The sequence below is a fragment of the Dokdonella koreensis DS-123 genome (assembly GCF_001632775.1).
In the GTDB taxonomy this organism is placed as follows: Bacteria; Pseudomonadota; Gammaproteobacteria; order Xanthomonadales; family Rhodanobacteraceae; genus Dokdonella; species Dokdonella koreensis.
In genome coordinates this window covers 2,353,463-2,409,955 of sequence record NZ_CP015249.1, presented here as the reverse complement: position 1 = coordinate 2,409,955, position 56,493 = coordinate 2,353,463, and the positions used below count along the sequence as shown (strand labels likewise).

At 70.8% G+C, this 56,493-nt stretch carries 53 protein-coding genes (2 of these 53 only partly in view); 31 read left to right on the top strand and 22 right to left on the bottom strand.

Annotation, left to right across the window (positions count from 1 at the left end; genetic code table 11):
• The 7 genes from I596_RS09820 to I596_RS09790 form a co-directional block, all read left to right on the top strand.
• Window positions 1-1,127, top strand: the 3' portion of a protein-coding gene (locus I596_RS09820) for an EAL domain-containing protein (RefSeq protein WP_067647119.1). Its footprint begins 28 nt before the window's first position; only the last 1,127 of its 1,155 coding nucleotides appear in the window; the start codon falls outside the window, past its left edge; the stop codon is at window positions 1,125-1,127.
• Window positions 1,128-1,229: 102 nt separating this feature from the next.
• On the top strand, window positions 1,230-2,216 hold the full coding sequence (locus I596_RS09815; protein ID WP_067647116.1) for an AAA family ATPase: 987 nt from the start codon (window positions 1,230-1,232) through the stop codon (window positions 2,214-2,216).
• Window positions 2,217-2,344: 128 nt separating this feature from the next.
• A complete protein-coding gene (locus I596_RS09810; protein WP_067647113.1) occupies window positions 2,345-3,262 on the top strand; it encodes a DUF58 domain-containing protein in 918 nt (305 codons plus the stop codon).
• The gene (locus I596_RS09805; protein ID WP_067647110.1) at window positions 3,259-3,729 is read left to right on the top strand and encodes a DUF4381 domain-containing protein; all 471 of its coding nucleotides are present in this window, start codon (window positions 3,259-3,261) and stop codon (window positions 3,727-3,729) included. Before I596_RS09810 ends, I596_RS09805 begins: the two co-directional genes overlap by 4 nt.
• Complete coding sequence (locus tag I596_RS09800) at window positions 3,722-4,726, top strand: vWA domain-containing protein (protein ID WP_067647107.1); 1,005 nt, start codon at window positions 3,722-3,724, stop codon at window positions 4,724-4,726. Before I596_RS09805 ends, I596_RS09800 begins: the two co-directional genes overlap by 8 nt.
• On the top strand, window positions 4,723-6,627 hold the full coding sequence (locus tag I596_RS09795) for a VWA domain-containing protein (RefSeq protein WP_067647104.1): 1,905 nt from the start codon (window positions 4,723-4,725) through the stop codon (window positions 6,625-6,627). The genes I596_RS09800 and I596_RS09795 overlap by 4 nt, the downstream gene beginning before the upstream one ends.
• Window positions 6,624-8,321, top strand: a complete 1,698-nt coding sequence (locus tag I596_RS09790; RefSeq protein WP_190278889.1) for a BatD family protein — start codon at window positions 6,624-6,626, stop codon at window positions 8,319-8,321. The genes I596_RS09795 and I596_RS09790 overlap by 4 nt, the downstream gene beginning before the upstream one ends.
• A 16-nt stretch (window positions 8,322-8,337) precedes the next feature.
• Here the strand turns inward: I596_RS09790 and I596_RS09785 are convergent, their stop codons facing one another.
• Window positions 8,338-10,038, bottom strand: coding sequence for a hypothetical protein (locus tag I596_RS09785; RefSeq protein WP_067647098.1), 1,701 nt, complete (start codon window positions 10,036-10,038; stop codon window positions 8,338-8,340).
• Window positions 10,039-10,046: 8 nt separating this feature from the next.
• Entirely contained in the window at window positions 10,047-10,592 is a 546-nt protein-coding gene (locus I596_RS09780; RefSeq protein WP_067647095.1) for a Smr/MutS family protein, read from the bottom strand.
• Between the two features lie 264 nt (window positions 10,593-10,856).
• Here I596_RS09780 and surE point away from each other — a divergent pair, with 264 nt between their 5' ends.
• The 5 genes from surE to I596_RS09755 are packed head-to-tail and all read left to right on the top strand — an operon-like array spanning window position 10,857 to window position 14,744.
• On the top strand, window positions 10,857-11,633 hold the full coding sequence (surE, locus tag I596_RS09775; RefSeq protein ID WP_067647092.1) for a 5'/3'-nucleotidase SurE: 777 nt from the start codon (window positions 10,857-10,859) through the stop codon (window positions 11,631-11,633).
• A 55-nt stretch (window positions 11,634-11,688) separates the two neighbouring features.
• Window positions 11,689-12,321, top strand: a complete 633-nt coding sequence (locus I596_RS09770; protein ID WP_067651712.1) for a protein-L-isoaspartate(D-aspartate) O-methyltransferase — start codon at window positions 11,689-11,691, stop codon at window positions 12,319-12,321.
• Window positions 12,318-12,923 (top strand): YqaA family protein, encoded by a 606-nt coding sequence (locus tag I596_RS09765; RefSeq protein ID WP_067647089.1) that lies wholly within the window; start codon window positions 12,318-12,320, stop codon window positions 12,921-12,923. Before I596_RS09770 ends, I596_RS09765 begins: the two co-directional genes overlap by 4 nt.
• 18 nt (window positions 12,924-12,941) lie before the next feature.
• Window positions 12,942-13,853: a peptidoglycan DD-metalloendopeptidase family protein gene (locus I596_RS09760; RefSeq protein ID WP_067647086.1), complete on the top strand. Its 912-nt coding sequence runs from the start codon at window positions 12,942-12,944 to the stop codon at window positions 13,851-13,853.
• A gap of 9 nt (window positions 13,854-13,862) precedes the next feature.
• A complete protein-coding gene (locus I596_RS09755) occupies window positions 13,863-14,744 on the top strand; it encodes a sigma-70 family RNA polymerase sigma factor (protein ID WP_067647083.1) in 882 nt (293 codons plus the stop codon).
• Between the two features lie 147 nt (window positions 14,745-14,891).
• Here the strand turns inward: I596_RS09755 and I596_RS09750 are convergent, their stop codons facing one another.
• A complete protein-coding gene (locus tag I596_RS09750) occupies window positions 14,892-15,266 on the bottom strand; it encodes an Mth938-like domain-containing protein (RefSeq protein WP_067647080.1) in 375 nt (124 codons plus the stop codon).
• A gap of 25 nt (window positions 15,267-15,291) precedes the next feature.
• Window positions 15,292-15,585: a ribosome assembly RNA-binding protein YhbY gene (gene yhbY, locus I596_RS09745; RefSeq protein WP_067647071.1), complete on the bottom strand. Its 294-nt coding sequence runs from the start codon at window positions 15,583-15,585 to the stop codon at window positions 15,292-15,294.
• Window positions 15,586-15,672: 87 nt separating this feature from the next.
• Between yhbY and rlmE the strand changes: the two genes are divergently transcribed.
• The 3 genes from rlmE (at window position 15,673) to folP (ending at window position 19,332) form a co-directional block, all read left to right on the top strand.
• Window positions 15,673-16,290, top strand: coding sequence for a 23S rRNA (uridine(2552)-2'-O)-methyltransferase RlmE (gene rlmE, locus I596_RS09740; RefSeq protein WP_067647070.1), 618 nt, complete (start codon window positions 15,673-15,675; stop codon window positions 16,288-16,290).
• Window positions 16,291-16,395: 105 nt separating this feature from the next.
• Complete coding sequence (gene ftsH / locus I596_RS09735) at window positions 16,396-18,324, top strand: ATP-dependent zinc metalloprotease FtsH (RefSeq protein WP_067647067.1); 1,929 nt, start codon at window positions 16,396-16,398, stop codon at window positions 18,322-18,324.
• A 111-nt stretch (window positions 18,325-18,435) separates the two neighbouring features.
• Window positions 18,436-19,332 (top strand): dihydropteroate synthase, encoded by an 897-nt coding sequence (gene folP, locus I596_RS09730; RefSeq protein WP_067647065.1) that lies wholly within the window; start codon window positions 18,436-18,438, stop codon window positions 19,330-19,332.
• A 183-nt stretch (window positions 19,333-19,515) separates the two neighbouring features.
• On the opposite strand, the gene I596_RS09725 is transcribed toward folP, so the two are convergent.
• Window positions 19,516-22,788, bottom strand: a complete 3,273-nt coding sequence (locus I596_RS09725) for a S41 family peptidase (RefSeq protein ID WP_083965493.1) — start codon at window positions 22,786-22,788, stop codon at window positions 19,516-19,518.
• 204 nt (window positions 22,789-22,992) lie between these two features.
• Here I596_RS09725 and I596_RS09720 point away from each other — a divergent pair, with 204 nt between their 5' ends.
• Window positions 22,993-23,406 carry a DUF6491 family protein gene (locus I596_RS09720; RefSeq protein WP_067647063.1) on the top strand — a complete coding sequence of 138 codons (414 nt, stop codon included), beginning with the start codon at window positions 22,993-22,995 and terminating at the stop codon, window positions 23,404-23,406.
• A 4-nt stretch (window positions 23,407-23,410) separates the two neighbouring features.
• Here I596_RS09720 and def read toward each other — a convergent pair whose 3' ends face one another.
• Genes def through I596_RS09695 form a run of 5 tightly spaced genes read right to left on the bottom strand, consistent with a single transcriptional unit; the run spans window position 23,411 to window position 26,310 of the window.
• Window positions 23,411-23,947: a peptide deformylase gene (gene def, locus I596_RS09715; protein WP_067647060.1), complete on the bottom strand. Its 537-nt coding sequence runs from the start codon at window positions 23,945-23,947 to the stop codon at window positions 23,411-23,413.
• Between the two features lie 22 nt (window positions 23,948-23,969).
• Window positions 23,970-24,236, bottom strand: a complete 267-nt coding sequence (locus tag I596_RS09710; RefSeq protein WP_067647057.1) for an oxidative damage protection protein — start codon at window positions 24,234-24,236, stop codon at window positions 23,970-23,972.
• On the bottom strand, window positions 24,224-25,276 hold the full coding sequence (gene mutY / locus I596_RS09705; RefSeq protein ID WP_067647052.1) for an A/G-specific adenine glycosylase: 1,053 nt from the start codon (window positions 25,274-25,276) through the stop codon (window positions 24,224-24,226). Before mutY ends, I596_RS09710 begins: the two co-directional genes overlap by 13 nt.
• A complete protein-coding gene (locus tag I596_RS18965) occupies window positions 25,273-25,983 on the bottom strand; it encodes an AsmA family protein (protein WP_067647048.1) in 711 nt (236 codons plus the stop codon). Before I596_RS18965 ends, mutY begins: the two co-directional genes overlap by 4 nt.
• Window positions 25,984-25,995: 12 nt before the next feature.
• Complete coding sequence (locus tag I596_RS09695; RefSeq protein ID WP_067647046.1) at window positions 25,996-26,310, bottom strand: hypothetical protein; 315 nt, start codon at window positions 26,308-26,310, stop codon at window positions 25,996-25,998.
• 246 nt (window positions 26,311-26,556) lie between these two features.
• Here I596_RS09695 and I596_RS09690 point away from each other — a divergent pair, with 246 nt between their 5' ends.
• The 9 genes from I596_RS09690 (at window position 26,557) to I596_RS09650 (ending at window position 39,910) form a co-directional block, all read left to right on the top strand.
• On the top strand, window positions 26,557-27,516 hold the full coding sequence (locus I596_RS09690) for a sodium:calcium antiporter (protein ID WP_067647043.1): 960 nt from the start codon (window positions 26,557-26,559) through the stop codon (window positions 27,514-27,516).
• A gap of 34 nt (window positions 27,517-27,550) precedes the next feature.
• Window positions 27,551-28,603, top strand: coding sequence for a sensor histidine kinase (locus I596_RS09685; protein ID WP_067647040.1), 1,053 nt, complete (start codon window positions 27,551-27,553; stop codon window positions 28,601-28,603).
• A 15-nt stretch (window positions 28,604-28,618) separates the two neighbouring features.
• Window positions 28,619-29,557, top strand: coding sequence for a response regulator (locus I596_RS09680; protein WP_067647037.1), 939 nt, complete (start codon window positions 28,619-28,621; stop codon window positions 29,555-29,557).
• A complete protein-coding gene (locus tag I596_RS09675) occupies window positions 29,557-30,444 on the top strand; it encodes an NAD-dependent epimerase/dehydratase family protein (RefSeq protein WP_067647035.1) in 888 nt (295 codons plus the stop codon). The genes I596_RS09680 and I596_RS09675 overlap by 1 nt, the downstream gene beginning before the upstream one ends.
• 141 nt (window positions 30,445-30,585) lie before the next feature.
• Complete coding sequence (locus I596_RS09670; protein WP_067647033.1) at window positions 30,586-32,742, top strand: Ig-like domain-containing protein; 2,157 nt, start codon at window positions 30,586-30,588, stop codon at window positions 32,740-32,742.
• A gap of 28 nt (window positions 32,743-32,770) precedes the next feature.
• Entirely contained in the window at window positions 32,771-34,669 is a 1,899-nt protein-coding gene (locus I596_RS09665; RefSeq protein WP_067647031.1) for a DUF1302 domain-containing protein, read from the top strand.
• A gap of 17 nt (window positions 34,670-34,686) precedes the next feature.
• Entirely contained in the window at window positions 34,687-36,063 is a 1,377-nt protein-coding gene (locus I596_RS09660) for a DUF1329 domain-containing protein (protein ID WP_067647029.1), read from the top strand.
• Between the two features lie 218 nt (window positions 36,064-36,281).
• Window positions 36,282-37,406 (top strand): WD40/YVTN/BNR-like repeat-containing protein, encoded by a 1,125-nt coding sequence (locus tag I596_RS18765; protein ID WP_190278888.1) that lies wholly within the window; start codon window positions 36,282-36,284, stop codon window positions 37,404-37,406.
• Entirely contained in the window at window positions 37,403-39,910 is a 2,508-nt protein-coding gene (locus tag I596_RS09650; protein ID WP_067647027.1) for an efflux RND transporter permease subunit, read from the top strand. Before I596_RS18765 ends, I596_RS09650 begins: the two co-directional genes overlap by 4 nt.
• A 388-nt stretch (window positions 39,911-40,298) precedes the next feature.
• Here the strand turns inward: I596_RS09650 and I596_RS09645 are convergent, their stop codons facing one another.
• From I596_RS09645 to I596_RS09620, 6 genes are all read right to left on the bottom strand, one after another.
• A complete protein-coding gene (locus tag I596_RS09645; RefSeq protein WP_067647024.1) occupies window positions 40,299-40,763 on the bottom strand; it encodes an Mpo1 family 2-hydroxy fatty acid dioxygenase in 465 nt (154 codons plus the stop codon).
• A gap of 218 nt (window positions 40,764-40,981) precedes the next feature.
• Window positions 40,982-41,926, bottom strand: a complete 945-nt coding sequence (locus I596_RS09640) for a 2OG-Fe(II) oxygenase (protein ID WP_067647022.1) — start codon at window positions 41,924-41,926, stop codon at window positions 40,982-40,984.
• On the bottom strand, window positions 41,923-42,540 hold the full coding sequence (locus I596_RS09635; protein WP_190278887.1) for a HutD/Ves family protein: 618 nt from the start codon (window positions 42,538-42,540) through the stop codon (window positions 41,923-41,925). The genes I596_RS09640 and I596_RS09635 overlap by 4 nt, the downstream gene beginning before the upstream one ends.
• Before the next feature lie 32 nt (window positions 42,541-42,572).
• Complete coding sequence (locus I596_RS09630) at window positions 42,573-43,097, bottom strand: GNAT family N-acetyltransferase (RefSeq protein WP_067647017.1); 525 nt, start codon at window positions 43,095-43,097, stop codon at window positions 42,573-42,575.
• A gap of 13 nt (window positions 43,098-43,110) precedes the next feature.
• Window positions 43,111-43,572, bottom strand: coding sequence for an SET domain-containing protein (locus I596_RS09625; protein WP_067647014.1), 462 nt, complete (start codon window positions 43,570-43,572; stop codon window positions 43,111-43,113).
• Between the two features lie 146 nt (window positions 43,573-43,718).
• On the bottom strand, window positions 43,719-44,027 hold the full coding sequence (locus I596_RS09620) for a ComEA family DNA-binding protein (RefSeq protein WP_067647012.1): 309 nt from the start codon (window positions 44,025-44,027) through the stop codon (window positions 43,719-43,721).
• A gap of 247 nt (window positions 44,028-44,274) precedes the next feature.
• On the opposite strand from I596_RS09620, the gene I596_RS09615 reads away from it, so the two are divergent.
• Window positions 44,275-45,753: a M20 family metallopeptidase gene (locus I596_RS09615; RefSeq protein ID WP_067647009.1), complete on the top strand. Its 1,479-nt coding sequence runs from the start codon at window positions 44,275-44,277 to the stop codon at window positions 45,751-45,753.
• A 4-nt stretch (window positions 45,754-45,757) separates the two neighbouring features.
• On the top strand, window positions 45,758-46,705 hold the full coding sequence (locus tag I596_RS09610) for an MBL fold metallo-hydrolase (protein WP_067647006.1): 948 nt from the start codon (window positions 45,758-45,760) through the stop codon (window positions 46,703-46,705).
• Window positions 46,706-46,789: 84 nt separating this feature from the next.
• Here the strand turns inward: I596_RS09610 and I596_RS09605 are convergent, their stop codons facing one another.
• From I596_RS09605 to I596_RS09595, 3 genes are all read right to left on the bottom strand, one after another.
• A complete protein-coding gene (locus tag I596_RS09605) occupies window positions 46,790-47,848 on the bottom strand; it encodes a hypothetical protein (protein WP_067647003.1) in 1,059 nt (352 codons plus the stop codon).
• Window positions 47,849-48,278: 430 nt separating this feature from the next.
• On the bottom strand, window positions 48,279-50,393 hold the full coding sequence (locus I596_RS09600) for a M13 family metallopeptidase (RefSeq protein ID WP_067647000.1): 2,115 nt from the start codon (window positions 50,391-50,393) through the stop codon (window positions 48,279-48,281).
• Window positions 50,394-50,718: 325 nt separating this feature from the next.
• A complete protein-coding gene (locus I596_RS09595; protein ID WP_067646995.1) occupies window positions 50,719-51,507 on the bottom strand; it encodes a queuosine precursor transporter in 789 nt (262 codons plus the stop codon).
• Between the two features lie 124 nt (window positions 51,508-51,631).
• Here I596_RS09595 and I596_RS09590 point away from each other — a divergent pair, with 124 nt between their 5' ends.
• Entirely contained in the window at window positions 51,632-52,222 is a 591-nt protein-coding gene (locus tag I596_RS09590) for a P-loop nucleotide/nucleoside kinase family protein (RefSeq protein ID WP_067646992.1), read from the top strand.
• A 6-nt stretch (window positions 52,223-52,228) separates the two neighbouring features.
• On the opposite strand, the gene I596_RS09585 is transcribed toward I596_RS09590, so the two are convergent.
• Both I596_RS09585 and trxA read right to left on the bottom strand, forming a co-directional pair.
• Window positions 52,229-52,684, bottom strand: a complete 456-nt coding sequence (locus I596_RS09585) for a DUF4442 domain-containing protein (protein ID WP_067646989.1) — start codon at window positions 52,682-52,684, stop codon at window positions 52,229-52,231.
• Between the two features lie 127 nt (window positions 52,685-52,811).
• A complete protein-coding gene (gene trxA / locus I596_RS09580) occupies window positions 52,812-53,681 on the bottom strand; it encodes a thioredoxin (RefSeq protein WP_067646986.1) in 870 nt (289 codons plus the stop codon).
• A gap of 181 nt (window positions 53,682-53,862) precedes the next feature.
• Here trxA and I596_RS09575 point away from each other — a divergent pair, with 181 nt between their 5' ends.
• The 3 genes from I596_RS09575 to I596_RS09565 all read left to right on the top strand — a co-directional run bounded on the left by I596_RS09575 (window position 53,863) and on the right by I596_RS09565 (window position 56,026).
• Window positions 53,863-54,483, top strand: coding sequence for a hypothetical protein (locus I596_RS09575; protein WP_067646983.1), 621 nt, complete (start codon window positions 53,863-53,865; stop codon window positions 54,481-54,483).
• Entirely contained in the window at window positions 54,480-54,692 is a 213-nt protein-coding gene (locus I596_RS09570) for a helix-turn-helix transcriptional regulator (RefSeq protein ID WP_067646980.1), read from the top strand. Before I596_RS09575 ends, I596_RS09570 begins: the two co-directional genes overlap by 4 nt.
• Before the next feature lie 218 nt (window positions 54,693-54,910).
• Entirely contained in the window at window positions 54,911-56,026 is a 1,116-nt protein-coding gene (locus I596_RS09565) for a hypothetical protein (RefSeq protein WP_223303803.1), read from the top strand.
• A gap of 395 nt (window positions 56,027-56,421) precedes the next feature.
• On the opposite strand, the gene I596_RS09560 is transcribed toward I596_RS09565, so the two are convergent.
• On the bottom strand, window positions 56,422-56,493 hold the 3' end of the coding sequence (locus I596_RS09560; RefSeq protein WP_067646977.1) for an efflux RND transporter permease subunit. The gene runs 3,090 nt beyond the window's last position; only the last 72 of its 3,162 coding nucleotides appear in the window; the start codon falls outside the window, past its right edge; the stop codon is at window positions 56,422-56,424.

The following is a 56,493-nucleotide window of genomic DNA, read 5'->3' as shown; positions in this document are numbered from 1 at the left end:
CAGGGTGTCCGATCTTCGCCGAGGGCGATCCGCCGACGGAGGCGTTCCTGATCGAAAGCGGTCAGGTCGAGATCAGCACGGTCCAGCACGGCGAGCCGCAGGTGCTCGGCCAGCTCGGGCCGGGTGAGCTCCTCGGCGAGATGGCCGTGCTCGACAGCTCGCGCCGATCGAGCTCGGCGCGGGCGCTGACCGACTGCGTGCTGCTGCCGATCGACCGCGACCAGTTCTCGGAGCGGCTGCAGGCCGCCGACCCGGTCGTCCGGGCGCTGCTGATGAGCCAGCTTGCGCGCTACCGCTCGGCATTGGCGACGCTGACGCGCGGTGCATCGCCCGCTTCGGAAGCGGCGGCGGGCACCGACATGGACTCGGGACTTGACAAGATCCGCCTGGAAGGCGACCTGCGCATGGCGTTGGACCGCGGCGACCTCGACGTGCGGCTGCAGCCGCTGCGGGACATGGCCGACGGGTCCACCGCCGGCTACGAGTCGCTGATCCGCTGGCGGCATCCGGTGCGAGGCGAGGTCTCGCCGGCCGAGTTCATCCGCGTGGCCGAGGAGACCTCGCTGATCCTGCCGGTCGGCGACTACGTGCTGGACCGGGTCTGCGCGATGCTGGCCGAGCTGCGCAACCGCCAGCGCCGGCCGCTGCCGTTCATCGCGCTGAACGTCTCGGCGCGCCAGATCGAGGACACCGGCCTGGTCAGCCGCTGGCTGGCACGCCTGGAGCAGTACGGCCTGCCGCCGGACCGCCTGCGCATCGAGATCACCGAAAGCCTGATGTTCGACACCCAGCGCATCGTCCAGTTGCTCGAGGAATGCCACCGGGCCGGCATGCGCGTGGCCTTGGACGACTTCGGTACCGGCTACGCGAATCTGGGCGTCCTGGCCGATCTCCGGTTCGACGTGATCAAGCTCGACCGCAGCCTGGTCCGCAGGCTGTCCTCGCCGCGCGGCCTGGCGCTGGTCAGGGCGGTGGTGGGGCTGGCGCACAGCCTGCAATGCGACGTCGTCGCCGAGGGGGTCGAGACCGAAACCCAGTACACGCTGCTGCGCGAGCTGGGCTGCCGCTATGCGCAGGGCTGGCTGGTCGGCCATCCGCTGCCGCTCGAGGACGTCATCGCTTCGTGACGGGGTTGGCGCCGCGGCGCTGAACCAATGCGCCGCGGCGCTGTCCACAGCCGTGCCCCGCGCGTTCGCGTGCGATCATACTGGCCGTTTCCACATCCCCTCATGGACATGCCCGACACTGCTACGGCTTCGGCCGCATTCGCCGCGCTGCGCGCGGAACTGGTCACCCGGATCATCGGCCAGGAGGCGCTGGTCGACCGCCTGCTGATCGCCCTGCTGGCCGACGGCCATCTGCTGGTCGAAGGGGCGCCCGGCCTGGCCAAGACCACGGCCATCAAGGAGCTCGCGTCGCGGATCGAAGGCGATTTCCACCGCATCCAGTTCACGCCGGACCTGCTGCCGGCGGACCTGACCGGAACCGAGATCTACCGGCCGCAGTCGGCGACGTTCGAGTTCCAGCAGGGCCCGATCTTCCACAACCTGATCCTCGCCGACGAGGTCAACCGCGCGCCGGCGAAGGTGCAGTCCGCGCTGCTGGAGGCGATGGGCGAGCGTCAGGTGACGGTCGGGCGGACCACCTATGGCCTGCCGGACCTGTTCCTGGTCATGGCCACACAGAACCCGATCGAACAGGAGGGCACCTATCCGCTGCCCGAGGCCCAGCTCGACCGGTTCCTGCTGCACGTGCGCATCGACTATCCGCAGGCGGCGGCCGAATCGGCGATCCTCCAGCTGGCGCGGGCCCGGGCACGCGAGACGCTGGCCGTTTCCGCCCCTCCCGTGCGTTTGTTGAACCAGGCGCAGATCTTCGCCGCGCGACGCGAGGTATTGGACATTCATCTCGCGCCGCAGTTGGAGGAGTACCTGCTGCAGCTGGTGTTGGCGACGCGGGAACCTTCCCGCTACGGCGACGACCTGCCGCGCTGGATCGCCTTCGGTGCCAGTCCTCGTGGAACGATCGCCCTGGATCGCTGCGCACGCGCGCACGCCTGGCTGGCCGGTCGTGACTACGCGACGCCCGAGGATGTTCACGCGGTTGCTGCGGATGTCCTGCGCCATCGCGTGCTGTTGAGCTACGAGGCGGAAGCGGAAGGCATCCAGGCCGATCGTGTCGTCGGCCTGCTGCTGGAGCGGGTGCCTCTGCCCTAGGGAATGGACCACGGAATCTTAAGGATGCGCAGCAGCGAAACGGGGGGGAGCGACAAGGGGGGGAATCCGTTCCCGAGCGGGAGCGGTACTTTCGGCCAACGAACGATCCTTCGCGGTTGATACCGCCCATGTCCGCAACCGCTACCGATCTCGACGAACTCATCGCGCTGCGCGTGCTGGCCCAGGGCGGCCGCCTGGCCGAGCCGCGCCGCTCCGCCGCGGTGCGCAGCGGCAGCCATGCCTCGCGCTGGCGCGGCCGCGGCGTGGATTTCCGCGAATCGCGCATCTACCAGGCGGGCGACGACATCCGTCACATGGATTGGCGCCTGACCGCGCGCAGCGGCCGCGCGCATACGAAGGTGTTCGAGGAAGAGCGCGAGCAGGGCCTGCTGCTGGCGGTCGATTTCAACCCCGGCATGCGCTTCGGTACGCGCAAGCGCTTCAAGAGCGTGCAGGCCGGACGTGCCGCGGCCCTGCTCGCATGGCTGGCGGCCGATGGCGGGGATCGCGTCGGCCTGATCGGCTTCGGCGGCGGCATCGGCGGCGAGGTCAAGCCGGCGGGCGGCCGTCGCGGCGTGCTGCGCGTGCTGCGCGCGCTGCGCGACTGGGATGCGGCCGCCGATCCGGGCCTGCTGGCGCCCTGGTCGTCGGTGATGCCGCGCATCCGCCGCCTGCTGCGGCCGGGCATGCGCTTGGTGGTACTGAGCGACGGGTTCGACGCCGATCCGGCCGCCTGGTCGCCGCTGGCGCAACTGGCGGCCCGTCACGACATCGCCGCGGTGCTGTTGCGCGACGCGCTCGAGATGGCGCCGCCGCCGCCGGGCCGCTATGCACTCAGCAGCGGCGGCGTGAAGCAGACGCTGGATTTTTCCGACGCGCACCTGCGCGCGGAATGGCCGCGCCATTTCTCGGCCGCGCGCGATCGCGTGCGCGCCGAGAGCCTGCGCATCGGCGTGCGCGTGCTCGAGCTGGATACCGACGCGGACCTGAAGCGGACGCTGGCACCGCTGCTGGCTCGCTCGCGCGTGGTGACGGGCATCGCATGAACGCCGAAGCGCCGGTCCTGCGCGACATCCACCTGCCGCCCGAGCCGGCGTGGTGGCCGCCGGCGCCCGGCTGGTGGGTGCTGGCCGTGCTGGTGCTGGCCGGTGCGTGCTGGCTCGCCTGGCGGTTGCGCGGCCGGCGCCGTGTGCGTCGCTGGCGCGGCGACGTGCTGGCCGAACTGGACCGCCTGGCCACCGATACGAGCGACCCGGTGCGCCTGGCCGGCGGCGTTTCGCTGCTGCTGCGGCGCGCCAGCCTGCTGATCGACCGCCAGGCTGCCGCGCTTCCCGGCGAGGCCTGGCTGGCCTTCCTCGACCGCCACGGCGAAGGCGGCTTCGCCGACGGCCCCGGCCGGGTCCTGCTCGATGCGCCGTACCGGCGCAGCAGCGACATCGACCCGTCGGCTTTGCTGCAGCTGGCGCGGCGCTGGCTGGAGCGGGCGCTGGCGACGGAGCATCCCCGTGTTTGAGCTGGCCTGGCCCTGGCTGCTCGCCGCACTGCCGCTGCCGCTGCTGGCGGCCTGGCTGCTGCCACGCGGGCGGACCGGCAGCGGCAGCGCACTGCGCCTGCCGCATCCGGGGCTGGTGCTCGACACCGCCTCGCAACCGGCGCCGGTGCCGCGCTTGCGGCGCTGGCTCGCGCTCGCCGCCTGGCTGCTGCTGGTGGTCGCCGCTGCGCGGCCGCAATGGCTCGGCCCGCCCGAGGACGTGGCCCGCACCGGCCGTGACCTGTTGCTCGCCGTCGACACCTCCGGCAGCATGAGCATCGAGGACATGCAGCTCGGTTCCACGACGGTGCCGACGCCGCGCTTCAACGTGATCCAGGCGATCGGCGCCGACTTCGTCGAGCGGCGCAAGGGCGACCGCGTCGGCCTGATCCTGTTCGGCAGCCGCGCCTATCTGCTGGTCCCGCTGACGTTCGATCTCGGGACCGTGGCGCGCCAGCTGCACGAGTCGGCGATCGGGCTGGCCGGGCGCGAGACGGCGATCGGCGATGCGGTGGGCCTGGCAGTCAAGCGCCTGCGCGACCGGCCCGAGAACCAGCGCGTGCTGGTGCTCCTGACCGACGGCGTCAACAACGCCGGCGAACTCGATCCGCGCAAGGCCACGGAGCTGGCCGGCGCCAACCACGTGCGCATCTACACGATCGGCATCGGCGCCGAGGCAATGCGGGTGGACAGCCTGTTCGGCAGCCGCATCGTCAACCCGTCCGAGGACCTGGACGAGGCGATGCTGCAGGCCATGGCGGAGCAGACCGGCGGGCGCTACTTCCGCGCGCGCAACAGCGGCGAGCTGGCCGGCATCTATGCCGCCATCGACCAGCTCGAGCCGGCCGCCGACAAGGCCGACAGCCTGCGCCCGGTCCAGGAGCTGTACTGGCCGCCGCTGGCCCTCTCGCTGCTGGCCGGCGGCTTTGCGCTGGTGCTGCCGGGCTTCCGGCTGCGCGGCCTGCAGGCCGGCCCGTGACGTCCGCGCTGGCCGACTTCCACTTCCTGCGGCCGCTCTGGCTGCTGGCCCTGCTGGCGTTGCCGCTGCTGCTGGCGAGCGGGCGCCTGCGCCGCGCCGATGCCGGCGCCTGGCGCCACGCGGTCGACCCGCAGCTGCTGCCGCATCTGCTCGAAAGCGGCGACGACCGGGCCGGGCGCGGTTCGCGCTGGGTCGCGGCGGCGGCCTGGACGATCGGCTGCCTGGCGCTGGCCGGTCCCGCCTGGGAACGCGAGCCGATGCCGCTGTACCGCAACGAGTCGGCCCGTGTCATCGTGCTGGAGCTGGCCCCGTCGATGCTCGCGCAGGACCTCAAGCCGAGCCGCCTGGAGCGGGCCCGCCACAAGATCGGCGACATCCTCGACCGCAGCCGCGACCAGCAGACGGCGCTGATCGGCTATGCCGGCGACGCATTCGTCGCGGCGCCGCTGACCGACGACGTCAACACCGTGCGCAACCTGGTGCAGGCGCTCGATCCGACCGTCATGCCGGTCTCCGGCAACGCGACCGGCCGCGCGATCGAGCGCGCGGTCGACCTGATCCGGCAGGCCGGCGCCCGCAGCGGCGAGATCATCGTGATCGCCGACAGCGCGTCCGCCGATGCCGCCGCTGCGGCCGCGGCCGCGGCGGCGCAGGGCCTGCACGTCTCGGTACTCGCCGTCGGCACGGCGGCCGGCGCGCCGGTGGCCTTGCCCGACGGCGGCTTCCTCAAGAGCCCCGGCGGCGAGATCCTCGTGCCCAAGCTGGAGGAGGATCGCCTGCAGGCGGTGGCCGCCGGCGGCAAGGGACGCTACGTCGCAGTGAGCGCCGACGGCGGCGACCTGGATGCCTTGCTCGGCTCGGCACCGGCGACACGCGGCAACGCGACGGAACTGGATGATGCCGCCCGGAGCGCGCGCTTTCGCGATCGCGGGCCGTGGCTGCTCCTGCTGATGCTGCCGGTCGCGCTGGCGGGCTTCCGCCGGGGCTGGCTGATGGCGCTCGCCGTGTGCGTGGTGCTGCCGGCGCCGCACGCCGGTGCGGCCTCGCTGGCCGATCTCTGGCGGCGCCAGGACCAGCAGGCGGCGGCGGCGCTGAGCGCCGGCGACGCCAAGACGGCGCTGGAGGTGGCCCGTTCACCGGACTGGCGCGGCAGCGCGGCGTTCCGCGCCGGCGACTACCAGGCGGCCGTGCAGGCCTGGCAGCAGGCCGAAGGCGCCGAAGCGGCCTACAACGAGGGCAATGCACTGGCCAAGCTCGGCAAGTACGAGGAGGCCATCGCCGCCTACGATCGCGCGCTCGGTCAGGCGCCCGACATGGCCGATGCGAAGGCCAACCGGCAGGCGATCGAGGAGTGGCTCGAGCAGCAGCAGGCGCAACAGCCGTCCTCGCCGCCGCCGGAAGGGCAGCCGGGCGAGACCGGGGAGTCCCAGCCCGAGGGGCAGGGACAGGACCCCGGCCAGTCCGGTGAGCCGTCGCAGGGCGGGCAGGGCGGCCAGTCCGCGCCGGCACAGGATCCGGCCGCCGACGGCCAGCAGGGCCAGGACGAACCGGCTTCGTCCGGCACGCCGAAGGATGCCGGCGACGGCAAGGCCTCCGACGCCGGCAAGCCCGACGATCCCGCGTCCACGGAGGCCGAACGGGCCGGCCAGAAGCAGGCGCTTTCCGAAGCCATCGACCAGGCGCTGGCGCAGGGCAAGGGCGGCCAGGCACCGGCAGCCGGCGAGCCGAAGAAGCCCGGCGAAGCCCCTGCGCTGTCGGCCCAGGAAGCGGCCGACCAGGAACAGCAGCAGGCGATGAAGCAATGGATGGAGAGGATCCCCGACGATCCCGGCGGCCTGCTGCGGCGCAAGTTCCTGCTCGAGTACCAGCGCCGGCAGCAAGGCGGAGGAAACGGCCCATGATGATTCGAATGGCGCGCGGCATCGTCGCGGCGCTGGCGCTGCTCTTCGCCGCGCTGGCCGGTGCGGCCGACGGCGGCGTTCGCGCCTGGCTCGACCGCGACACGATGCAGCTCGGCGAAAGCGTGACCTTGAACGTCGAGAGCCAGGGCGGCGGCGGGCAACCCGACTTCTCGGCGCTCGATCGCGATTTCCGCCAGTTGGGCACGCAGTCCAGCCGCCAGGTCAACATCGTCAACGGCGCGACTGCCGTGAAGACGCTGTGGGCGGTCGCGCTCGAACCCAAGCAGGAGGGCGTGCTGACCGTACCGGCGATCACGGTCGGTGGCGCGCAGACCGAGCCGCTGACGCTGACGGTGCTGCCGCAGCCGTCCGGCGCCCAGGGCAAGCCCGGCGACGACATCTTCGTCGAGGTCACCGCCGATCCACTGGCGCCCTACGTCCAGCAGCAGATCCGTTATGCGGTCAAGCTCTACTTCGCCTTCGACCTGACCGACGGCAACCTCGGCGAGCCGAAGGCCGATGGACTGGTCGTGCAGCGGCTCGGCCAGGATCGCCGCTATGTCGCCAACATCGGCGAGCGCCGGTATCACGTCGTCGAGCGTCACTACGCGCTGATCCCCGAGGCGAGCGGCACGCTGCGCATCCCGGCCCTGGTGTTCCGCGGCAGCGCGCTGGACCCGCGCGACCCGACCGGTTTCTTCAATCGCGGCCGGGCGGTCTCGGCCAGTTCGGATGCGGTCGATCTGCATGTCCGGCCGCGGCCGGCCGCCTGGGGGGCGGGCGCGTGGCTGCCCGCGGTCGAGCTGACGCTGAGCGACGAGAGTGACCTGCCGGCCGAGGTGCGTGTCGGCGATCCGGTCACGCGCACGGTGCGGCTGCGCGCGCAGGGACTGGGCTACGAGCAGTTGCCGGAGCTGGAGTTCCCGGTCCTGGACGGCGCCGAGATCTATCCGGACAAGTCGCAGGTGACCACGCGCGACGACGGCACCTGGCTGTTCGGCGAGCGCGTGCGCAAGTTCGCCGTGGTGCCGACGCGTCCGGGCAAGCTGGAGCTGCCGGCGCTCGCGATACGCTGGTGGAACACCACCACCGGCAGCGAAGCCACGGCGGTACTGCCGGCGCGTACGGTGGACGTGCTGCCGGCCGCGGCCGGTGCGGCACCGCCGCCGGTGGCGAGCCCGGCCGTTCCCGCCGCAACCGCCGACCCGGCGCCGCCGCCGGCATCGGGCGAGGCACCCGCCGTGGTCGCTTCGACCCGCACCTGGCAATGGGTGGCGATCGCCGGCTTCGGCCTCTGGCTGGCGACGCTGGTACTGTGGTGGCGGCGCTCGCAGCGCCGGGCGCCGGTGGCAGCGCCTGCCACGTCACCGGTTGCCGATGCGGGGACTGCGCGGACCCTGTTCCTGCGAGCGGCCGCACTCGGCGAGCTGGCCGGTGCCGAGCGCAGCCTGATCGCCTGGGCCCGGGTCGAACGCCCGCAGCTGCGCAACGTGGGCGAGGTCATCGCCGAACTGGCCGACGACGAACAGCGCGAAGCCCTGCTCGCGCTGCAACGTGTGCGCTACGCCGATGCGCCGGCGGACGGACTCGGCGCACGCCTGGAGCGGTCGTTCCGCGGCGGTCTCCGCTGGCGCGACCGGCCACGATCGCGCGAAGCGGCTTCGGTCTTGCCGGCGTTGTACCCGGATCGCTGAAACGCAGCGCGCGCGGTCACGGCTCGCACAGCGGTTCGCCGATGGCCTGGACGATCAGCGGCGAGAAGCCTTCGCCATTCGCACCGGCATCCGTGACCCAGCCGTGCCAGCGTCCCGGACCTGCTGCAGGATCCGGCAGCGCCAGGCCGCGCAGGGTGCCTCCGGCATCGAGGATCATCCGGCGGCCCGCGGCGCCGTCCTCGTCTTCGCGGTAGGTGATACGGAGTCCCGGCTGGCCAAGCCGGTTGCCGGTCGTCTCCACGTGCAGTTCCCGTACCGCGACCGGCCGTACCGCGCCGGCCTGCACGGGCTTGCCGAGGCAGCGAACCTCGGGCCAGGCGTACATCGCGATGCCGCGATCGGCCAGCAGCGGCAGCGCCGCGGCCAGCTCGTCCGCGACGGTCTCGCCGAGCGCCAGGTCCGGCGGCAGCACGCCGACGGCGGCCGCGGTCGCCACCTGTTCGGCCCGGACCTGCATCGATCGCGCGAGCAGGACCATCCAGAACGTGCTGGGCAGCACCAGCAGCGCCACGGCCAGGACGGCGGCCGGGCGCAGCCGGCCACCGGGGCGCAGCACGGCGGCGACCAGCAGGCCGGCCCAGAACAGGCTCGACCAGGGCAGGTAGCGCGGTGCGTGCACCTGGTCCGGGAATTGGATGAAGTAGCCGGTCCGCGAGATCGCGACCAGACCGCCGACGGCCAACCCGAACCAGGCGATGCCGAGCGCCACGCGCCGGGCGGGATCGGTGTCCGCGGGCGCGCGCCAGGCCCGCCAGGAGGCGGCCAGCAGGGCGAGGCCGCCGGCCGCGCCGACCAGGGCCTGCGGAAGCGGAGAGGTCTGCACCGGTCCGAACAGGTTCGTGAACGCGACGGCGATCGCGGTCGCCGCCCGCGCCGTGACGCCGCCGGGCAGTTGCCCGGCGACCGCCGGGTCGACCAGCGGCCAGAGGACGTAGACGAATGGCGTGGCCAGCCAGCGCAGCAGCACGATCGCCTGTGCGGCAGGATCGATCACCAGCGTTCCGGTGACGCTCGCCGTCGCACCGCCCAGGTAAAGCGCCAGCGCCGTCGCCAGGCCCGCCAGCAGGACCACCCAGGCCGCGGACCTCGCACGCCCGAGTGCGAGGACGACGGCCAGCGCGGCGAAGCTGGCGATCCCGCTGCCGAACGACAGCGTCGCCAGCAGGGCCAGCAGGGTCGCCGCCACGGTCGCCCGCAGCGTCGGCTGCGGTCTGGCGACCTGGACGAGGGCGCCGAACAGGCACAGCACGATCAGGTAGACGCGCACCGACTCGTGGTCGTGCGCGAGCGCCCGTTCGTTGCCGAGCCAGAACAGGCCGAGCACCGCGATCAGCGCCGCCGCCGCGCGCCGGCCGGCGTCGATCCGGGCACCGGCGATCGAGCGCAGCCAGATGCCGGCGGCCGCCAGCGCGAGCACCAGTCCGAGCACGATCGCCGCCGCGGCCTGGCCGTCCAGGCCGTGCAGCGTGATCCAGCGCACCAGGTTCGGCAGCACTTCGCGGTGCCCGTTGTCGGCCGACACCACGCCCGCGAGGAACGGCTGCTCGAGCAGCTTGGCGTAGAGGCGCCATTGGTCCGCGTACGGCGTGCGCGGTGCCAGAACGAGCATCGCCGCGGCGCCCGCGACGAGATAGGCCGCGGCGGCGGCGAGGCAGGCGATCGCCGGGCGGCCGAGCGGCGAGCGGACGGGCACCATGCGCAGCGTCAGAGCGGCCGGAGCAGGACGATCACCGCGCCGGTGCCGCCTTGTGCGGGGCGCGCCGAAGCGAACGCGAGCACGTCGGCACGCCGGCGCAGCAGCTGGTCGGTCAGCTTCTTCAGCACCGGGCCGTCGGCCTTGGACCGCAGTCCCTTGCCGTGGACGATGCGCACGCACAAGGCACGCTCGCGCCGGCACGCGTCGATGAACTGGCCGATCGCCTCGCGCGCGACCGGCACGGTCATCTGGTGCAGGTCGATCTCGGCACTGACACTGAACTGGCCGCGCCGCAGGCGCCGCAGCAGGCGCGGCGACTGACCCGCCTGCAGCCAGACCAGTTCCTCGCCGACCTCGATCGCCGCCGGATCGAACGGATGGTCGAGCAACTCGTGGCGGACCGCCGCTTCGTCACGCAGGAACTGCAGCGGCTCGGCCGGCGGCCGTGGCCGCGGCGGGGCAGTGGTGCCGCCGCGTTCGAGCGGACGCACCGGGCCGATCGCGTCGCGGAACAGCTGGCGGTCTTCGTCGTCGGGCGGTGGTGCCGGCTTCATCGTGCCAGCCTACGCGGAAAACGCGCTTTTTTCCCGCGTGCGACGCCACGGCTGCCGCACCGGGCCGGATGCGATCGCCGCGAGCGACCGCGCCGGCCCTCGACGATCCGGCCGCTGGCCGAGGCGACGGCACCGGTCGTACCGCAGCCGGGTTAAGAGCGGGGGACGAATCCGGTATCATCCACACTTTCCTCCGATGCCTCGGCAGGTGCTGGCTGCAGCGCCACGGTGCCGGTGCGCAACGGGTTTTCGTCGAGGGGTGCGATGCGGGTTCTTGTCAGCAACGATGACGGCGTGGACGCTCCGGGGATCGGCGTGCTCGCGCATCGCCTGCGCGAAGTGGGCGAGGTCACCGTGGTGGCTCCCGATCGCGACCGGTCCGGCGCCAGCAACTCGCTCACGCTCGATCAGCCGATCCGGGTCGCGCACCTGGGCGACGGGCGCTACCGCGTGGCCGGCACGCCGACCGACTGCGTCCATCTCGCCTTGTCGGGCCTGCTCGAGCAAGAACCCGACATCGTCGTCTCGGGCATCAACAACGCCGCCAACCTCGGCGACGACGTGATCTATTCGGGCACCGTCTCGGCGGCGATGGAAGGGCGCTTCCTGGGCCTGCCGGCGATCGCCGTGTCGCTGGTCACGGTCGACCACAAGGGCATCCACTACGACAGCGCCGCCAACGCGGTGCTGCTGCTGATCAACAAGCTGCTGCGCGATCCGCTGCCGGCCGACACGATACTCAACGTCAACGTGCCGGACCGGCCGTGGGACAGCATCGAGGGCTTCGCGGTCACGCGCCTGGGCCGGCGTCACCGTTCCGCGCCCTGCGTGCCGCAGACCGACCCGCGCGGCCAGCCGATCTGGTGGATCGGGCCGGCCGGTGCCGCCGAGGACGACGGACCGGGCACCGATTTCCATGCGGTGCGCGAAGGTAAGGTGTCGATCACGCCGATCCACGTGGACCTGACGCGCTACCAGGCGCTGGAGAAGGTCGGCGGCTGGGTGCAGTCGCTGCACACGCGCAACGGAGCGTCCGCGTGAGCCCGCCCCGGTGAGCCTGTTCTCGCATCGCAACCCGCAGGCGCAGGGCGTGGGCATGACGTCGCAGCGCGCGCGCGACCGCATGGTCGAGCGCCTGCAGGCCGACGGCATCCGCGACCGGCGCGTGCTCGACGTGATCCGCCATCTTCCGCGCCACCAGTTCATCGACGAGGCGCTGGCCTCGCGCGCCTACGAGGACACCGCCCTGCCGATCGGCCGCGGCCAGACCATCTCGCAGCCGTGGGTGGTCGCCCGCATGACCGAGGCGCTGATCGAGCACGGCCTGCCCGGACGCGTGCTGGAGATCGGTACCGGGTCGGGCTATCAGGCGGCCGTGCTGGCCGGCCTGGTCGCCACCGTCTACACGGTCGAGCGCATCGAGGAACTGCTGCGCTCGGCGCGGCGGCGCTTCAGGGCGCTGGGCATCGCCAACATCCGCTCCAAGCACGACGATGGGCGGCTGGGCTGGCCGGAGGAAGCGCCGTTCGACGCGATCCTCGTCACCGCTGCCGATGCCGAGCTGCAGGTCGCCCTGCTGCAGCAGCTCGCGCCGCAAGGGTGCCTGGTCGCGCCGGTCGGGCCGCCGGGACGCCAGGTGCTGACGCGGATCCGCGCCGGCGAGGACGGCTGGCTGCGCGAGGCACTCGGGCCGGTGAGCTTCGTGCCGCTGCTGGGAGGCACCGGATGAAGCTGTTCGGACCGTTGTACGAACGCGCGATGCGCTGGGCGGCGCATCCGCGCGCGGTGTCGCTGCTGGCGGGCCTGAGTTTCGTCGAGGCGATCATCTTCCCGGTGATGCCCGAGGTCATGCTGGCGCCGATGACACTGGCGCGACCCAAGCACTGGTTCCGCTATGCGACGATCAGCCTGATCGGCTCGCTGACCGGTGCCGTCGTCGGCTATGCGCTCGGCCACTTCGCGTTCGCGGCACTGCAGCCGGTGATCCAGTGGCTCGGCTGGGGGCCGGCGATCGACGCGCACGTGGCGCACCTGCGCGAGGTCGTCGCGCAATCGCCGTGGCAGGCGTTCTGGCTGCTGGTGCTGGCCGGCTTCACGCCGATACCGCTGAAGATCTTCACCTGGGCCGCCGGCATCGTCGGCGTGCCGATCGTGCCGTTCCTCGCCAGCATGCTGGTCGGCCGCGGCAAGCGCGTCTATCTGCTGTGCGGCCTGATCCGGCTTGGGGGCAAGCGGGCTGAACAGGCGCTGCACCGCTGGATCGAGGTGATCGGCTGGGGGGTCATCGGCTTGATCGTCCTGCTGGTAATCTACTTTAAGTTCTGGCACTAACTGGCTGACATGGCAGGAATGCTTTTCCGCGAACGCTGCGTAGGGTGCTGCCAGGCCGGGCTACTGCTGGTGCTGGCGCTGCTGGCCGGCTGTGCCTCCACCGGCCCGGCGCCGGTCGAGGACCGCAGCGGCCGCGCGCCGCGCAGCGCCGCCGCACCGGCGCGGGCCACCGCGCCGGTGCCCGACGGTGCCACCCACCGGGTGGCCCGGGGCGATACCTTGTACGGCATCGCGTTCCGCAACGGCCTGGACTACCGTGACCTGGCGCGCTGGAACGGCATCGATGCGCCCTACACGATCCGCGTCGGCGAGCAGCTGCGCCTGACCGATCCGTCCCGGCGGGCGGCGACGGCGGCACCGTCGCGGCCGCCGGTCCCGCCACCGACGGCAGCAAAGCCGGCCCCTGTGTCACCGGCCGCGCCGGCGCCCGCCGTGGTCGCCGCGCCTGCGCCGCCCCCTTCGTCGTCGCCGTCGGCACCGCGTCCGGCATCGCCGCCCCCGCCGGCGTCCACGCCCGCCGCGACGCCGCCTCCGGCCCCGGCCCCGGTGGCCTCCGCACCGGCGGGGGCGGTCGCCTGGCGCTGGCCGCTTTCGGGTTCCGTGCTGGCCGGCTACGTGGCCGGCGATCCGGCGCGCTCGGGTGTCGACATCGCCGGCAAGGCGGGTGGGCAGGTGGTCGCCGCCGCCGACGGCGAAGTCGTCTACAGCGGCAACGGGCTGGTCGGCTACGGCGAGCTGGTCATCATCAAGCACAGCCCGTCGCTGCTGTCGGCCTATGCCCGCAACGGTCGCCGTCTGGTGGAGGAGCGCGCACAGGTCAAGGCCGGCCAGCCGATCGCCGAGCTGGCCAGCAGCCGGCCGGTCCTGCATTTCGAGATCCGCAGGAACGGCAAGCCGATCAACCCGCTCGAATACCTGCCTTCGCGCTAAGCTTGCGTGATGGCAGGACCACCGTCCCGGGATCCCGCAACGGAAGACGACATCCTCGAGCTGCTCGACGCGATCGAGCCTCAGGACGACGAGGCGCGCTCGTCGACCGGCGTCTACCTCAACGAGATCGGCCTGATCCCCCTGCTGAACGCCGAGCAGGAATGGGCGCTGGCCGAGCGCGTGCACCGCGGCGACGTCGAAGCGCGCCGGCGCATGATCGAGTCGAACCTGCGCCTGGTCGTCACCGTCGCGCGCGCCTACGTCGGGCGCGGCCTGCTGCTGATCGACCTGATCGCCGAGGGCAATCTCGGCCTGATCCGCGCGGTCGAACGATTCCGCCCGGAGCGGCGGCTGCGCTTCTCGACCTATGCGGTCTGGTGGATTCGCCACGCGGTCCAGCAGGCGGTCATGCACCAGGGCCGGACGGTGCGGCTGCCGGTGCACGTATTGCGCGGGCTGGCCCAGGCGCTGCGCGCCGACCGCGAACTGACCACCCATCTGGGCCGTTCGCCGACGCTGGATGAGCTGGCGCAGGCGACCGGCAAGGCGCCGGCGGACCTGTCCGACCTGTTCCGGATCAGCGAAGGCATCAGCTCGCTCGATGCGCCGCTTTCCGAGGACGACAGCCGTGCGCTGATCGAGCAAATTGCCGACGAGGACGACCGCGCGGCCGCGAGCCCGGCCGCGGCCGATCCGGCCGGCCTGCAGTTGCCGCAGTGGCTGGACCATCTCAATCCGCGCCAGCGTCTGGTCGTCGAGCGGCGCTTCGGCCTGCAGGAGCAGCCGGTCCAGTCGCTGGCCGAGATCGCCCGCGACCTCGGCGTCACGCGCGAACGCGTCCGCCAGATCCAGGAGGATGCGCTGCGCAAGCTGCGCCGCCTGATGCAGTAGCGAGCCTGCGGGCGACGGGCCTGCCAGGTCGGGAGACGGATCGGGCGGGGCCTTCTCCGTGTGCCGTCGCGGCACCGGCGGACGGAATCGGCGGCACCGGACGAAAGGCGAGTGCGCCGCCAGCGGCGCGCCGGTGGGGCGGATCGGCTATCCGGGCAGGACGAAGGCGGCCACGACACGCCGGCCTTCGGCGGCCAGCAGGTTGTAGGTGCGCCCCGCCGCGGCATTGTCCATGACCTCCACGCCGATGCCCCGGCGCATCAGCGTCACCAGGTGCTCGCGTGGCGGGAACACCTGGCGCACGCCGGTACCGATCAGGACCAGTTCCGGCTGCAGCGCCAGCAGTGCGGCGACGGCGTCCGCGCCGATCGCCGCGGCCTCGCGGACCGGCCACGCCTCGACGATGGCGTCCGGCGCGAGCAGGAAGCTGGCGCGCAGCTCGCGGTCGATCACGGTGACCGCTTCCGGCGTGCAGCCTCGAATGAAGAAGTAGCCTTCGGGGCGGTCGTGGATCAGTTGCACGGGGCGTTGGTTCCGGACGCCGGCCCTACTTGGGCAGGCTGATCGCCGGCTGGTCGGGGTTGCGGCGGTACAGGCAGATGATGCCGCCGATCGCCTGCACCAGCTCGGCGCGGCTGGCGGCCAGGATCGCCGCGATCTGGTCCTGGCGCTGGTCGCGATCGCCCGCCAGGCGGACCTTGACCAGCTCGTGATGCGTCAGGGCCAGGTCCAGTTCGGCCAGCAGCGCGTCGCTGATACCGCGCTGGCCGACCTGGACCAGCGGATGCAGGGGATGCGCGAGCCCGCGCAGGTAGCGTTTCTGGTTCGGGTTCAACGACATGAACGGATTCGGATGGTGAGAAGGCGGCAACGGGGGCCGGGAAGCCTTTCAGGGTATCATGCAAGCCGTGTCGAACCTCTGTTTCCCATGGCGCGCAGCAAATCCAGCCATCGTTGGCTCAAGGAACATTTCGCCGACCCGTACGTCAAGCGCGCCCAGGCCGAGGGCTGGCGCTCGCGGGCGGTATTCAAGCTCGAGGAACTGATCGAGCGCGACGACCTGCTCCAGCCGGGCATGACCGTCGTGGATCTGGGTGCCGCGCCGGGCGGATGGTCGCAGATGGTGCGCGACCGGCTCGGCGACCGCGGCCGCGTGATCGGACTGGACATCCTGCCGATGCAGGGCATCGCGGGGGTCGATTTCATCGAGGGCGATTTTCGCGAGGAGAGCGTGCTGGCCACGCTGGAGCAGACCCTGGACGGCACGCCGGTCGATCTTGTGCTTTCGGACATGGCCCCCAACATGAGCGGCATGACCGCGGTGGACCAGCCCCGGGCGATGCACCTGGCCGAACTGGCCGAGGCGTTCGCGGCGGAGCACCTGCGGCCGGGCGGGGCCTATCTGACCAAGTTGTTCCACGGCCCGGGTTTCGACGATTACGTCAGGCGCTTGCGCGCGGCCTACCAGCGCGTCAGCATCCGTAAGCCGAAAGCCTCGCGGGCGCGCAGTCCCGAGGTCTACGCGCTGGCCACCGGCAAGCGCTAGGCAGCGGGAAGGGCGGCGCCGGATGCCGCGGAAGGTGGTTTGGGTGATATCACGGTTCGGCCGGAGCGGCGCGCACCAGAACGGCAAGAGGCGGGAACAGCAAGCATGAATGACATGGCCAAGAATCTGTTGCTCTGGGTGGTGATCGCAGTCGTCCTGCTCACCGTCTTCCAGAGCTTCAACCCGCGTGGCGCGGAAAGCCGCGAGCCGGTCTCCTATACCGAGTTCATGGCGCAGGTCCGCAACGGCCAGGTCGACCAGGTCACCGTCGGCAACGACAACCGCTCGCTCGAGGCGACCCTCAAGAACGGCTCGACGCTGCGCACGACCTTCCTGCCGACCGACAGCAACATCGACGAGCTGCAGAAGAACGTCGCCAAGGTCATCGTGCAGCCGCCCGACAACCGCACCTCGGTGCTGCGCATGCTGTTCGAGTGGCTGCCGATCCTGCTGTTCATCGGCATCCTGATCTATTTCATGCGCCAGATGCAGGCCGGCGCCGGCGGGCGCGGCGCGATGTCGTTCGGCCGGTCGCGCGCCAAGCTGCAGGGCGAGGACCAGATCAAGATCACCTTCGCCGATGTCGCCGGCTGCGACGAGGCCAAGGAGGAGGTCTCCGAACTGGTCGACTTCCTGCGCGACCCCTCCAAGTTCACCAAGCTCGGCGGCAAGATCCCGCGCGGCGTGCTGATGGTCGGCTCGCCCGGCACCGGCAAGACGCTGCTGGCGAAGGCGATCGCCGGCGAGGCCAAGGTGCCGTTCTTCTCGATCTCCGGCTCGGATTTCGTCGAGATGTTCGTCGGCGTGGGCGCGGCGCGCGTGCGCGACATGTTCGAGCAGGCCAAGAAGCACGCGCCGTGCATCATCTTCATCGACGAGATCGACGCGGTCGGCCGTCATCGCGGTGCCGGCCTCGGCGGCGGGCACGACGAGCGCGAGCAGACCCTCAACCAGCTGCTGGTCGAGATGGACGGCTTCGAGGGCAGCGAGGGCGTGATCGTCATCGCCGCCACCAACCGCCCCGACGTGCTCGACCCGGCGCTGCTGCGCCCGGGCCGCTTCGACCGCCAGGTCGTCGTGCCGCTGCCGGACATCAAGGGCCGCGAGCACATCCTCAAGGTGCACATGCGCAAGGTGCCGGTCGCCGCCGACGTCGAGCCGATCGTCATCGCGCGCGGCACGCCGGGCTTCTCCGGCGCGGACCTGGCCAACCTCGTCAACGAGGCGGCGCTGTTCGCCGCGCGCGAGAACGCGCGCGAGGTGACGATGCTGCATTTCGAGCGCGCCAAGGACAAGATCATGATGGGTGCCGAGCGGCGCTCGATGATCATGAGCGAGGACGAGAAGAAGCTGACCGCCTACCACGAGGCCGGCCATGCGATCGTCGGCCTGTCGGTGCCGCTGCACGATCCGGTGCACAAGGTCACGATCATCCCGCGCGGCCGCGCGCTCGGCGTCACGATGTACCTGCCCGAGCAGGACCGCCACAGCTACAGCAAGACCGAGCTGGCCAGCCGGTTGGCGAGCCTCTACGGCGGCCGCGTCGCCGAGGAGCTGATCTTCGGCGAGGACCGCGTCACCACCGGCGCCTCCAACGACATCGAGCGCGCCACGCAGATGGCGCGCAACATGGTCACCAAGTGGGGCCTGTCGGACGAGATGGGTCCGATCGCCTACGGCGAGCAGGAGGACGAGGTGTTCCTCGGCCGCTCGGTGACCCAGCACAAGAACGTCTCGGACGCGACCGCACGCAAGATCGACGAGGTCGTGCGCAGCATCCTGGGCCGCGAGTACGCGCGTGCGAAGGACATCCTGACAGAGAAGATGGACGTCCTGCACGCGATGGCCGACGCGCTGCTGACCTACGAGACGATCGACCGCGAACAGGTCGAGGACATCATGCAGGGCCGCACGCCCAAGCCGCCGAAGGACTGGAGCGGCCCGCCGAAGAAGGCGGGCGGCGAGGGCGGCAGCCGCGGCGGCGAGAGCCCGATCGGCGGGCCGGCCGTGCAGCCGCGCGCGGCCGCCGACTGACCAACGTCCTCGCCGTGCGGCGTGGCCTTCGCGGCCGCGGCCGCGCGGCCGACGGACCTGCCATCCGACGGGCCGCCTTGTGCGGCCCGCGTCTTTTCCGGGGGAGTCACGATGTTCGCCATCTCGCTCGACTGCAACGGCCGCCCGCTGGTCCTCGATCGCCCGCGCATCGCGGGCATCCTCAACGTGACGCCTGATTCGTTCTCCGACGGTGGCCGCTGGCCGGACGTGGGGCGAGCGGTCGAGCAGGGCCTGCGCCTGGCGGCCGAAGGGGCCGACCTGATCGACGTCGGCGGCGAATCGACGCGTCCGGGAGCCGAGCCGGTCGACGCCGCCGCCGAGATCGCGCGCGTGGTGCCGGTGATCGAGGCGCTGGCGCGGCAATCGGCGGTGCCGATCTCGATCGATACCTCCAAGCCCGAGGTGATGCGCGCGGCGGTCGCCGCCGGTGCCGGGCTGGTCAACGACGTCTACGCGCTGCGCCTGGACGGTGCGCTGGAGGCCGTCGCCGCGCTCGGCGTGCCGGTGTGCCTGATGCACATGCAGGGCGAGCCGCGCACGATGCAGGCGGCGCCCGAGTACGCCGATGTCGTCGCCGAGGTCCACCGGTTCCTGGCCGAGCGGCTGTTCGCCTGCCAGATGGCCGGCATCGACAAGAAGAAGATCCTCGTCGATCCGGGCTTCGGCTTCGGCAAGAACCTCGAACACAATCTTGCGCTGCTGCGCGAGCTGCGCCGCTTCGCCGAACTCGGGCCGGTCTTCGCCGGGCTTTCGCGCAAGGCGATGATCGGCACGCTGACCGGCCATGCCGAGGTCGAAGCGCGCGCTGCCGGCTCCGCGGCGGCGGCATTGATCGCCGTGCAGCGCGGCGCGGCGATCGTGCGCGTGCACGACGTGGCGATCACGCGCGATGCGCTGGCGGTCTGGCAGGGCGTGGCGGCCGGCGAGAAGCCGTCCGCGGCCCGCGCCGCGGCGGGTACGCCGCGCACGCCCTGGGACGAGGACTGAGCCGACGGCTCAGCGGCTGCGCGCGGCGCCGTCGCGCGGCGATCGGCGCCGCGGTAATCCAGGATCGGCCGCGGCCATGCGCCCTGCACTCGCCGTTGTGTCGCCTCGCAGGTGCCTGCCGCGGCGACGGCGACGTTCGGGCAGGACCGGGCGCGCCGTTGCCGGCACGCCCGGTCGGACCAGCTAGCGCTTGGCTGAGGCCTGCGGCTCGCCGAAATCGGTCGGTGGCGGCGGTGCCGTCACCCGCTGCGCCGGCTGGCGCTCGAGCTCGGCCAGCAGCACCTCCACCGCCTTCTCGATGCTCGGGTCGCGGCCGGCGGCGATTGCCTCCGGCCGGTCGATGACCTCGATGTCCGGGCTGACGCCCTCGTTCTCGACCGCCCAGCGGCCATCCGTGCCGAGGAAGCGGAACGTCGCCGCCAGGATCGAGCCGCCGTCGGCCAGCGACGGATTGCCGGAGATGCCGATCAGGCCGCCCCAGGTGCGCGTGCCGATGACCTTGCCGAGGCCGAGCTTCTTGAAGTAGTACGGGAAGGCATCGCCGCCGGAGCTGGACAGGCCGTTGGTCAGCATCGCCTTCGGGCCGGTGTGCGACAGCAGCGGCGTCGCCTGCGGGTCGAGCCCGCGCCGCTTCCAGTAGTTCAGCGGCTGGCGCGCGACCAGCTCGATCATGCGGTCGGGGATGAAGCCGCCGCCGTTGTAGCGGTCGTCGATGATCAGCGCGTCCTTGTCGGCATAGGCCAGCATGCCCTTGAACAGCTCGCGGTTGCCTTCGACCGCGGTGTTGGGCACGTGGATGTAGCCGATGCGGCCGCCGGAGAGGCGATCGACCAGCGCGCGGCGCGAGGCGACCCAGTCCAGATAGCGAAGGCCGAGCTCGGAGGTGATCGTGCGCACACGCACCTCGCGGCTGCCGGCGGCGGCGGGCTTGCCGTTGATCCGCAGCACCACGTCCACCTCGCCCTTGTTCTGCAGCAGCTGGTAGACGTTCTTGACGCTGCGCGCGTCGACGCCGTCGACCGCGATCAGGAACTCGCCCGGCTTGACCGCGACACCCGGCTCGGCCAGCGGCGAGCGCGAATACGGGTTCCAGTTCTCGCCCGGGTAGATACGGGCGATGCGGAAGTAGCCGGAGGCGTCGGCCTCGAACTCGGCGCCGAGCAGGCCGCCGGCGCGCCGCTCGATCTTCGGCTCGTCGCCCTGCTGGACGTAGACATGGCCGGCGTTGGCCTCGCCGGCGATCTCCTGCAGCAGGTAGTCCAGGTCCTGCCGCGAGGCGACGTGGTCGACCAGCGGCGCGTACTTGGCGCGGATCGCGTTCCAGCGCTCGATGCCGCCGTGCACGCCGGGGTCGTAGAACCAGTCGCGCAGGATGCGCCAGCCGTCGACGAACTGCTGCCGCCACTCGCGCCGCGGATCGACCAGCAGCTGCATGCGCGCCAGGTCCACCGTTCCCTTGGCGAAATCCTGGTCCGGCTTGGGCTCGATCAGCGCGAACTTGTCGCGCTGCTGGACCAGCAGCAGCTTGCCGTCGCCGCTCAGGCGGTAGTTTCCGGCGCCGCGCACTACCGTGCTGTCCTTGTCGGCCTCCAGCGGCAGCATGCGCAGATCGATCGCGCTGCCGCCGCGGTCACTGCCGGCGGCGATGTAGAACACCGCCTCGGACGTGGCCGACAGGCCGCGGTAGTTGCCGGCCGGCGCCTTCAGCGCCTGCTCGCGGCCGATCAGGCCGTCCACATCGATGCGCACGGCCGGCGGCGTCTTGGCGCCGTCCTTCTTCTTTTCGTCCTTGGGCGACGGGGCCGCGGCCGCCTTTGCGTCGTCGCGATACAGCGCCGGGCCGTCGGCGGCCAGGCTCACCGCGTAGATGCGCGTGGCATTGGTGTAGAGATAGTTCTGCTCGTAGGCGCTGAAGGTGAGGTTGTAGTCGCGGTTGGACAGGAAGTAGAGCCGGCGGCCCTGCGGGTCGAACGCGGGGCTGTTGGCGCTGGACGCGGCCGAGGTCGCCGGATGGCGCGTGCCGTCCTTGAGCGAGTAGAGCCAGATCCGCGTCAGGTTGTTGTCCGCTTCCAGCGTGTAGGCGAGCCAGCGGCCGTCGGGCGACCAGGTGTACTCGGTGATGTCGTCGTTGCGGCTGGTGTCCACGTCGGTGGTCTTGCCGCTGGCGACGTCGACGATGCGCAGCCGCTGCTGCTTGTCGGCATAGGCGATGTGCCTGCCGTCCGGCGAGAACAGCGGCGCGAAGCGCCAGATGCCACCGTCGCGCGTCAGCTGCTTGGGTGCGCCGCCGTCGGTCGGCTGCAGGTACAGCTCGTACTCGCCGGTGGCGTCGGACAGGTAGGCGAAGCTGCGGCCGTCCGGCGCCAGCGTGACGCCGATCTCGCGCGCGTCGGGCGTCTGCGAGAGGTTGGTCACGTCGCGGTTCTTGCCGCTGACCCGGAACACCTCGCCACGGGCCGCGAACAGCAGCGTGCCGCCGTCCGCGGTCAGGTCGTAGGAGTCGACCTGGCCGGCGACGTTCTTCCAGGCCGGCACGGTCTGCGGGAAGTCGCCGGCCACGCGGATCGGGATCTCGCGCGCCTGGCCGCTGGCCGGGTCGAAATGCCAGAGGCCGCCGCCCTTCTCGAACACGATCGCGTCGCGGCCGGCGCTCGGCCAGAGCACGTCGAAGTCGGTGAAGTGGGTCAGCTGCCGCGGCTCGCCGCCGCCGGCCGGCATCTGGAACAGGTTGACCGTGTAGTTGCGGTCGGAGGTGAAGTAGATCGTGTCGCCGATCCACATCGGCTGGTTGTCGCTGGCCGGGTCGTCGGTCAGGCGCTGGGAGGTGTTGTTGACCAGGTCATAGGTCCACACGTCCTGCGCGCGGCCGCCGCGATAGCGCTTCCAGCTGCGGAACTCGCGGTCGATCGGCGTGTAGACGAAGTGGTTGCCGTCCGGTGACAGCATGCCGCCGCCGGTTTCCGGCACCGCCAGCGGGCGTTCCATGCCGCCCGCGAACGGCACCAGGTACGGCCGCCCACCGCGGTCGTCGGTGGGTACGCGGTTGGCGCGGACGAGGATGTTGGCGCCGTCAGGCGTCCAGTCGAGCACGCGGTAGTCGGTGCCGCCGCGCGGGGGCTGCGCGCCGACGTCGTTGTACCAGGTCAGCTGCCGCGGCGCGCCGCCGGCGGTCGGGATCACGTAGACCTGCCGCGTGCCGTCGTACTCGGCCGAGAACGCGATCCAGCGGCAGTCCGGCGAGAACTTCGGATACAGCTCGCGTCCCTCGTGCGAGGTCAGGCGCAGGGCGGTCCCGCCGGTCGCGGCGGCCGTGTAGATGTCGCCGGCATGGACGAAGGCCACCGTCTCGCCGCAGATGTCCGGGAAGCGCAGCAGCCCCGTGGTGCCGGGAGGGACCGCCTGGACGGTGGGCGCGGCGGCGAGGGCGAGAACGATCGGGACGGCAAGACGGCGCATCGGTGGCTCCAGGACGAACGAGCCGGCGATTGTAGTCGCAGCCCGCCGGGTGGCAGTGGGCCGAAAGCCATGCCCGGGCCGGCAACGGGGCGTGACCGTGCGCTCGCTGCGCTGCAACGAAACCGCGCTCCCGCCAGTCTGAGACAATGGCCGATGTGGCCTTGCAGCCGGCCGCGAAGGCTCGCCCCTCAACGGAAAACCGCCATGTTCTCCCGCACGCTGTTCGCGTCATCCGTTTTCCTCATGGCCGCCCTGTCCGGCGGCGCCCAGGCGCAGAGCGACGAAATCCTCCAGCGCAACCTCGACAAGTACCTGGCCTATGCCGGCCCGCCCGTCGACTCGTTCCAGTTCTTCAAGCTCGACCAGTGGGAGCGCGTCGGGCGCTACCAGGTGGTGGTCTGGACCCGGGTCAGCGAAGCGTACCTGCTGACCGTCGATCCGCCGTGCCGCGAACTGGAATGGGCCAAGGCGATCGGCGTGACGTCCTCGGCCAATACGGTCAACCGCCGTTTCGATTCGGTCCTCGCGTCCGGCGAGCGCTGCCGGATCGAGGAGATCCGGCCGATCGACTACAAGCGCCTGCGCAAGGACGAGATGGCCGGCGCGCGCGGCGGCTGAGCGGTCAGTCGTCGGCGCCCGGGTCGAGCCCCGGGAACAGCACCTCGGTATAGCCGAACTTGGTCCAGTCGCTGATCCGCGACGGATAGAGCCGGCCGATCAGGTGGTCGCATTCGTGCTGGACCACGCGGGCGTGGAAGCCTTCGGCGATGCGCTCGATCGGATCGCCCTGCGGGTCGCGGCCGGTGTAACGGATGGCGCGGTAGCGGTCCACCGCGCCGCGCAGCCCCGGCACCGACAGGCAGCCCTCCCAGCCTTCCTCGGTCTCGGGCGAAAGCGGGGTGATGACGGGATTGGCGAGGATCGTCCGCGGCACCGCCGGCGCATCCGGATAGCGCTCGGACCGCTCGAAGCCGAAGATCACCAACTGCAGGTCGACACCGATCTGCGGCGCCGCCAAGCCGACGCCGCCGGCCGCATGCATGGTGTCGAAGAGGTCGGCGATCAGCGTGTCGAGTCCGCCGCCGAACAAGGCTTCGGGCACCGGCTGGGCGATACGCAGCAGCCGCGGATCGCCCATCTTGAGGATCGGATGGATCATGCCGGGCCGCGCTTCGCCGCGTTCACTCGGGGACGTAGCCGGCCGGCTTCTCGGCGCCGCCGCCGAAGAAGTACTTCTCCATCTCGCCGGCCAGGAAGGTACGGGTCTTGGGATCGAGCGGGTTCAGGCGGTTCTCGTTGATCAGCATCGTCTGGTGCGCCAGCCACTCGGCCCAGGCCGGCTTGGACACCTGTTCGAAGACGCGCCGGCCCAGCTCGCCCGGCCAGGGGGCGAAATCCAGGCCCTCGGCCTCGCGGCCGAGCTTCACGCAATGGATCATTCGGGGCATGTTTCCAGTTTCTCGAGCAATCTGCGCACGGGCGCAGGAAGGCCGAGTGTCGCCCATTCGGCCGCATCGAACCAGCCGTGCTCGGGCGCGTCGGCGACCGCCGCCGTCGTCGCGTCGGCGTCGAACACCAGCGGCGTGACGTTCAGCCGGAAATGGCTGAAGACGTGCTCGAACGGCGGCAGCCGTACCTGCGCCTCGCGGACGCCGCCGGTGCGCCGGCGCAGGGTCTCGGCGGCGGCGGACGGATCGTCGGTTTCCGGCAGGCTCCACAGCTGCGCCCACACACCGGTCGGCGGACGGCGTTCCAGCAGGACACGCCGGTCGCCGGCACGGGCGATCAGCATCGTCGTGTGACGCAGCGGCAGCGTCCGCGCCGGCTTCGCGGCCGGCAGTTCGCGCGTGCGGTCTTCGCGGCGGGCGACGCAGTCCTCGGCGAGCGGGCAGGTCAGGCAGGTCGGACGCGCACGCGTGCACACGGTGGCGCCCAGGTCCATGATCGCCTGTGTGTAGTCGGCGACGCGCCGGTCCGGTGTCTGCGCCTCGGCGTGCCGCCAGAGCAGGGCCTGTACCGCCGTGCTGCCCGGCCAGCCGTCGACACCGTGGAAGCGGGCCAGCACGCGCTTGACGTTGCCGTCGAGGATCGCGTGGCGGTCGCCCCAGGCCTGGGCGAGGATCGCCGCGGCGGTCGAGCGGCCAATCCCCGGCAGGGCGGCCAGGGCATCGGCGTCGCGCGGCAGGTCGCCGCCGTGGTGTTCCACGCACAGTCCTGCGGCGCGATGCAGGTTGCGCGCGCGGCTGTAGTAGCCCAGTCCCGACCAGAGGCCGAGGACCGCATCCAGCGGCGCGGCGGCCAGGTCCGGCAGCGTCGGCAGGGCGGCGACGAAACGCTCGAAGTACGGGATGACCGTACGTACCTGGGTCTGCTGCAGCATGATCTCGCTCAGCCAGACCCGGTACGGCGTGCGCGGGTCCTGCCAGGGCAGGTCGTGGCGGCCGTGGTGCTCGAACCAGGCCAGCAGGCGCGGGGCGATCGCGTTCAATGGTCGCTCTTCGGTCCGGACGTGTCCGGATCGGGCTGCACTTCCAGGCGCAGGCCTTCGATGCGGGTGCCGTCGATTTCGATCGCGCGGACGCCGGCCTTGCCGGACAGCGGCGGAATCGCCTCGATCCGGCCACCCTCCCGCCGCCATTGCGCGAGCCAGGCGTCCAGTTCGCCGGCATGCTCCAGGTCCAGGTCGATCCCGGTGGCCAGCAGCGTCTCGCCGCGCTTCAGGCTGCCGTCGCGGATCTGCAGGCGGAATGCCGGCGTGCCGCCCGTTGCGGCCTCCGCCGGGCGCGTGGCCAGCCAGGACTCGAGCACGTCCAGATCCACCCGCGGCCGGTCGACGACGAGCCGCTCGATCGCCGGCGGGCGCTGCCACAGGCTGCGCCAGGGCAGGGCCAGCTCCAGGCGCTCGGCGGTGAACAGTGGTGCGTCGCCACCAGCCGGCCGGAGGTCCGGCGCAGCCAGCCGCAGCTCGAGGGTCGGCACCAGGCCGTAGCCGACGCTGCGCTCCAGCACCAGGTCCAGCCCCAGCCGGCTGCGGATCTGGTCGACGAGCACCCGCGTGACGATCGCCGGCCGCGCGGCATAGCCGATGGCGCCGGCGACGGCGGCGAGCAGGACGGCGGCGAGCAGCCAGCGGATCTTGCGCCGGCCAGGAAAGCGGGCACCGGATGGCGCCGGCGTAGCGGGGGGAGGTGTCACGAGCGCGTGGGTTCAGTCGAAGTGGAGCTGGTCGGCAACCTCGTAGAGCCGCACCAGCGGTTCCATGTCGAGCAGGTAGTCCGGATCGTTGGGATAGTAGACCGAGCGTTCGGGATTCTCGCCGGCGAAGCGGCGCACCGCATCCATCGAATCCCACAGCGAGACCAGCATGATCTCGCAATGCTCGCCCTGGTTGCGGCGCAGGACCGTGACGCCGCGGCTCCCGGGAATGCCGGCATAGGCCTTCAGGCCCGTCTCGCGCAGGTAGGCCAGGTAGGCATCGGCCTTGTCGACCGGCGTGATGCCGCGCCAGATCCGGGCGATCATCGTAACGTCTCCACGGGACGCCAAGGAAGCTCGATCTATCCACAGCGGCCGCCCGATGTCCAGACCGCGCGCAGCATGCGGGCAGGGCCCGGCCGTGGCGGCCGCTGCGTGAACGGCCACACGGGCGCAACGCGCGGGCTTGCGCAGGCGATCGTTCTGGCTTGAAATCGAGCTGGCTTGAAATCGAGCAGCGCCGCATCATCGGCGCCACCGCCAGCCGATACACTGCCTCCCGGGAGGGACGTCATGCTCAGTCAGCTCGGTATCTTCGTACTGGCCACGGTGTTGCTGGCGCTCGGCAACGACGCCTTCGTCCGTGGCGCCTCCGGCCTGTTGCTGAGGAGCGGCGCCAGGAGCTACGGCGTCGCGCTGGCGGCGACGGCGCTCGGGGTGCTGCTGCCGGCGCTGGCGGTGATCCTGGCTGCCGCATTCGACGACCAGCCGGAACTCGCGCTGGGCAGCCTGATCGGCGGCGGCATCGCGCAACTGGCCCTGATCCTCGGCCTGGCGGCGGTGGCGGCACCGCTGGTGGTGCGCCTGAAGCTGTTCCGCTGGGCCAATCCGGCCTTGATGGCCGCCATCGTGCTCCTGGGGCTGCTCGCGTTCGACGGGACGCTCGGCCGGATCGACGGCATCGTCCTGCTCGCCGGTTGGCTGGCGGTGATGATCGCGACCATCGTCTCCGCGCGGCGCGAGGATGCCTCGATCCGCAACGAGCTGGCGGCCGCGACCGGCACCTCGATGCTGGTCTGGCGCGACTCGCTGCGCGTCGTCGTCGGCGTGGTGATGCTGCCGTTCGCGGCCGTGTGGCTGGTGCGGTCCACCGCGGCGCTGGCCGTCGGCTGGGGCCTGGCGCCGGTGGTCGCCGGCTTGCTGCTGCTCGGCATCGCGGCGGCGCTCGCCAGCCTGCCGGCCGCACTGGTAGCGGCACGCCGCGGGCAGGGTGATTTCGTGGTCGCGCATGCGCTGGTGGCGGGACTGGGCAACGTCCTGCTGCTGGTGGGCGGGCTGGCTGCCTGGCAGCCGCTGGACGTCGCGCGCTCGCTGCAGCGGATCGAGATTCCGGTGCTGTTCGCGCTGGCCGTGGCGCTTTATCCGATGATGCGCAGCGACAGCGAGCTGTCCGGCCGCGAGGGCTGGGTGCTGGTCGCCGTGTTCGCGCTGTTCGTGGTCGGCGAGACGTTCCTGATCGGAGCCTGGTCGTGAGTACGCGCCGCGCCGTGCCGCGGAGGGTGGCGGCATGAGCCTGCTCGCCTGGGCCGGCTGGCTGGCGGCGGCGATCGCGCTCGTGGTGGCGGTGGCCCAGCGGCTCGCCCTGCGCCGCGAGGTCGCGCGCCGCGAAAGCCTGGAGCGCGGCAAGCAGGCGCTGGCCGCCGAGCTGGCCGAACTGGAGGCGCGGCAGGGCCAGGTGGCCCAGGTCGGTGGCTATGCCGGACTCGGCCAGCTGGCCGCCGGCGTCTGCCGCGAGATGGCGCGCCCGCTCGGCTTCGCGCGCAACAACGTGCAGCTGGCGAGCGGCCAGATCGCCGACTACCGCAAGCTGGTCAAGGCCTACGACGCTGCCGTGCAGTACTGCCTGCAGCCGGTCGAGCTGATCCTCGGCGCCGATCCGGCGAGCCTGGAGAACGTCATCCGGCACGTCGAAGGTGCGCGCAGCAAGCTGTTCCAGGCGCGCCAGAGCCTCGAGCGCAGCGCGTTCCTGGACGACGCCCGCGACCTGCTGGAAGACGCCGACACCGGCCTGGCGCGCCTGGACGGCATCGCGCGCGGGCTCGGCGCGCATGCCCGCAGCGAGCGGGAGGACGCCGAGTGGATCGACCTCAACGCCCTGGTCGACGCGGTGCTGAACGCGACCGGCCATCTGCGCGCCGACCGGATCGAGCTGCGCCGCCAGGCCGGCGACCTGCCGCGCCTGCGCGCGGTGCCGACCCAGCTCAGCCAGATGCTGATGAACCTGGTCACCAACGCGGTGCAGGCGATGCCGGCCAGCGGCCAGCTGCAGGTGGTCACGCGGCGCGGCGAGGCGGGCGCCGTCGAGATCGAGGTCGCCGACAGCGGCCACGGTATCGACGACGACGTGCTGGCGCGGATCTTCGAACCGTTCTTCACGACGCGCGCGGTGGGACAGGGGCTGGGCATCGGCCTGGCCGTCGTCCACCGTGTGGTCAAGCGGCATGGCGGGTCGGTCCGGGTGCACAGCTCGGCCGCGGGTTCGCGTTTCGTGGTCAGTCTGCCGGTGGAGGCCGCCCCCAATTCCGAGGTGCAGCCGGCCGAGCCGGCGGCTGCGGCCTGACCGGGGAGGGCTTCGATGGAGCCGTTGCGGATACTGGTCGTCGCCAGCGAGGCGCCGGTCGCGCGGACGCTCAAGGCGCTGCTGCGTGCCCATCAGGTGATCGTGGACGGCGCCGATGCCGCGGTCGCGACGGCCCGTGACCACGACGTCGACGTCGTCGTGTGCTGCGGGCGCTTCCCGGCCGGCGATGCCTCGCGCCTGCTGGCCGAGCTGCGGCTGGCACAGCCGCGGGCCGAACGCATCATGCTGATCGAGCGCGAGAGCTTCGCCGCCGTCGCCGCCGGCGTGAACGAGGGCGAGGTCTGGCATGTCGCGCCGGTGCCCTGGCCCAGCAACGATGTCCTGCAGGCGGTGGTCGCCGAAGCCGGTGCGGTCGCCCGCGCGGCCCCGGCACTGGCACCGGACCATGCCGGCGCGCAGGAGCAGGCCTGGGCGCGCAACCAGGTCGGCGTGCTCGTGGTCGAGGACGATCCGACGCTGCAGCAGCGCCTGCGCGAGCAATTGCAGGCGCGCTACCAGGTGCGTTTCGCCAATTCCGCCGAACGTGCGATCCACGCGATCGAGCAGTACGAGACCGGCGTGCTGTTCGTCGAGGTCGATTCGCGCCAAGGCGACCTCGGCGGCTGGCTGCAGGCGATCAAGGCGCATCAGCCGCAGATTCTCGCGATCGCGGCCTGCACGCGCCCCGATCCGGTACGCGCGATGGCCCTGGTCAACGAGGCCCGCGTGTTCCGCCTGCTGGCGCGTCCCCTGGACCTTCGTGTTTGCGAGCAGGCGATCGGCAGCGCGCTCGAGCGCTACCTGCAGATCAAGCGCAGTCCGGATGCCCTGCCGCGCCATGCCCTGGGCGCGGTCGCCGGCAGCCAGCCGGTGCTGCAGTTGCCGTCCGCCACGTTGCTGGCGCGAATCCGGGCACTGCCGGCGCGGCTGGCGCGACAGGCTGCCGTGCACTGATGCCGGTCGCCTTCGTCGTGGGCGCCGGCGGCCAGATCGGCCGCTTCCTGTTGCCGCGCCTGCTCGACGCGGGGTGGCAGGTGCTCGCGTTGAGCCGGCAGGCACGGCCTCCGTCGACGCACCCGCGCGTGAGCTGGGTGGTCGGCGATCTCTACGGCACGATGCCGGAGCTGCCGGCGGTGGACGCGGTGTTCGGCCTGGGGCCGCTCGACGGGCTGGCCGGCTGGCTGCCGGCCGCGCGCTGTGCCGGCATCGGCCGGGTCGTTGCGTTCGGCTCGATGAGCGCGGTCAGCAAGCGCGCATCGACCGACGCGTCGGAACGCCGGCTGGCCGCGCGCCTGCTGGCCGCCGAAGCCGCGCTGGCGGCCGAGGCCGCGCGGCGCGGCGCGGCCTGGACCGTGTTGCGGCCGACGCTGATCTACGGTGCCGGCATCGATCGCAGCCTGACGCCGATCGCGCGCTTCGCGCAGCGCAGCCGGTTGTTCCCGCGCCTGGTCGGCGGTGGCCGCGGGCTGCGCCAGCCGGTCCATGCCGAGGACCTCGCGACCGCCTGCCTGGCCGCGGCCCGCAGCCGGCAAAGCGACCGACGGATCTATCCGCTCGGCGGCGGCGAGCGCCTGCCGTTCGCGGCGATGCTCGAACGCATGCGCGAGGGCCTCGGCGTACGCACCGTGCCGCTGCCGCTGCCGGTACCACTGCTGCGGCAGGCGGCGCGCCTACGGCGCGGCCGCGACGGTGCCTATCGACTGGCGGCGGCGGTCGAGCGGCTGGCCGAGGACCTGGTCGCCGACAATGCCGCGGCGGTGGCCGAACTGGGCTGGTCGCCCCGCGCGTTCCGGCCTGACGCGGCGTGCTGGCGGCCGGCCGGGGAGGTGTTGAGGGGGTGACCATGCCATTGCGTATGGTGCGACGCAACATATTGAAGCAGCAACATTTTTTTTGAGAAGGCGCATTGCAAATCAAAGTCGCCAGCGCCTAAGATGCGACAGCCGACACGTCGCCTACAGAACACGAAGGGGAGGGGATTCATGCAGGCCCGATCGATTTTTGCGGTCGCATTGGCGACCGCGGTGCTGTCCGCGTGCAGCGGCGGCAGCAACAGTTCCCGCGGCAATCCGGTCAATCCACCGACCAACAACAACGGATCGCCCATCACCGGCATCATCACGGCGCGCTTCGATCCCAGCAACAGCGTCGTGCCGTCGCCGACCAATCTGCTGCTGTCGGGCACCACCGACCTGACGCTCAACATCCCCGTCCCCAATCCCAACGACTACTCCAATCCGCGCGTGGCGATCAACGCGCTCGACGGCTGGAGCACGGCGACCCCCTGGACCACGACCTTCTCGGCCGCGCCGGCACCGGCCAGCGTGGTCGCCGGGCAGAGCGTGCGCGTGTTCCAGGTGACGCTGACCGGCCCTGGCGGCGCGGTCACCGGCGTCACCCGCGAGCTGCAGTCGGGCACCGATTTCGTCGTGGCATTGCCCACGTCGGACGCCGCCGGCCGCACGCTGGCGATCGTGCCGACCCGCCCGCTCGCGCAGCTGACCTCGTACATGGCGGTGCTGACCGATGGCATCACCGACACCCGCGGCAATGACGCGACGCCGGACCAGACCTATTTCCTGAGCCAGCGCACCAGCCCGCTGTGCGTGGACGGGGTTTCCACCGAACCGCTGCTGCCCAACGCCACCGCGTGCGCGCTCGAGCCGGTACGCCGCTTGACCAATGCGCAGGAGGCGGCCGCCGCCGGCGCCGGCGTGCCGCGTGATCGCATCGTGCTGTCCTGGGTCGCGACCACGCAGAGCGTCACCCCGGTCATGCAGGCGGTGCGTGCGCGCGCCGCCGCGGCGCCGGCACCGGTCACGCGGACCGCGCCGACCGGCCTGACCCTGGCCGGGATCAACCCGGCGCTGCCGCCGGTGGCCGACGTCCACATCGGCGTGATCGACCTGGCGTACTACCTCAGCGCCCCGAGCGCCGACAATCCCACCGCGCCGCTCAACCGCTTCTGGCGCGCGGCGCCGGGCGCGTACGTGCCGCCATTCAACGCGGCCGGGCTCGACCCGACGTCCACCAACCTGACGTTCGCCAATCCGCTGCCGGTGGCGACCTCGACCCAGACCGTGCCGCTGGTGCTGACGGTGCCCAATGCCGCTTCCGGCCGCACGCGCCCCGCGGCCGGCTGGCCGATCGTGATCTACCAGCACGGCATCACCCGCAACCGCACCGATGCGTTCGCGGTGGCGGCGACGCTCGCCGCCCAGGGATTCGCGGTGATCGCGATCGATGCGCCGCTGCACGGCATCACCGACACCACCAGCCCGCTCTATGTCGGCAACACGCCGTTCGCGGCGCTCGGCGCGCGCGAGCGCACGTTCAACGTCGACTACGTCAACAACACCAGCGGCGCCGCCGGTCCCGACGGCGCGATCGATTCGTCGGGCACGCACTTCATCAACCTGACCAGCCTGCTGACCTCGCGCGACAACATCCGCCAGGCGGCCGCCGACCTGATCGCGCTGGCCAAGGCGGTGCCGTCGCTGCGCATCTCCAGCGGCGCCGGCACCGACTTCGACGGCGCGCGGATCAGCTTCGTCGGCCAGTCGCTCGGCGGCATCATCGGCACCGTCTTCATGGCGGTCGAACCGGGCGTGCAGACGGCGCTGCTCAACGTGCCGGGCGGCGGCATCGCGCGCCTGCTCGAAGCCTCGCCGACGTTCGGGCCGCGCATCCGCGCCGGGCTCGCCGCCTCGGCCGGCCTGCAGCCGGGCACGCCGGACTACGATGCGTTCTTCGGCGCGGCCCAGACCGTCATCGATTCGGCCGACCCGGTCAACTTCGCGTTCGCGACCGCCGGCAAGCGGCTGCTGCTGCAGGAAGTGGTCGGCGGCGGCGACGTGCTGCCCGACCAGGTGATTCCCAACAGCGTGGCCGGGGCCCCGCTGTCCGGCACCGAGCCGCTGATCCGCGCGCTCGGCCTGGCCTCGATCACCGCGACGACGCAGAACGCGGCCGGCATCCGCGGCGCGGTGCGCTTCACCCAGGGCGATCACGGCTCGCTGTTGAGCCCGGCAGCCTCGGCTGCGGCCACGGCGGAAATGCAGGGCGAGATGGCCAGCCTGCTGGTCAGCGGCGGCACCGCGGTGCAGGTCGCCAATCCTTCCGTCATCCGCACGCAGTAACCGACCGGGATCCTGGGGAGTCCACGCTATGAACAAGACGAACATCCAACGCGGATCGCGCGTAATCGGCCTCACGCCCAATGCGCTGGCGGCAGCGACGGTGCTGGCGCTGGCGGGCCTGGCCGGGCCGGCCGCCGCGATCAGCTTCGGCAGCGACGACGGTTTCCACGGCACGCTCAACACGACGCTGTCGTACGGCATTTCGGTACGCGTCCAGGACCGTGACTCGGACCTGATCGGCAAGGCCTTCTACGACCCCACCGTCAGCGCGCTCGGTCTCGGCAGCGAAGCCCAGCGCGCGGCGCGCGGCCGCTATTCGGTCAACGGCGACGACGGCAACCTCGCCTACGACCAGTGGGATCCGTTCTCCAATGCGGTCGGCGCCAACGTCGAGCTCAGCCTCAACTACGGCGCCAACTGGGGTGCGTTCATCCGTGCCTACGGCTTCTACGACTTCGAGAACAAGGACCGCGACAACCTCTCGCATGCAGCCAAGAACCGCGTCGGCACGCAGACCCGCATCTACGACGCGTTCCTGTTCAACAACTTCACGGCCGGCGACCAGACCGGCAGCTGGCGCGTCGGCAAGCAGGTGGTCAGCTGGGGCGAGAGCACGTTCATCCAGAACGGCATCAACGCGATCAACCCGGTCGACGTGTCGAAGCTGCGCGTCGCCGGCGCCGAGCTCAAGCAGGCGTTCCTGCCGGTCAACATGGTCTGGGGCTCGCTGAACCTGTCGGACCGCTTCTCGATCGAGGCGTTCTACCAGCTCGACTACGACGAGACCGATGCCGATCCGGTCGGCACGTACTTCTCGACCAACGACTTCGCGGTGATCGGCGGCCGTTACGTGATGCTGAACTTCGGCACGGTGCCGCAGCCGGTGATCAACCCGAACCTGTTCGATACGGTCTGCGTCAACGGCAACTACGGTGCCAGCGACACCGGCCTGCCGGCCAACCTCGTCGCGGCCGGCTGCTCCGCGGCGTTCCCGCGCAGCCCGACCCGCAAGCCGCAGGACGACGGGCAGGGCGGCATCGCGCTGCGCTACTTCGCCGACTGGCTCAACAACACCGAGTTCGGCTTCTACGCGATGCGGTACCACAGCCGCGTGCCGCTGATCAGCGGCTACGCGGTTAGGACGACCGCGCCCAATTCCGGCAGCTTCTTCACCGAGTATCCGGAAGGCATCCGCCTGTTCGGCCTGAGCTTCAACACGCTGCTCGAGCGCAGCGGCGTGGCGCTGCAGGGCGAGGTCAGCTATCGCCCGAACATGCCGTTCCAGATCGACGACGTGGAAATCCTGTTCGCCGGCCTGTCGCCGCTCAACGCGGTGATCCCGCAGCCGGCGATGCGGTTCCAGAGCCAGCTCGGCAACTTCCGCCCGGGCGAGGAGATCACCGGCTACCAGCGCGCCAAGCAGTGGCAGCTGCAGCTGACCGGCACCAAGGTGTTCGGGCCGGGCAACATCCTCGGCTCGGACCAGATCTCGCTGGTCGGCGAGGTGGGCTTCACCCAGGTCAGCCTGCCGCACGACATGCGCTTCAACGGCGACGGCACCGACACCGGCGGCGGCCCGGACGTCAACAGCGGCGGCCTGCGCAACCCGATCACCCAGGTCGGCGGCTTCCCGACCGACTTCTCGTGGGGCTACCGCGTCGCCGCGCGTGCCGACTACAACAACGTCTTCGGCAAGGCGATGAACCTGTCGCCGCGCATCGCGTTCAACCACGACGTCAACGGCACCTCGCCGGGACCGGGCGGCAACTTCCTCGAAGGGCGCAAGTCGGTCACGCTCGGCGCGGAACTGAGCTACATGAACCAGTGGGTGTTCGACGCCAGCTACACCAACTTCTTCGGTGGCGGCAGCTTCAACCTGATCAACGATCGCGACTTCGTCGCGCTGACGGCCAAGTATTCGTTCTGACGAGGAGAGCCAAGACGATGACGATTCTCAAGCAAACACTCCTCGCGCTCGCGGTGTCGGCGGCCTGCGTCTCGACGGCGGCGGCCAAGGCGCCGGCCGGCGAGGTCGCCAAGCTCGGCATCAGCGGCACGCCGCTCACGCCGACCGGTGCGCTGCGCGCCGGCAGCGCGGACGGGACGATCCCGGCCTGGGACGGCGGCATCACCCAGGCGCCGGCCGGCTTCAAGCCCGGTACCCAGCAGGTCGACCCGTATCCGGACGACAAGCCGACGCTGGAGATCACCGCGCAGAACTACAAGACCTACGGCAACAAGCTGTCGGCCGGCCAGATCGCGATGTTCGAGAAGTACCCGAACTGGAAGATGGTGGTCTACCCGACCCGCCGCAGCGCCGCCTTCCCGCAGGCGATCTACGAGGCGACGATCAAGAACGCCGCCACCGGCGAGCTGGTCAGCGGCAGCGACGGTGTCGCCAATGTCTCGCAGGGCCTGCCGTTCCCGATCCTGAGCGCCGATCCGGCCGCCGCCGGTGCCGAGGCGATCTGGAACCACAAGCTCAAGTTCAAGGGCATCACGCTCGACCACTGGTACAACCAGGCGATGCCGACCGCCAGCGGCCAGTACACGCTGGTGCGGATCAAGGAGCAGACGCTGTCGCCGTACTTCCGCCCGGGCGCCACGGTCGAGAACATCAACAACATCCTGATCTACTTCTACCAGGAAGTGACCTCGCCGCCGCGCTACGCCGGCCAGATCCTGCTCGTGCACGAGACGCTCAACGCCAAGGCCTCGCCGCGCCAGGCCTGGGTCTACAATCCCGGCCAGCGCCGCGTGCGGCGTGCGCCGCAGGTCGCCTACGACAACCCGGGAACCGCGTCGGACAACCTGCGCACCTCGGACATGCTCGACATGTTCAACGGCGCGCTCGACCGCTACGACTGGAAGCTGGTCGAGAAGCGCGAGATGTACGTGCCGTACAACTCCTACAAGGCGCACACCGCGAAGATCGCCGAGCTGATCAAGCCCGGCTACATCAACCCGGAGCTGCTGCGCTACGAGCTGCACCGTGCCTACGTGGTGGAGGCGACGCTCAAGCCCGGCATGAGCCACATCAATCCCCGCCGCACGTTCTACCTCGACGAGGACAGCTGGCAGATCCTGCTGACCGACCACTACGACACCGACGGCAAGCTGTGGCGCTACTCCGAGGCACCCAGCATCACCTACTACGACCTGCCGACGTTCTGGTCGACGCTGGAGACCCACCACGACCTCAAGAACGGGCGCTACATCGTCGGCGGCCTCGACAACGAGGAGTCGGGCTACAACTTCTCGATCCAGCTCACGCCCGACGCGTTCTCGCCCAACTCGCTGCGCCAGCGCGGCATCCAGTAGACCGGCCGCGCATGCGGTCCGGAGCTTCGTCCCCAGGCCCGTTTAGGCGCCGGCCTGGGGATGCCCCGGGCGGCGTCCTGTGCCGTCTGCGCGGGACGTCGCGGCGCCGCGCGCGACGGGACCCGGCCGCATCCGATATCCTCCGGGACGCAACCGCGCCCATGCCGGCACGCCGCCGGTGCCTCCGAAACGAACGGCCTGCCGAGTCACGCGCTGCCATGAACCGACCCCAGCTTTCCCGCTGCCGCGGGATGTTCGCGGCGCTCTGCGCCACGGCGATCGCCGCACCCGCCGCCGCCGCGACCGTGGAGTGGCCCGACCCGGTTTCCTCGCCGGCCGAGGCAATGCCGCTGGCGACGCGCTCGCTGCTGCTCGACGCCGCACGTACCGCACAGGGCTACGTCGCCGTCGGTGATCGCGGCCACGTGTTGCTGTCCACCGACGGGCGCAGCTGGACGCAGTCGGCCGACGTGCCCGTGCGGGTCATGCTGACCGCCGTCGCCGCCCGCGGCGATGCGCTCTGGGCGGTCGGGCACGAAGGCGTGATCGTGCACAGCAGCGACGGCGGGAGGCACTGGGTCGTCCAGCACCGCGACACCTACGATGCGAAAGGGACGGCGGCCAGCGATGACCCGCGGCACGGCGCGCCCCTGCTCGACGTGCTGTTCACCGACGACCGGCACGGCATCGCGGTGGGTTCCTACAGCCGCCTGCTGGTGACGCGTGACGGCGGCGTCACCTGGAATGCCGAGACGCTGGCGGTGGCGCCGGCACCACCGGCCGGCGCCGCGGCGGCCCCTGGAGCGGGCGAGGCAGTGGGCGAGGCGACGGGCGAAGAGTCGATGGTCTTCAGCAAGGACGAGCTCGCGCTGGGCGAGGAGTCCGACCCGCACCTCAACGCGATCGCCCGCACCGGCAACGGCAGCCTGATGATCCTCGCCGAGCGCGGCAGCGCGTTCCGTTCGCGCGATGACGGCGCCACCTGGCAGCGGATACGCCTCCCGTACGACGGCTCGATGTTCGGCGCGATCGGCTACGAAGGCGATCGCGTGCTGGCCTACGGCCTGCGCGGCCACGTCTTCGAGACCACCGACCTCGGCGACCACTGGACCGAACGCGCCAGCGGCACCGAGCAGGGACTGATGGGCGGCAGCGCCCTGGACGGCGAAGGCGCGGTGCTGGTCGGCGCCAACGGCGTGGTGCTGGCGCGCCGCGGCGGAGAGGAGGCATTCAGGCCGATGGTCCAGCCGGCGGCCGGCGTGATCGCCGGTGCGCTCGCGCTCGACGGCAAGCGCCTGCTGCTGGTCGGCGAGAACGGCATCGGCGAGGTCGAGCTGCCATGAACCACAACCCCGCAAGCGCGACCGATCCGGGCGCGTTCCACCGCTTCGCCGAGCGGCTGGTCTTCGGCAACCGGCCGGCCGTGCTGATCCTCTTCGCGCTGGTCACGCTGGCGATGGCGTTCTTCGCCGCGCAGCTGCGCGTGGACGCCGGCTTCAAGAAGCAGGTGCCGCTGCAGCACGAGTACATGCAGACCTTCCTCGACTACGAGCGCGATTTCGGTGGCGCCAACCGCATCCTGATCGCCGTGGTCGACAAGGGCGGCGACATGTTCAACCTGCCGTTCATGCAGGCGATCGAGAACATCACGCTCGACGCCAAGAGCATCGACAACGTCGACGAGGCGCGCCTGCGCTCGATCTTCACGCCGAACGTGCGCTACATCGAGGTGGTCGAGGACGGGCTGGACGCCGGCAACGTGATCCCGAACGGCTTCGCACCGAACCTGGAAGGCTTCGCGCCGACGCCCGAGCAGTTCGCGGCGGTGCGCGACAACATCGTCAAGGCCGGCATCGTCGGGCGGCTGGTCGCCAAGGATTTCTCCGGTGCGATGGTCTGGGTCGACCTGGTGCCGGAAGACCCCGAGCACGGCATCCACGTCGACTACAACCGCATCGCCGGGCAGCTCGAGGCGTTGCGGCAGAAGTACGAGAACGAGCGGATCGGCGTCCACGTGATCGGCTTCGCCAAGATGGTCGGCGACATCACCGACGGCGCGCGCTCGGTGATCGGTTTCTTCTTCGTGACGATCGCCTTCACCTGGCTGTTGCTGTTCGCCTATTCCTCGTCGGTCAAGCTGGCCTCGCTGACGGTGTTCTGCGCGCTGATCTCGGTGCTGTGGATGCTCGGCGCGCTGCGGCTGCTCGGCTTCGGCATTGACCCGATGAACATGCTGACGCCGTTCCTGATCTTCGCGATCGCGGTCAGCCACGGCGAGCAGATGATCAACCGCTTCCGCGGCGAGCTGTTCTTCGGCGGCCTGGAGGACGGCAGCGTCGAGGAGCTGCGCCGGCGCGAAGGCGTCGATCCGGTCACCGCGGCGCGCCTCGCGTTCCGCATGCTGCTGGTGCCCGGCTCGGTCGCGCTGGTCGCCGGCTGCATCGGCTTCGCGACGATCCTCATCATCCCGGTGCGGATCATCTTCGAGCTGGCGATCACCGCGACGATCGGCGTCGGCCTCACGATCCTGACCGACCTGGTGCTGCTGCCGGTCCTGCTGTCCTACACCCGCCTGCGCAACCTGCCGCGCAAGCGCGAGTACCGGCTGCGGCAGCTGACGCAGTTCGACAAGCTCTGGGCGGTGCTGGCCCGCTTCGCGCGGCCGCTGCCGGCGGCCGTGATCATCGTGGTCGGCGCGGCGATCTGGCTGGTCGCCGCCCACTACGGCAGCCGCGTGATGATCGGCGACGCGCAGGAAGGCGTCGCCGAGCTGCGGCCCGAGGCGCGCTACAACCAGGACGCGCGGCTGATCAGCGACAAGTTCGCGCTCGGCGTCGACATCCTCAACGTCATCGCCGAGGCGGCACCTTCGGCCTGCATCGCCAGCTTTCCGGTGATGGAGACGCTCGACCGCTTCGCCTGGCACATGCGCAACGTCGAGGGCGTGGCCCAGGTCATGACGCTGCCGAGCGCGGCCAAGCTGGTGCACGCCGGCTGGAACGAAGGCAACGTCCGCTACCGCGCGCTGCCGCGTGATTCGGACACGCTGCGCCAGGACACGCAGGGCTTCGAGACCGATACGGGTCTCCTCAACGGCGACTGCAGCGCGATGCCGGTCATGATGTTCCTGACCGACCACCGGGCGACGACGATCGACCGTGTGGTCGCCGCGGTGAAGGCGTTCCGCGACAGCAACGGCCTGTTCGCCGGGCCCGACGTCAACCTGCGCGAGCAGCTCGCCGCGGAGGCCGCCGCCGCCCAGGCACGCGGCGAGACGTTCTCGAGCCACCGGCTCAACCTGCGCCTGGCGACCGGCAACGTCGGCGTGATGGCCGCGACCAACGACGAGGTCCGGGCCGTCAAGCGCACGATGCTGCTGCTGCTCTACGCGGCGGTGTTCGTGATGTGCCTGGTCAGCTTCCGCAACCCGCTGGCGGCGCTGTGCATCGTGCTGCCGCTGGTGCTGGTGACCGAGCTGGGCCATGCGCTGATGGTCGAGCTGGATATCGGGATGAAGGTCAATACGCTGACCGTGATCGCGCTCGGCGTCGGCATCGGCGTGGACTACGCGATCTACATCTTCGCGCGGATGCGCGAGGCGATGCTGGCCGGCAAGTCGCTGACCGAATCGTACTTCTCTGCGCTCAAGACCACCGGCATCGCGATCTTCTACACCGCGCTGACGCTGGCGGTCGGCGTGTTCACCTGGGTCTTCTCGGACCTGAAGTTCCAGGCCGACATGGGCGTGATGCTGACCTTCATGTTCGTCGTCAACATGGTCGCCGCGATCGTATTCCTGCCGGCCCTGTGCCGCTGGCTGCTGCGGCCGCGTGAACTCGCCGCTTGAGCCGCCAGGTTCGGAGGCATCGCCTCTTTTTCTGTTGCCGTTGCTGTTGCTCTCAGCTTTTGACGTTGTGCGCCTGAAGCGAGCCGCGCATCGCAGGTCGGTCAGGCCGAAGAGCTGCCCCGTGTCTGAGCGAAGCGAGTTGGGGCAGCGTGCCTGATCGACCGAGAAGCGCGGGGAACCGGCGCGGCGCAGCCGCGTCGGCTCGCGTCAGCGCAGGCGGTTTTGGTGACTTTTTCCAAGAAAAAAGTCACCCGCTCGCGCAGCGAGCGGAAGCTCTTTATATTGATCTTCCGCAGTTGAAGAGACGTCGAATAGTATCGGCGATCACTGCCGCTCACGACGTGGTGCTGAGCCTGCCGACAGGACGCAATGAACGGACCGCGGCCAGTCAATAGCCGATATGCAACCGCCGCATGACCTTGCCGGCCAGCCAGGCCGGGCCGATCAGCAGGTAGGCCAGGTCGGTGAAGAACGAGGGCCGGGCGCCTTCGATCAGGTGGCCGATGAACTGGCCGATCCAGGCCACCACGAAGACGCCGCCGGCCAGCCAAAGCAGGTCGGTGGGTCCCCATGTGCGGTAGAGCGCCTCGTTCACGAGGCCGATGACGACGAACACCACCAGCATCGCCAGCGCGACCGGCCGCGACATCCGCCAGTAGAACGCGAACGCCAGCACCATCGCCATTCCCGCCCAGAAACCCGGCCGGCCGATCGCGGCCGGAACCGGTATGACCCAGAGCGCCGCAATGACCGCCCAGAGGATCGCCGGTACGCAGATCCAATGGATGAAACGGTTGGTCGGGTTCTGGTGGTCGCGGCTGTAGTTGCCGAACCATTCGTTGACCGTGCGCACGACTGTCTCCGCAAGCGGCAAGGGACGCGACTGTACGTCGGCGTACGCCGGCGATAAAGACGCGCCGCACAAGCTTCCGGTCGGAACCGCGAGTACGGGGCAGCCGCACGAGGACGCGAACCGTTCGGCCAGGTGCGTGATCGCACCGGATGCGGGAGCCGCAGGCCGACCACCGGGCCGGCGTGCGTCGGCGCCGCCCGGTTGCCGCCCGCCGCGCGTCAGGACTTCAGCCGGGCCAGCACGCGTCGTGCGAGATAGGCCCAGCGCCCCATCCGGCCGTTCTGGATGGCGGTCTTGGCCTGCTCCAGCTGTTCGGTGAGGGTGGCGATGTCGCGGTAGAGGCGCTGGTTGTGCTGGTCGCGCCGCCCGAGCAGGGCACGCAGGGTCTGCACGTCGTCTTCGTCGAGTGTCCGGCCGGCGCGGATGTGGTCGGGCAGCGGCCGGTCGACGTAGATCGTCGAATGCGTCGCGGCCTGTTCCTCGGCCGGGCGATCGCGGGTGTAGAAGTACAGCGCCACCGAACGACGGCTGACGTCGGCGTGTTCGGCCGGTATTCGGATGCGCGGGAAACCGTGCCAGCTCCATTCGGTGGTCTCGAAGATCACGCAGCGATTGAACAACGGCGTGATCGTCGTGACGCGGTCCCGGTCCGAACGCGGGTCCGAATGCAGTTCCAGCGAGCCGCCCCAGGCGTCGTGCCAGGCCGGGTTGAGATAGACGATCAGGTTGAGCCGCCGATGCCAGGATTCGACCGGATGGCGGTTGAAGTCGATGTGGGCGTCCAGGTCCTGGCCGCTGCGGTTCTCGTGGGTGCCGCCGCCGAAGTACCAGGGATCGTAGAGCAGGTCGTCGATGCCGGTGATGCGGCCGATCAGGTCGAGGAACGGCTGCGTCTGGATCAGGTCGTCGAGTGCGGCATAGGCGGGGCCGAGTCCGCGGATCCGCTCGACCGTGGACTTGGCGCCGAGTTCGCCGGCTTCGTTGCGCGCGTTGCCGCGCTCGAACGCGGGGAACTGCTCGAGCAGCCGTCGCGCGTAGGCTTCGGCGAGGAAATCGTCGATGACGACGTGGCGGAACGGCTCCCGGTGTGCGAAGGCGGCAGCCAGCCGGTCGGCGTCGGCCGGCACGTGCGGGGCGACCAGGTCGCTGGCTGCAAGGTTCATCGCGCACGGATCTCCGGTGTCGGATGTGAGGCGTGGCCGGTCTGCGGCATCAGGTGCACCAGGATCACCTCGCCGCTGCCGGTCAGTACCACGCGGTTGTCGGCGTCGTCCTCGAAGCCGAACCGCAGCGTGTCGCCGGTCGCCGCGTCCAGGCGCTCGCCGCCGCGCTGGGCGAGGACCGTGCCGGCATGGACGTGGACCAGCCATTCGTCCCCGGGGTGGCCGTGCAGCAGCATCGAGTCGACCAGCGGGCGCGCGACGACGGCGGCCTCGACGGCGCCGCGCCGGGTCATCACGTTGAAGTCGCGGGTCGGGCCGGCCAGCAGCCGGCAGTCGATGCGCGCCTCGCCCGGGAAGGCGACCTGCGCGAAGCGCCGGTCCAGGCGCTGCAGCAGCGCGGCGTCGGTGTCCAGCTCGATGCCGTTGCCTTCGAGCAGGACCAGGATGCGGTCGACGCCGGGAAAGTGCGAGAACGGGCCGTCGCGCTCGATGTCGGCGATGCTGACGCGCCAGAGGAAGCCGCCGGGCGCATCGCGCAGCGCGATCTCGGTGGTCCAGCCGCCATCGTTCTTCCAGCGCACGCGGTGATAGTCCGCTGCACGCAGACGTACCATTGCGGGCGCGGGACCGGGCGGCATCGGCGCGCTCAGCCGTCGGTTTCCGACGGATAGTAGGTATAGACGAGGGTCGCCTTGCCGAGGAAATCGACCGTCGTGTTCTGCCGGCCGCCCAGGCGCCGCGCGACACGCTCGGAGGCACTGTTCTCGACGCGGATCAGGCTGATGACGCGCGCAAAGCCCAGCGTATCGAACGCGTGGCGCAGCACGCCGGCCGCCGCCTCGGTGGCATAGCCGTGGTGGCGGTGGGCGGGCGCGAGCATCCAGCCCAGTTCCACGTCCGGCCAGCCGTCGGGATTGTGCAGCCCGACGCGGCCGACGAACTGGCCGGTCTCGCGCAGCTCCACCGCCCACATGCCGTAGCCGCGCAGCACCCAGTGGCCGAGCAGCATCGCCATCGAGCGCCAGGCATTCATGCGGTCGAGCGGAAGCCCGTCGCCGATGAAGCGCGTGCTCGACTCGTCGGCGAGCATCGCGGCATAGGTTTCGAAATGGTGTTCACCGAGCTGGGTCAGGCGCAGGCGTTCGGTTTCGAGGACGGGTATCGCGATCATGAGTGGCAGCCGATCAGGCGAGCAACGCGGCGAGTTCGCGTGTCGAGTGGGCCAGGCTTTCCTGCCAGGTGTAGCCGATGATCGACTGACCGGTCCGCGTGTCGCGGAAGTCCTCTTCCTGCCCCGGGGCGAGCAGGTGCCGGTAGTCGACGGTGATTTCAGTGCCGGCGGCCAGGTCGGCCGCGGCGAAGACGAAGCCCAGATGCCACAGGCCGGTCGGTTCGAAGGCGTGGTTGACGTAGCACTCGTCCGGCCAGTCGAGCGAGACCGTGTAGCGGTCCTCGAACCAGCGCACGGTCGCCGGCAGCAGGCGGGCCGCATCGGGCCGGCCGGCGATCTCGTCGAAGCGATAGACGCGGTCGATCGCGTCAGGCGCGACGAGCAGGCGCCCGCGTGCCACCGGTTCATCGATGAACAAGCCCTGGCCCGCGCCCGCGATAGACGACGGGCCGATGTGATAGCTGGGGAGAATCATGCGTGCACCACCGCCGCTCGGCGGGCGCGGAGTTTAGCACGCTCGATCCCGGAGGCGGCCGGTGGCCGGGACGTTCCGCGGGGCGGTCTCCCGGGGCCCGCTCCACGCGCTGCGCGGGCGCGTGGAGCGGGCCGGGCGATGCCGGTTCAGTCGTTCCGGGCGACGGTGCGACCGGCCTTCGGCTTGCCGCCGCCGACCTGGATCGCATCGCGGTTCTTCTCGACGGTGGCCGCGCCGACGCCCTTGACCTTGGCCAGGTCCTCGGCGCTGGTGAACGGGCCGTTGGCCTCGCGGTAGGCGACGATCGCCTCGGCCTTCGCCAGGCCGATGCCGTGCAGCTCCTCGGCCAGCGTCTGGGCATCGGCGCTGTTGATGTCCACCGCGCCGACGGTGCCGGGCAGGGCCAGGGCGAAACCGAGAGCCAGTGCCGCGAGGGAATGACGAATCATGTTCATGGGATGCTCCTTTTCCGTTGGGTGCCGCCGGATGGCGGCGTCGGGGTTGCCGCGTCGGCGATGGGCCGGTGGCGCGGTAACGGAAAGCCTATCGATCCGCCGATCCGTGCACGTCGGCCCGATGGCCCTGCAGGGCGTGCGTCGTTGCCGGTGCGCGTGGTGCGACATTTCCTGGCCCCGGTAGGAGATTTCCTACCCGGTGCGGATGGCGCGATAGAATGACCGTTTCATCCGTTTCGGAGCTCCCATGGATACGCGCGAAATCAGCCGCTACGTCGGGACCCTGTGGGACGAGCAGATCGTTCCGCAGTTGGTCGAGTACATCAAGATCCCGAACAAGTCGCCGATGTTCGACGCGCAATGGGCCGAGCACGGTCACATGGACCGGGCGGTGGCGCTGATGGAGGCGTGGGCGCGCGCGCAGCCGATTCCCGGCATGCAGCTGGACGTGGTGCGGCTGCCGGGCCGCACGCCGCTGATCTTCATCGAGATCCCCGGCCAGGGCGAGGACTGCGTGCTGCTCTACGGCCACCTGGACAAGCAGCCGGAGATGACCGGCTGGGCCGAGCACCTGGGCCCCTGGACCCCGGTCATCGAGGGCGACAAGCTCTACGGGCGCGGCGGCGCCGACGACGGCTATGCGATCTTCGGCTCGCTCGCGGCGATCCTGGCGCTGCAGGCACAGCAGCTGCCGCACAGCCGCTGCGTGGTCATGATCGAAGCCTGCGAGGAGTCCGGCAGCTACGACCTGCCGTACTACGTGGACCACCTGGCCGAGCGCATCGGCAAGCCGTCGCTGATCGTCTGCCTGGATTCGGGCTGCGGCAACTACGAGCAGATGTGGCTGACCACGTCGCTGCGCGGCATGACCGGCGGCAACCTGACGGTGAAGGTGCTGGAGGAAGGCGTGCATTCGGGCGATGCCTCCGGCGTGGTCGCCTCCAGCTTCCGCATCCTGCGCCAGGTGCTCTCGCGCCTGGAGGACGAGACGACCGGCGCGATCCGTCCGAAGGACCTCTACGTGGAGATCCCGGCACAGCGCCTCGCGCAGGCGGCCGACGCCGCCCAGGTGCTCGGCACGGACGTGTACTCGAAGTTCCCGTTCGTCGAGGGCATGGTGCCGATGAACGCGGACATCGGCGAGCTGGTGCTCAACCGGACCTGGCGGCCGGCGTTGTCGGTGACCGGCGTCGGCGGCATCCCGCCGCTGGACTCGGCCGGCAACGTGCTGCGGCCGTTCACGTCGGTCAAGCTGTCGCTGCGCCTGCCGCCGACGCTCGACGCGGTGAAGGCCGGCGAGTTCCTCAAGAACCTGCTGGAGAACGATCCGCCGTACGGTGCCAAGGTCACGTTCGACCTGGAAAAGGCCGGCAGCGGCTGGAACGCGCCGGCCCTCGCGCCGTGGCTGGAGCAGTCGGTCGACGCGGCCTCGCGCACCTACTTCGGCCCACCGCCGGCCTACATGGGCGAGGGCGGCTCGATTCCGTTCATGGGCATGCTCGGCGAGAAGTTCCCTGGCGCGCAGTTCCTGATCACCGGCGTGCTCGGCCCGCACTCCAACGCGCACGGGCCGAACGAGTTCCTGCACATCCCGACCGGCAAGCGCGTCAGCGCGGCGGTGGCGCAGGTGATCGCCGATCACTACCGCGCCAGCGAGCAGGGGCTGACCCGCGGCGTCGCCGCGAGCGGCGCGCACACGGTCAAGGGCGGCGACGGCTGCTGCTGAAGCCGTGACGGACTTCGACCACGGCATCAGCGCGATCGATACCGGCTTCTGCCGGCCGCGTTTCGACGCCAGCCACCTGATCGTCGAGGCCGGGCGCGCGGCCTTCGTCGACACCGGCACCAACGCTTCGGTGCCGGCGCTGCTCGACGCGCTCGCGGCGAAAGGCCTGACGCCGGCCGACGTGGACTGGGTGATCCTGACCCACGTGCATCTGGACCATGCCGGCGGTGCCGGCGCCTTGCTCGAGCGGCTGCCGGGTGCGCGCCTGGCCGTGCACCCGCGCGGCGCGCGGCACATGATCGATCCGGCCAAGCTCGTCGCCGGCGCAGCGGCGGTCTACGGCGAGGACGAGGTGCGGCGCACCTACGGCGACCTCGTCCCGGTGCCGCCCGAACGCGTCGTCGAGGCCGGCGACGGCCACCAGGTCGATCTGGCCGGCCGGCCGCTGCTGTGCCTGGACACGCCCGGGCACGCCTACCACCACCTGTGCGTGTGGGACGCGCGCAGCCGGGCGTTCTTCACCGGCGATACCTTCGGGCTCTCGTACCGCGAGTTCGACAGCCCGCGCGGTGCCTTGATCGTGCCGACGACCACGCCGGTGCAGTTCGACCCGGAAGCGCTCAAGGCCTCGATCCGGCGCCTGCTGGCCTATCGGCCCGCGGCGATGTACCTGACGCACTACAGCCGCGTCGAGGACATCGAGCGGCTCGGGCGCGACCTGATCGAGCAGATCGACGCCATGGTCGCGATCGCCGGCAGGCATGCCAATGCGGCCGATCGTCATGCGCGCATCGTCGAGGACCTGGCGGCGTTGTACCTGTCGCGAGCAGTCGCCCACGGCAGTCCGCTGGCGGAAGGCCCGATGCGCGCGCTGCTGGCGATGGACCTGGAGCTCAATGCCCAGGGCCTGGAAGTCTGGCTGGATCGGCAGAAGGCCGCCGCCGGCGCCTGAGCGTGCCGGCTTGCCGGGGTACCACGTGCCCGCCGGGGTACCACGTGCCCACCGGGGCGCGCACGGGCGCCCCGGTGCGGGAGCTCACTGCTCGAAATCGTCCGCGAAGATCAGGTCGCCGGAAGCGACGCGCGCGACGAAGACGCCGCTGCCCCATTCGACCTGGTTGTTGCCGTCCGGATGCAGGCCGGCGACGAAGACGATGTCGCCGCGGGCGTTGATGCCGGGCGCGCCGCTGAAGACCGGGCTGGTGTCGTGCTGGCCGAGCTGGCCGGTGCCGAGGTCGGTCTGGACGCGATCGCCCTTGCCGGCGACGCGCAGCAGCGTCTCGCCGTCGCCGACGTAGATCGCCTGACCCTGCGCGTCGCGCGCGCGGAACGCGACCAGGCCCTGGTCGTTGATGACCGGCGAGAACGCATCGAGCTCGAGGATCGGGCCGGACGGATCGACGCGCGCGATCTGGGTCGCCTGCACGCCGGTGCCGGTCGGCGTCAAGCGGTAGACCGCGCGCTGGTTGCCGGCGGCCAGGCGCACGACGACGGCGACTTCGCCGATCACGTTCAGCGACACGGAGTTGTCGAACGCGACGAACGGCGAGGACGGGTCGGTGTCGACGTCGACCGCCAGCATCTCGTAGGCGCCGGTGGTGTCGAACACGCGGATCTCGTCCTTGGTGAAGTTGCCGGGCGGGCCGACGCTGACCTTGGCGGCGATCCGGCGCGAGGCGTTCATCGACGGCGTGTAGATGTACGAGTACGGGCTGCCCGGGTCGATGCCGTTGTCGACGATGTGCAGCACCGAGCTGCCGGCGCCGGTCGACGCAAGGCCCGAGCCGCCGGGCAGGCCGGCGCGGTAGCCGACCACGCCGTCGTCGTCGATGGTCTGGCCGTTGAACGAGCTCGGCGTCAGCGGCAGCGTGTTGACCGGAGCGGAGACGCCGGCGACCGGATCGTAGATCCACAGCCGGTACGCGTCGCCGTGCGTGTAGTAGACGATCTTGCCGTCGCCGTTGATGCCCGCGCGGTCCGAGATGAACTCGGCCGGTGCCTGGTGCGTCTGCACGATGCCGCCGACGCCGTCGGAACCGGACCAGATGCCGACGCCGGTGTTGGACAGGTTGCCGTCGATCGGTACGACCTGCACCGGGAACGCGACGACGCCGGCGTTGTTGATCGATGCGGTGATGCTGTTGAACGACGAGCCGGGTGGCAGGTTCCAGCTGTTGTCGTTGACGATCAGGTTGGTGCGTGCCTGCAGCTGGGCGTCGGTGTAGACGGGCAGGGCGGCGAGGAGGGGGCGGAAAAGGAAACGAGGGCTGCGGCGAAGCAGCCGGCGAGCGTGGTCTTGCGCATGATTCGTCTCGGTCTCGGAGGATGTCCGCGCCGCGCTCCCGCACGGCGGCGGATCCCCACCCTACGACTTCATGCGGTACGAGGCAACGCCGGTTCGTGCGCGCACCGCGCTGCAGCGCCGCAACCACCCGCGTGTGCCCCGGCTCCGGCCTTGCGCGCCGGCACGCCTGAGACGCCGCGGCCACGCCGGCATCGCGCCGGTCGTGGCCGCGGCCGGTGGCTCACCAGATCTTCACCTGCGCATCGCCGCTGCGCACCATTGCATCGCCCTGCTTGCAGTCGAACGCCTTGGCGAAGGCGTCGAGATTCGACGGTGCGCCGATCGCGCGATAGCTGGCCGGCGAGTGCGAGTCGGTGTTCAGCAGCACTTCCAGGCGCTGCGGCAGGATGCTGCCGCGCCATACGCGTGCCCAGCTGAGGAAGAAACGCTGCTCGGGCGTGTAGCCGTCGATGGCGGCGGTGCGGTCCGGATGCTGCCGGAGGGCGTTCTGGAGCGCGTCGTAGGCGATGCTGAGGCCGCCCAGGTCGGCGATGTTCTCGCCCAGCGTCAGCTGGCCGTTGATGTGCTTGCCGGGCAGCGGCTGGTACGCGTCGAACTGCTTGACCAGCACGTCGGTGCGCGCGTCGAAGGCCTTGCGGTCGGCGTCGGTCCACCAGTTGGCGTTGTTGCCCTGCGCGTCGAACTGGCTGCCCTGGTCGTCGAAGCCGTGCGTGGCCTCGTGGCCGATCACGGCGCCGATGCCGCCGTAGTTGATGGCGTCGTCGGCCTTGGCGTCGAAGAACGGCGGCTGCAGGATCGCGGCCGGGAAGTTGATCGTGTTGTCGGTCGGGTTGTAGTAGGCATTGACGGTCTGCGGCGTCATGCCCCATTCCAGGCGGTCGGTCGGCGTGCCGATGCGCGAGACGTCGTACTGGTGGTTGAAGCGGGTCGCCGCCAGGACGTTGGCGAAGTAGTCGCCGGGCACGATCTCCAGGCCCGACCAGTCGCGCCACTTCTCCGGATAGCCGATCTTGGGCAGGAAGGTGCTCCACTTCTCCAGCGCCTTTTGCTTGGTCTCGTCGCTCATCCAGTCGAGCTTCTCGATGCGGGCCTTCAGCGCGGCCTGCATGTTGTCGATCAGCTCCTGCGCGCGCGCCTTGGACTCGGGCGGGAACGCACGGGCGACGTAGAGCTGGCCGAGCGCCATGCCCATGTCGTCGTTGATCGTGGCCAGCACGCGCTTCCAGCGTGGCTCGATCTCCTTCTGCCCGTTGAGCGTCTTGCCGTTGAAGGCGTAGCTCTCCTGCTGGAACGCCTGCGACAGGTACGGCGCGGCCGCGTCGATCGCGTGGAAGCGCAGGTAGGCCTGCCACTGCTCGATCGGGGTCTTGGCCAGCGCCTGGTCGAAGGCGGCGAAGAACTTCGGCTGCGACAGCGAGAACCCGTCGGTGACGTTGGCCTGCTGTGCCTTAAAGAAGACGTTCCAGTCGAAGTGCGGCGTGATCTTGTTGGCCTCGGCCACGCTGACGAAGTGGTACTGGTGCTCCGGCTTGCGCAGCTCGACCGGCGCGAAGGAGGCCTTGGCCAGCGTCGACTCGAAATCGAGCACCCACTGCGCCTGCTTGGCGGCATCAGCGGCCGGCGTGCCGGTCAGCTCGAGCAGCTTGGCCACGTAGGCGCGGTAGGCGTCGCGCAGTTGGGCATAGTCGTCCTTCTCGTAGTACTCGCGCGTGGGCAGGCCCAGGCCGCCCTGGAAGGCGTAGGCGATGCGGCGCGAGGAGTTCTTGAAATCGGTCTCGGCGCCGAACGAGAACACGCCGGCTACGCCGCGGCTGAAGGCGTCGACGAGGTAGGCGGTGAGGTCCGCGCGCGTGGCCAGCGCGTCGATGCGCGCCAGTTCCGGCTTGATCGGGTCGTAACCGGCCTTCTCGATCGCGGCGTCGTCCATGCCCGACCGCCAGAACCAGCCGATCTTCTGGTCGACCGATCCTGCGGCTGCCGCATCGGCGCCGCGGTCGGCTTCCTCGACCAGGCCGCGCTGCGTGTTGAGGCTCTCCTCGCGCAGCTTGTCGAACGCACCCCAGCGCGTACGGTCGCCCGGTACCGGATTGGCGGCGACCCACTTGGCGTTGACGTGGCCGTTGAAGTCGGTGCAGGCGCCGATCGCCGGGTCGATCTCGCCGATGTCGAACGCGACGTGCGTGTCCGCCGCCGGCGTCGACGGTGCGGGAGCGGGCGAGGGGGCAGGTGCGGCCGGTTGGGCCGGTGCCGCGGTGTCGGGCTGCTGCGTGCAGCTGGAAAGGATCAACGCCAGGCCGATGGCCAGCGGCAGGGTCTTGCGCGGTCTCGCGTGCATGAGCGGTCTTCCGAGGTGAGGGCGCGCACGTTAGTGGGCGCGGTCGAGAGGAATCAGTGTCAAAGGTCACTTGACGGGACGCGCCTGCCGGCCCGCAGCGGCTCGGAAAAGGGCCGCGCGACCGCGTCCAGGGGAACAGGCAGGGAACGCGTGGTCCAGAAAACGCAGTCCGGCGCCCGAAGCGGTCACGCCGCCCGGGGCGCCGCGGGGCCGGATGCCGCCCGGAGCGGCCCGCGGCGGGACGGCAGGGCCGGGATCCGTGGGAGGCAGGTGCGAGGTGCGCCATCCCTGCCAGGCCGGATCGGCCCCCGGTGGACGAAAGGGCCTACTCCTCGGCGGCCTGCCGCTTCAGCCGCTCGGACAGGTCGCGGCCCAGCCAGCCATCCAGGCCGCGGCGTGCCGCGTAGATCAGCGGCGTCAGCGCGATCGCGGCCACGAACTTGTAGACGTAGTTGACCGTGCCGACCGCCAGGAACAGGCCGATCGGCCACTGCTGCGGTCCCAGGACGAAGGCGATGTAGAGCACCACGAAGCTGTCGATGAATTGCGAGACCAGGGTCGATCCGGTGGCGCGCAGCCAGATGTGGCGATCGCCGGTGCGCTTGCGGATCGCATGGAAGATCGACACGTCGATCAGCTGGCCGACGAGGAACGCCGTCACCGAGCCGCCGATCGTCCACAGGCCCTGCCCGAAGATCGCCGCGAAGGCGGCCTGGAGATCGTCCACGCCCTGGTTGCGGCCGGCGCCGACCCACCATCCGGCCGGCGCCAGGTGGATCGCCGCGTAGGCGAAGGCGAATGCATAGACGATCAGCACCACCGCCAGCCACGAGATCAGGCGCACGCCGCGCCGCCCGAAGTACTCGTTGATGATGTCCGTCATCACGAAGACGATCGGCCACAGCAGCACGCCGGCCGTGAAGTTCAGCGAGCCGCTCTGGCCGAACAGGTTCCAGTCCAGCGGCGCCAGGCCGAGCGTGTCCTCCAGCGCGAAGATCTTGACGCCGACGAACTCGGCGATCAGCGCATTGGCCACGAAGAAGCCGGACAGCACCAGGAACAGCAGGCCGGCGCGCCGGTCGTCGGGGCTGGCCGATCGGGCGGATGGGAACATCGGGGCTCCTGGCGGCAGCGGGTGGCGGAGAGCGATCGATCTGCCGCGGCTCGGCGGCGACGGCGCAGTATAGGGGCGGCCGCGGCCTGCTGACGCCGGCCGCGGGAACCGCTAGGCTCGCGCCGTGACCGTGCCGACCGCCAGCCCTGCCGATCCGCCGGCGGACCCCTCCGTGCCGGGGCGGATCGTGGTCGCCCTGATCGGCCTCCCCGGCGCCGGCAAGAGCACGATCGCACGGGCCCTGGAAGACCACCTGCGCCTGCGCAGGATCTGCCGCGACGCCATCCGCGCGGCGATGTTCCCCCGCTGCAGCTACAGCTTCCTGGAGAAGCGGGCCGCCTTCCGCGGTGTCGTGCAGGCGCTGGAGATCAACTGCATGCTCGGCATCTCCAGCGTGCTCGACGGCATGACGTTCTCCGCCCGCGACGACTACGACAGGATCGCCGAAACGGTCGCCGCGTTCGACTTCACGCTGATGCCGCTGTGGGTGGACTGCCCGCCGGAGCGCGCGCGTGCGCGCGTGCAGGACGATCTGGACGCCAACCGCCACCTTGCGCTCGACCGCACGCCGGAACGGGTCGACGAAGTGCGGCGCCGGGCCGTGCCGCCGCCGGACGGCGCGGTGCGGATCGACGCCGAGCTGCCGGCTTCGGCGATGTGCCGCGAAGCGGTCCGGCTGGTCGCGGCGCGGCTGCAGGCCGGTCCCGCCGGCTAGGCCGGATCAGGCCGGCGGTAGCCGCTTGCGCTTGACGTAGACCTGCTTGCGCACGCGGGCGATCACCTCGCCGCCGGCCGTCTTCACCTCGACCGGCAGCCAGTGCAGGTACTTCTCGCCACCGGCGGTGGCCGTGCGGATCGCCTCGAGCAGGGCGTCGTCGATGCGGAAGTCCGCGTACACGGCCTCGCGGCCGGGCGCGACGAACTCGATCTCGGCGGCCTTGTCCCAGACGTAGTAGTCGCGGCCGAGGCAGTGCATCAGCAGCAGCATCCAGAACGGGTCGGTCATCGCGAACAGGCTGCCGCCGAAGTGCACGCCGACATAGTTGCCGTTGTACCAGTGCCGCTTCAGCGCCACGCGCGCGCTGCGCCAGTCCGCGCCCAGCTCGAGCACCCGGATGCCGGCGAACAGGAACGGCGGCCAAAGGTTCATGATCCGGCGCAGGCGGGCAGGCTTCATCGATGTCGCGGCAGCAGGTCGGCGGGCCTCGGGACTATCGCCGGAAAGCGACGGCGGGAAAAGCGCATCCGCTGCGCGCATCGGCGGGCGGCCGCAGCGCGGCCATCCGCCGTCCGTATCCGCGGGTTCAGAACAGCAGCGAGGACATCCGGCGCCGGTAGGTGCCGACCAGTTCCTCGTCGTCGAGGATCGAGAACGCCGCGATCAGGCGCTTCCTGGCACCGCCCTCGTTCCAGTCGCGGTCGGCCTTCAGGATCGCCAGGAACTGCTCCAGGCCCTCAGCGGCCTGGCCCTCGGCGAGCAGGCGGATGCCGAGCTGTTCGCGGGCGGCATGGTCGCCGGCATCGCGCGCCAGCTGCGCCTGCAGCTCAGCGGTCGGCGGCGCGTCGGCCAGCAGGCGCGCGAACTCGAGCTGGCCGCGCAGGCGGCGCGCGCGCTCGTCGGTGGCGAGGTTGGCCGGCAGGGCATCGAGCTGGCTCTCGGCCGCGGCGGCATCGCCCTGGCGCATCAGCGCGACCGCCAGATCGAGCTTGAGCTCGTCCTTGTCCGGGTCGGCGGCGATCTCCGCGCGCAGCCGCGCCACGGCGGCATCGGCCGATTCCGGCGGCAGCGCATCGGCGCTGGCATCGTCTTCGTTGGCCGGTTCGGCCGGCTGGACGTGCCGCGACAGGAACTCGCGCAAGGCGCTTTCGGGCAGGGCGCCGGTGAAACCGTCGACGATCTGGCCCTGCGCGACCAGCACCACGGTCGGGATGCTGCGCACGCCGAACATGCCGGCCAGCTGCTGCTCCTTGTCGACGTCGACCTTGGCCAGCCGGACCGCGCCGTGGTAGCTGTCGACGACCTTTTCCAGCAGCGGCCCGAGCGACTTGCACGGACCGCACCACTCGGCCCAGAAATCGACCAGGACCGGCTGGTCGAGCGAGGCCTGCAGGACGTCGTTCTCGAAGGTTTCGGTGGTCGCGTCGAAGACGTGCGGGGAAGGGGGTTGGGGCAATGCGGACACGGCGTATTCCTGATTCGGCGCAGCCCGGTGACGACGGCCGCGCATGTAGGGAGAGGGGCAAGAATTCGGGACGCCGGGAAGCATATCAAGCCTCGCCGGAGTGGCACGGATTGACTTCCGAAGCGGACATTATGTAATGTGTAGATTACATTATGTCCGGAGGTGATTACGTATGACCCGATTACCCTCGTCACTGTTCTGGCTGATCGCCCCGGCCGCGCTCGGCCTGTGGCTGCTCGTCGCCATTCCCTCGCGCTGGCACGGCATCGATACCGGCGCGCTCGGCGCCGGCGTGCTGCTGGCGGTGGCGGCGGCCGGTCTGTGGTTCGCCAGCCGCATCCCCGACGACGGCGCCTCGACGCTGTCCCCGGGTGAGCAGAAGCGGTGGGTCGCGCTCGCGTTCACCGGCCTGATCGGCGGCCTGATGCTGTTCAACGCCGGCATCTTCGCCGGCGCGCGCACGATGGCCGAGCTCGAGAACATCGGGCGGCCGATCGCGATGCTGCTGGTCGGCTGGCTGATCTTCGGCTCGGTGCTGCGCCAGCGCTTCGGATCGGCGGTACAGGAGGACGAGCGCGATACGGAGGTCGTCCGTGCCGCCGACGATGCCTCGCAGGTCGCGCTGTACCTGGCGGTCATCGCGGTCGCGGTCACGCTGGGACTGACGCCGCCCGCCCGCCTGGCCTGGGCCAGTCCGATCGCGATCGCGAACCTGCTGATGTTCGCGCTCGTGTTCGCCGGCTTCGTCGGCCATGTCGTGGCCCTCCGGCGCTACCGGCGCGATCGCGCATGAAGGCGACGCCGGTCGGCAATCACATCCGGCGCCTGCGTTTCGATGCCGGCGAGATGACGCAGGGCGCGCTGGCCGAACGGGTCGGCATCACGCGCCAGACGGTGATCGCGCTGGAAGCGGGACGCTACGCGCCGTCGCTGGAACTCGCGTTCCGCATTGCGCAGGCGTTCGACAGGCCAATCGGCGAGGTCTTCTTCTGGCGCGAATAGATCGAGTGCGCTGGCGGGCCGCTCGCTGCGTGGCGGATGGCAGGCGCGGCAAGGCATCGATGGTCGGCGCCGGTACGGTTCTCGCGACCGGCTCCCGCCGCCGGCCGGCGATGCCGGGCCTCCGCCTTCGGTGCCGCTCGACGTACTGAAACACGTCGGGGACGATGATGCCGATGCGCCCGCCGTGCTTCGTGGCGGGCACGCGACAGGAGATCGGCATGTCCACCGTAACCGTACGAACCGGCGAGATCGTCGCGATGCGGCTGTTCGACGTCGCCTATGCCATCGACCTCGGCCGGGCCGAGGCGCTGTGGGCCAGCCGGGCCGGCGCGGGCGCCAGCCGCGGCCGCCTGAACACGGCGGCACCCAAGGCGGTGGCGTTCAACGTGCCGCCGCTGGAGCTGTCGCTGGGCGAGTCGACGATCGAGCTGGGCGGCGGCAGCGCGCGCATGGTGCTCGGCGCGAGGCTGCACGACTTCGGCGTCGTCGCCCTGTCGGCGCGCGTCCCGGTCGGCGACCTGGACTGGGCGCAGTTCTCGGACCGCTTCAACGCGCTCGACCAGGCCATCGGCCCGGCCTCGGACACCGCGCTGTGGACCGACCTGCTCGACCGGGTTCGCGCGGTCATCGCTTCCGCGCTCGAACGCCCCGGTCCTTCGTCGCTGCAGGAGGACTACCTGCTCTGCGTGGTGCACACGCTCGCGCAGCCGCTCACCGGCGCGCAGCTGCGCGACAGTGTGGATCTGGCCGCGCTGCTGTCGGGGGAATCGCGGCCGCTGTCGGAGGACGCCTCGCGGGACATCCTGCGCCGCAGCTTTTCCTACTATGCCGACGACCTGGTCGTGCTGACCTGGGATCGCGCCTTTATCTACGAGCCGCGCGGCGACTCGGACGTCATCGACGTCATCGAGATCGCGAACGCGCAGCTCGTCGAGTTCCGCTACTACGACGAACTGCTCGACGACGAGCTGCCGCTGATGTACGACCGCGTCGAGAAGGCCCGCGGCGCGACGTCGCTGCTCGCCTCGCGCCGCTTCGCGCACCTGGCGCGACGCCTCTACACGATGGTCGCGGAAGTCACCGAGCTGACCGAGAAGGTCGACAATGCCCTGCAGGTGACCGAGGACGTCTACCTGGCACGCGTCTACAGCGCGGCGCTGGACCTGTTCCGCGTGCCGAACGTCAGCGCCGCCGTGGACCGCAAGCTCGCGATCATCCGCGACACCTATTCGGCGTTGTACGAGGAAGCCTCGAGCCGTCGCGCCGAGGTGCTCGAGATCGCGATCACCCTGCTGATCGCACTGGAGATCGGGATCGTCGTGTTCCGGCACTGACGTCTCTTGCCGCGCCCGTGTCCGGCCATGCGGGACCCGATGCGTGGGCGCCCCGCAACCCCGCCGGGCGCGAAACAAAGGTTCTTTGCCCCTCTGCGGAACTCGATCGGCCCTCGCCCTCGCCCTCGTTCTCGCCCTCGCCGTTGGCGCCTGAAGCGAGTCGAGCATCGCAGGCCGGCCAGGCCGCAGAGCTGCCCCGTGTCCGAGCGAGGCGAGTTGGGGCGCCTCTTCGGCCTCGTTGCCCTCCGATGCTCGGCTTGCTTTAGGGCGAAAAAACCAGAGCCGGAGCCGAAAACAGGAGACAGAGCCGGAGCGGAGCCGGAGCGGAATGGGCCCGCAGAGGCGAAGAACCCGAGCAAAGCCTCCGGGGCTGACCCCGGAGGCGGGCACAGCGCTCAGTGGGCCGTTTCGATCCGCGCCGGCGGCTTGCCGTTGCCGTCGAGACGGTCGCCCAGCAGGCGGCGGAC

Coding starts and splice junctions, on each gene's coding strand:
- I596_RS09815 (WP_067647116.1), top strand. CDS start 1,230: ATGGACATGCCCGACACTGCTACGGCTTCGGCCGCATTCGCCGCGCTG.
- I596_RS09810 (WP_067647113.1), top strand. CDS start 2,345: ATGTCCGCAACCGCTACCGATCTCGACGAACTCATCGCGCTGCGCGTG.
- I596_RS09805 (WP_067647110.1), top strand. CDS start 3,259: ATGAACGCCGAAGCGCCGGTCCTGCGCGACATCCACCTGCCGCCCGAG.
- I596_RS09790 (WP_190278889.1), top strand. CDS start 6,624: ATGATGATTCGAATGGCGCGCGGCATCGTCGCGGCGCTGGCGCTGCTC.
- I596_RS09785 (WP_067647098.1), bottom strand. CDS start 10,038: ATGGTGCCCGTCCGCTCGCCGCTCGGCCGCCCGGCGATCGCCTGCCTC.
- I596_RS09780 (WP_067647095.1), bottom strand. CDS start 10,592: ATGAAGCCGGCACCACCGCCCGACGACGAAGACCGCCAGCTGTTCCGC.
- surE (WP_067647092.1), top strand. CDS start 10,857: ATGCGGGTTCTTGTCAGCAACGATGACGGCGTGGACGCTCCGGGGATC.
- I596_RS09770 (WP_067651712.1), top strand. CDS start 11,689: ATGACGTCGCAGCGCGCGCGCGACCGCATGGTCGAGCGCCTGCAGGCC.
- I596_RS09765 (WP_067647089.1), top strand. CDS start 12,318: ATGAAGCTGTTCGGACCGTTGTACGAACGCGCGATGCGCTGGGCGGCG.
- I596_RS09760 (WP_067647086.1), top strand. CDS start 12,942: ATGCTTTTCCGCGAACGCTGCGTAGGGTGCTGCCAGGCCGGGCTACTG.
- I596_RS09755 (WP_067647083.1), top strand. CDS start 13,863: ATGGCAGGACCACCGTCCCGGGATCCCGCAACGGAAGACGACATCCTC.
- yhbY (WP_067647071.1), bottom strand. CDS start 15,585: ATGTCGTTGAACCCGAACCAGAAACGCTACCTGCGCGGGCTCGCGCAT.
- rlmE (WP_067647070.1), top strand. CDS start 15,673: ATGGCGCGCAGCAAATCCAGCCATCGTTGGCTCAAGGAACATTTCGCC.
- ftsH (WP_067647067.1), top strand. CDS start 16,396: ATGAATGACATGGCCAAGAATCTGTTGCTCTGGGTGGTGATCGCAGTC.
- folP (WP_067647065.1), top strand. CDS start 18,436: ATGTTCGCCATCTCGCTCGACTGCAACGGCCGCCCGCTGGTCCTCGAT.
- I596_RS09725 (WP_083965493.1), bottom strand. CDS start 22,788: ATGCGCCGTCTTGCCGTCCCGATCGTTCTCGCCCTCGCCGCCGCGCCC.
- I596_RS09720 (WP_067647063.1), top strand. CDS start 22,993: ATGTTCTCCCGCACGCTGTTCGCGTCATCCGTTTTCCTCATGGCCGCC.
- def (WP_067647060.1), bottom strand. CDS start 23,947: ATGATCCATCCGATCCTCAAGATGGGCGATCCGCGGCTGCTGCGTATC.
- I596_RS09710 (WP_067647057.1), bottom strand. CDS start 24,236: ATGCCCCGAATGATCCATTGCGTGAAGCTCGGCCGCGAGGCCGAGGGC.
- I596_RS09695 (WP_067647046.1), bottom strand. CDS start 26,310: ATGATCGCCCGGATCTGGCGCGGCATCACGCCGGTCGACAAGGCCGAT.
- I596_RS09690 (WP_067647043.1), top strand. CDS start 26,557: ATGCTCAGTCAGCTCGGTATCTTCGTACTGGCCACGGTGTTGCTGGCG.
- I596_RS09685 (WP_067647040.1), top strand. CDS start 27,551: ATGAGCCTGCTCGCCTGGGCCGGCTGGCTGGCGGCGGCGATCGCGCTC.
- I596_RS09680 (WP_067647037.1), top strand. CDS start 28,619: ATGGAGCCGTTGCGGATACTGGTCGTCGCCAGCGAGGCGCCGGTCGCG.
- I596_RS09675 (WP_067647035.1), top strand. CDS start 29,557: ATGCCGGTCGCCTTCGTCGTGGGCGCCGGCGGCCAGATCGGCCGCTTC.
- I596_RS09670 (WP_067647033.1), top strand. CDS start 30,586: ATGCAGGCCCGATCGATTTTTGCGGTCGCATTGGCGACCGCGGTGCTG.
- I596_RS09665 (WP_067647031.1), top strand. CDS start 32,771: ATGAACAAGACGAACATCCAACGCGGATCGCGCGTAATCGGCCTCACG.
- I596_RS09660 (WP_067647029.1), top strand. CDS start 34,687: ATGACGATTCTCAAGCAAACACTCCTCGCGCTCGCGGTGTCGGCGGCC.
- I596_RS18765 (WP_190278888.1), top strand. CDS start 36,282: ATGAACCGACCCCAGCTTTCCCGCTGCCGCGGGATGTTCGCGGCGCTC.
- I596_RS09650 (WP_067647027.1), top strand. CDS start 37,403: ATGAACCACAACCCCGCAAGCGCGACCGATCCGGGCGCGTTCCACCGC.
- I596_RS09640 (WP_067647022.1), bottom strand. CDS start 41,926: ATGAACCTTGCAGCCAGCGACCTGGTCGCCCCGCACGTGCCGGCCGAC.
- I596_RS09635 (WP_190278887.1), bottom strand. CDS start 42,540: ATGGTACGTCTGCGTGCAGCGGACTATCACCGCGTGCGCTGGAAGAAC.
- I596_RS09630 (WP_067647017.1), bottom strand. CDS start 43,097: ATGATCGCGATACCCGTCCTCGAAACCGAACGCCTGCGCCTGACCCAG.
- I596_RS09625 (WP_067647014.1), bottom strand. CDS start 43,572: ATGATTCTCCCCAGCTATCACATCGGCCCGTCGTCTATCGCGGGCGCG.
- I596_RS09620 (WP_067647012.1), bottom strand. CDS start 44,027: ATGAACATGATTCGTCATTCCCTCGCGGCACTGGCTCTCGGTTTCGCC.
- I596_RS09615 (WP_067647009.1), top strand. CDS start 44,275: ATGGATACGCGCGAAATCAGCCGCTACGTCGGGACCCTGTGGGACGAG.
- I596_RS09600 (WP_067647000.1), bottom strand. CDS start 50,393: ATGCACGCGAGACCGCGCAAGACCCTGCCGCTGGCCATCGGCCTGGCG.
- I596_RS09595 (WP_067646995.1), bottom strand. CDS start 51,507: ATGTTCCCATCCGCCCGATCGGCCAGCCCCGACGACCGGCGCGCCGGC.
- I596_RS09585 (WP_067646989.1), bottom strand. CDS start 52,684: ATGAAGCCTGCCCGCCTGCGCCGGATCATGAACCTTTGGCCGCCGTTC.
- I596_RS09575 (WP_067646983.1), top strand. CDS start 53,863: ATGACCCGATTACCCTCGTCACTGTTCTGGCTGATCGCCCCGGCCGCG.
- I596_RS09570 (WP_067646980.1), top strand. CDS start 54,480: ATGAAGGCGACGCCGGTCGGCAATCACATCCGGCGCCTGCGTTTCGAT.
- I596_RS09565 (WP_223303803.1), top strand. CDS start 54,911: ATGTCCACCGTAACCGTACGAACCGGCGAGATCGTCGCGATGCGGCTG.